Genomic DNA, 57,671 nt, shown 5'->3' on the forward strand with positions numbered 1-57,671 from the left:
AAGGCGCGCACGTTGTTCGCGCGGCGCTGTGACAGCTTCAGGTTGCTGGCGTCGTTGCCCTGGTCGTCCGTGTGGCCTTCCACGCGCAGCTTCTCGATCTGCGGGTTGGCGCGCAGCACCGTCCCCACCTGCTTCAGCAGGTCGAAGGACTTGGGAAGGATGACGTCCTTGGCCGTGGCGAAGTAGACCTTCTCCAGGATGACGATGCGGTTGGCCTCCAGGCGCACCTTGGACTTGCCCTCGTCGGGGCAGCCGTCGTCGTCCTTCACGCCGTTGATGACCTCGGGCTGGTTGGGGCACTGGTCCTCCCAGTCCGGCACGCCGTCCTTGTCGTTGTCCGGATCCGGGCAGCCGTCGGTGTCCTGGAAGCCGTCCACGTCCTCGGCGGCGCTCGGGCACTTGTCCTTGTCGTCCGTGAGGCCGTCCTTGTCCGAGTCCGCGGGCGGAACCTCGTCCGGGCAGCCGTCGTCGTCCTGGACACCGTTCTTCGTCTCGGGCTGCAGGGGGCACTTGTCCTGCGTGTCGACGATGCCATCCGCGTCGTTGTCGGGGTCGGGGCAGCCGTCCTCATCCTCGAAGCCGTCCACGTCCTCGGCGCCAGCCGGGCACTTGTCCTGGTCGTCCGTGAGCGCATCCCCATCCGTGTTGGCGGGAGGGGGCGGGGCGTGCTCACCGGGCTGCGTCCAGTCGATGCCGGCGAAGACGCGGAAGCCCGGCGTGCCGTAGCCGCGGGTGATGCCCGGGCCACCGCCCACGTGGGCCGCCAGACCCGGGTTGATGCGGTACTGCACCGCCGCGAGGAACTCCAGCGGACGCTCCTCCATGTCCTGGTCCGTCAGCCCGAACGCGCCGGCGAGGTTGGCCCGGAGCGCGAGCTTCTCGGAGAGGGGCACCTGGGCGCCCACCGCGTACATCAGCTCGTTGCCCGTGCGCAGGTTGCGCACCTGCTCCGCGCGCTGGAGGTTGGCGCCCACGTTGGCCACCAGCCGCAGGCCGTTGTCGTTGCCCCACTCGGCGATGAGCTGGGGCCGGACGCCCACGCTCGAGCCGCCGCGAAAGGCCTTGCCGCCCGCGCTGGGAAACAGCACGGGGACGACGACACCCAGGTCGAACCGGCCCGCGGACAGCAGGTGCGCCTTGGGCACCAGCCGCACGTCACCCAGGCCCGCGCCGGTCACCCCCTGCTGGAGGGCCGGCGAGGGGGAGGGGCCGCTCTGCGAGGCCTGGTACGTGATGGGCAGCGCGACGCCCAGCTCGAACCGGTCCCACAGGGAGAGGGAGCCCATCAGGTCCAGCGTCATCTGGTGGGCGACGATCTGGTAGATGAAGTCGTCCTGACGGGGGTCGAGGAAGCCCAGCGGGTCGCTCGCGTAGTTGAGCGAGGCCCCCAGGTGCCAGCCGAGGTGGCCGTCCACCTTGGCGCCGGAGACACCGAGGATGTCGGTGGCGCCAGGGCCGGGCTTGTAGCGCTGCACGTCGACGGACTGGGACAGCGGGGAGGAGGCCGGAGCCTGGGCGTCCGCCGCCGGAGCGGACAGCACGCCCAGGAGGCCCATCAGCCCGCCGGCCACCGCGGTGCCACGGCGCGAGGAGCGCCGCGAGCCCATCAGCGGCACGGCGAGCAGCAGCGCCGCCAGCCACACCAGGGGCGAGCCACCCGAGGTGCTGCAACCACGGCCGGCCACGATGAGGTCGTCCATGTCGTCCAGCGGGTTGGTGTTGCTCTTCACCTCGTCACCGTCCTTGACGCCACCGTGGTCGGTGTCGGGGTCCCTCGGGTCGGTCTCTCCGGACTCGAAGAGGCCGTTCTGGTTGCTGTCCTCGTCGCCGTCCTGGAGGCCGTCCTTGTCGGTGTCCACGTCGTTCGGGTCGGTCTCGTCGGACTCGAAGCGGCCATTGTGGCTGCGGTCCTCGTCGCCGTCCTTGATGCCGTCGTTGTCGGTGTCGGGGTTCTTCGGATTGGTGGTGGTGGACGGATCCTCGTCCGGCACGAAGTCCGGCGAGTTGAGGTCGGTGCCCGCGGGAGCGGTGTCGCGTGTCACGCCCAACTCGGTGCCGTCCTTGATGCCGTCGTTGTCGCTGTCCGGGTCACGCGCGTCGATGAGGCCGTCCCCGTCCGTGTCCGTGAGACCATCCTTGCCATCGGGCACGCCATCGTTGTCGGTGTCCGAGTCGTTCGGGTCGAGACCCCGATCGACTTCGATGACGTCGGGTACGCCGTCACCATCGGTGTCCTTGTCATCCCTGGCATCGTTCGGGTTGGTCTCACCCTGGTCGATGCGGCCGTTGTGGTTCTTGTCCTCGTCGCCGTCCTTGACGCCACCGTGGTCGGTGTCGGAGTCGAGCGGGTTCGTCGTGGTGCTCGGGTCCGCGTCGGGGATGAAGATGCCTGTGTCGGTACCGTTGCCCTGGGGCGAGGTGAGGCCCGACTCGGTGCCGTCCTGGATGCCGTCGCCATCCGTGTCGCGGTTGCGCGGGTCGGTCTCGCCGGCGTCCACCTTACCGTTGTGGTTCTTGTCCTCGTTGCCATCGGTGATGCCGTCGTCGTCGGAGTCGGCGTCGAGCGGGTTCGTCGTGGTGCTCGGGTCCGCGTCGGGGACGAAGACATTCGTGTTGGTACCGGAGCCCTGGGGCGAGGTGAGGCCCGACTCGGTGCCGTCCTGGATGCCGTCGCCGTCCGTGTCAGGGTTGCGCGGATCGGTCTCGCCGGGGTCCACCTTGCCGTCGTGGTTCTTGTCCTCGTTGCCGTCGGTGATGCCGTCGTCGTCGGAGTCGGCGTCGTTCGGGTTGGTGCCGTTGGCCGTCTCGATGGTGTCGGGGATTCCGTCACCGTCGGAGTCATTGCTGGAGCGGTTGACCGTCCAAGTATAGCTCTCGGGAGTGGGATCGACGAGACCGGTGCTCGGGTCCTTGGCGCGTACCCTGAAGGTGTGGGAGCCATTGCTCAGGTCCGTGAACTTCCACGGGCTGGTGCACGCCGCCCAGGCGCCGTTATCGAGGCTGCACTCGAACGTGGCGCCGCTCGTGGGCGAGGTGAACGTGAAGGTGTCCGAGGTGCCCGTGCTGACGGACGGCGGAGTTCCGGTGAGCTGGGTTTCCGGTGGGGTAGGGGTCGTATTCCCGACGGTGAAGGTGCGGGGCTGCGTGACGAGGATGTTGCCCATCGTGTCGGTCGCCACGGCTTCGATCGTGTGCGAGCCATCCGCCAGCGGGGTGGTGGGCGTGCAGCTCCAGTTGCCGTTGGCATCCGCGACGGTGGAGCACAGGGGCTTGCCGCCTTCGTAGACGGTGACGCTGCTGCCCGGGTCGGCCGTACCCGAGATGGGCGGCGTGTGGTTGCTCGTGGTCGAGCCCTGGGTGGGGGTGAGGATCGCGGGCGGGGCCCTGCCGATCGGTGTGGTGGTGGACCCGCTGGGGAACCCGGCGGCGGGCGCGGAGGTCCCTCGGATCTTGTACGGCGCGCCTGCTTCACCGGCGGCACCGATCAGGGCCTGGTTCTTGACGGTACTACCCGCGCTGCTGGTGATGGTCACCCGGAAGATGATGGTGGCGCTGTCGCCCACCTTCATCTTTCCTCCCGTGCTACCGGTGGCTCCCTGTCCCAGACGCACGGTGATGGTGCCGCCGGAGTACTCACCCACGTCATCACCCACGTTGTCCGTCAGGTCCACCGTGCTGTTGCCCACCTTGAGCTTCAGCGACTTGTCCACGTACGCCAGCTCGGGCGGCAGCTTGTCGGTGAGCACCGTGTCCTTGGAGGTATCGGTGCCCGTGTTGGTGGTGGTGATGGCGTATTCGAGGATGTCGCCGACACGCACCTCGCCGTTCGCGCCGGTGGTGATGGGGGTCACCCTCTTGATGGTGTTGCTGAAGTCCGGCGCCAGCGTATCGACGGAGGTGATGAGTCCCGCCAGCCAGAAGATGTCGTCCTTCGTGGCGACGGAGACCCGGATGGTCTTGTTGTCCACGCCGATGCGCGAGGACATGTCCGCCACGTCGATGTCGATTCCCGGGCTGGTGCCGGCATGACCGGACGTGCGGGGGAGATCGCCGTCGCGACTGACCGGAACGCCCATGTAGGTCCGCGAGCTGTTGAAGAAGTCGGTGGCGGGGTTGACCTTCACCTGGTTCAACACCGCGCCGTTGTTCAGCGTCAGTCCGCCAGCGACGGTGACCGTGCCACCATCATCGCCGAGCAGGTAGCCGGTGGCGGTCTCGTCACACGTCACGGGCATGGTGCCGCCATCGCTGGCATCCGAGACGCAGATGACGTCGTTGGTGTCCGAGGTCCCGTTCTGCTGGTCTCCCTCGAAGGCGACGACGCCGAGCTTCGCGTTGTAGCTGTCGGGGGGCAGGACGAAGCCCGAGACGAGCACCTCCTGCGTCTCGTTGTGGATGCCCCGCATGCCGTCGAACAACCGCAGGCTGCGCATGGTCTGCGTCTCGTCCCGGTAGATGACGACCATCCACCAGGCGGAGTACATCGTGTCGCTGTAGACCCCCGCCACCTTGGGGATCGAGTCCACGCCGGAGACGCGGTAGATGCCCGCGCCGTGAGCGCGGACGAGCTGCGTCACGTCCACCGAGGACTGGTAGTCATACTGTTCCTGGGGCGTCCACTTCTGGCTCCACCAGATGGGCGAGGGGTCTTCCAGGGAATTGACGTTCAGCGTCTGCGTGAACCCGTTCGTACCGGGACGAGACAGGACGACCTGCGTGTCGGGCTGCGGATTCGCCAGCGTGTTCGCGAGGTTCTTGATGGTGGCGGACCAGTACAGGCGCGCGAACGTCACCTGGGCGCCGGGCGGCAGCTCGAGCATGGCCTGGCTCGAGGACTGCGTGTTGGCCACATCCTTGTTTCCCACGAGCGTGTCGCCCTGGAAGGTCCAGTACATGTCCAGGGCCGAGTCATCGGCGACGTACTCCTGGGAGCAGGAGCTCTCTCCGCCCGGCAGGGTCGGGCCACCGACGGGAGCCAGCGGCTTCGGCATGACGCCGCGGCAGTCGTAACCCATCACGTTGCCGATGAGGGCGAAGTCTCCCCGTTGATCCGCGTCGGCACGAGCGCGGAAGCACCCTCCCGGGATGACGTTGCCATTCACCACGCACCACTGGGGCTCTCCGACCGCATGCGCCGTTGCCCCCAGCAGGAGCAGTAGGGCGGGAACGACGGTGAGCCATCTGCTGACCCGTATGAGGTCGCGAGTTACATCTTCAGGGGCTCGGGACACGAAATGCTCCATTTGGAATGAGGTGCTCGGAGGCCGAGTTCACCGGGTACAAAGGACTGTTTGCGCCAGGTGACTGCCGGTCGTTGGACTCAGGGATGTTCCTGATGGGCGTGCGCGAGACCGGAGTCACCCTGTGCGATAGTGCACAGTGTATGCCAGCTCGTGAGCCGTTCGCGAATTCCGGCCCGTGCAGGTGCAAGTGACTTGCGAGACGGGAATTGAGCCCACTTGGAGAGCGGCCAGGGGACTGTGGCGGAACGCCACTGTGGCGATTCGACACACCACACTCCCTTCCCGACACGTCAGACGCCCTTCCCAACACGTCAGACGTCCTTCCGACACACCTCACTCCCCGTGTAGGGAGTACGGCGCCATTTTCTGCTGATATACGCGAGGCCCATGAGTTCGTGGTTCCTGTGGATGTTGCTCTCCGCGCTGACGGGCAGCCCGCTGCTCGCGGCGGTGCTGGTGCTGGCTTTTGTGTGGGTGGCGGATCGCTACACCGTGGGGATTCTGCCGAGCCCCCTGCGGGCGCTGGGTCGCTGGCAGCGCGCGTCGAAGCTGGAGCGGGTGCTACAGACCAACCCACATGACCGGCAGGCGCGCGTGGAACTGGCGGATTTGAGGTTGAGGCGGGGCAGGTACGCGGCGGCGGTGGAGGTGCTCAAGCCCAACCTGGAGGCGGGGGACGACGACGTACGGACGCTGTTCCTGCTCGGCGTGGCGTACCTGGGAGCGGGGGACGCGGCCCGGGGCGAGCTGCTGCTGAAGGAGGCGGCGAAGCTGGACCCGGGCTACCAGATGGGGTCCATCGACCTGGAGCTCGGGCGCTTCCGGCTGGCGCGCGGGGACGCGAAGGGCGCCATCGAGGCGCTGGAGCGCTTGCACGCGGCGAGGCCCGGGACGGTGGAGGGGCGGGTGTTGCTGGCGCGGGCGCTCGATGCGAGCGGCAAGGATGGGGAAGGGGCGCTGGTGCGCGAGGAGGCGTGGAAGGAGTACGTGGCCGCCCCCGGTTTCCAGCGCCGACGCGAGCGGCTGTGGGCCTGGCGCGCACGTCCCAGCCGTCCCATCGCCTACGGGGTGGCGCTGGTGATGGTCCTGGCGCTCGGCTTCACCGTCCTCAGCCGCATCCAAGCCCCCGAGCCCTCGCCGGACGGGTACGGCTTCTACGACGACCCGGGGATGGCGGCCGACAGCGAGTGAGGCCGCTCGGTCGCTGACCAGGGCTTCCGCCGGAAAAGTACGAGGTCTTGGTAGTCGCGGGGGCGGGCCTCTAAGCTGCGGGCTCCATGTTTCCCACCCCCGCCCACGTCCTGAGGCAGCGCGAGGGGGCGCTCGCCGAGACGCCATTCCCCTTGTTGCTGCACGCGCTGTCCGTCGAGGAGCGCACGTGCACGCTGGAGCTGAAGGTGCGCCAGCGCGAGAAGCGCATCACCTTCGAGGACGGCGCGCCGGTGTCGTTCTCCAGCAACCTGCTGCACGAGACGCTGGGCAAGTTCCTGGTGGAGAAGGGGAAGCTGTCGGAGGTGGACTACCAGAAGGCGCTCGCGGAGAGCGTGCAGACGGACGTCGCCATCGGCGGGCTGTTGGTGCAGAAGGGGCTCATCAGCCCGTTCGACCTGTACAAGCAGATGCAGGCGAACATGGCCATGAGCCTGCTGGACTGCTTCCGCTGGACGGATGCGCGCTACCGGCTCATCGCCGACATCGAGCCGCCGGACACCAGCGTACGGATGAACCCGGCGCAGCTCATCCTCACGGGCGTCGCGAGCATGATGCCCTTCGACGAGGTGGCCACGCACTTCACCTTCACGGATGACCGGCGCTTCGCGCAGGTGCCGGGGGTGGAGGGGCCGAAGCTGTCCTCGAAGGACGCGCGGCTCTTCCAGGCGCTGCGCTTCCGGCCCACCTTCCCGGAGCTGATGCAGCGCTCGGGGCTGGACACCGACTCCACGCTGCGCCGCCTGTATGCCTTCTGCATCCTGGGCCTGGCGGACTTCGCGGAGGAGGTGGACAAGCGGCCGCAGCCCGCGCCCTCGGCGATGGCCACGGCTCCGGCGCCGATGCCGGGTCCGGCCCTCACGCCGCTGCCGGGGAGCCTCGAGATCGTGGACGCGGCGGCCCTCGCGTCGGCGGGGCCCTCGGGCGTGCCGTTCTCGGACGAGGACGAGGCGGTGAAGAACGCGCTGCTGAGCGCCTTCCTGTCGCACCGGAGCCAGGATCCGTTCGATCTGCTGGGCGTGCCGGAGAACCCGCAGCCGGTGGCGCTGCGCAAGGCATTCCTGGGGCTGGCGGACAAGTTCTCGCCGCTGCGCTTCCAGACGCCGGACCTGAAGGAGAAGGCGGAGGCGCTGCTGGTGGCGTACGCGCGGGCGTACGGGGCGCTGTCGGAGGTGGAGCAGGCGGCGCTGTGGCGCAAGCGGAGGCAGGCGGCGCGCGAGAAGAAGGCGGGGACGGGGCGGCCGTCGACGGCGGAGCAGTTCCGCATCCGCACGGACCTGCTGGACGCGACCACGCAGTTCGACGAGGCGATGAAGCGGCTGAAGGCGGAGAACTACCCGGGCGCGTTCGAGTACTTCGAGTACGCGTGCGACATCGAGCCGAAGCCGCTCTACCGGGCGTACAGGGCGTGGGCGCGCTATCTGATGAAGCCGGAGGCGTATGGCAAGCTGGCGCTGCAGGAGCTGGCGGAGGTGGTGAAGCAGGAGCCGGGCTGCGAGGAGGCGTGGTTCTTCACGGGCGAGGCGGCGCGAGGCGAGGCCCAGTGGGCGCTGGCCGAGGACGCGTACCGGAAGGCCTTCAAGCTCAACCCGAAGAACCGCCGGTACGTGGACCTCATCCAGGACACGATGAAGCGCGTGAAGCGCTGAGTCACATCAGCTCGACGGCCAGGTCCAGTCGGGGCTCGGCCCGGCCCGAGGGCCAGCCGTCGATCGTACCCTCCCAACGCACCTGGGCCCGGGGCGAGAGCCGGACACTCCGGCGTGCCCAGTGTCCGACGAGCAGATCCACCCGGAGCGAGGCCTCCGCCTCGTGCCGCAACCCCCGGGACAGGATGAACAGGGGGGACCAGGCGGCCTCCAGGCGCACCGCGTTGGCCAGCGAGCCGGGCAGGCCCACGCGCTGCGAGAAGGTGAGCCGGGGCCCCACGATGGGAACGAGCGCGTCCAGCCCCCAGCGCATCCCGGTCCGGGCGCCCACGCCCAGCGTGGTGTAGCGGTGGAAGCGGGTGCCCTCGTCCACGACCAGCAGTGCCTCACCCTGGGCGGTGGCCCGATACCGCAGGTCCGTTCCCGCCTCCCGGGTCTCCATCAGCGCCTCCATGCCCCAGCCCAGCTCGTCGAGTAGCGTGCGCCGGTGCCAGGGCGGCTCCCGCAGCAGGGTGCGGTAGCCCAGCAGGGTGAGCCGGGAGTCCAGCACACGAGGCATCCCGCGCCTCGGCTCCACGCGTATCTCGCCATCGAGCACGCGCAGGTCATTTCCGGGCCGGATGCCGTGCAGGTACGTCTCGCCCATGGCCTCGCTCAGCCCGGACGTCCACAGGGTCACCACCGGCCGCGCGTGTCCCGAGGGGAGCTGGTCCATTCCCAGCGCCACCGACATCCGGCCCGCCCCCGAGCGCGGCAGGGCGCGCGAGGCCAGCTCACTCTCCTCCCGCACCTTCCGCGCATGGTCGCGCTCGAGGAAGTCCACCGGGTCCACCTCGGAGAGCGGCCCGGAGTGGAGCGCACCCTGCACCTCGGTGGCGGTGACGAAGGTGGCCTCCACGGCCTCGGCTCGCGCGAGCGTGCGCGCCTCCTTCCGGGTGGGCTCGCGCCGCTGCGCGGTGGCCAGCGCCTGCTGGAAATAGGCGATGCGGTCGAGCACCGCGAGCCGCCGCTGCAATTCGTCCTCACGCTCGAAGAGCTGCTGGCGCTCGCGCAGGCCGTCCTGGGGCGTGGGCACGGGTCCTCGAATCTTCACGAGCCGGTCGCGCTCCACCTTCATCCGCTCGTCCTCGGCCCGGTCCATCTCCGAGCGCTCCACCCGGACGGACCAGGCGACATAGGCGTGGAGCAGCGTGCGCACGGAGTCCCGCTCCACTTCTGGCACGGACGCGAGCGCGGCCTCCACCAGCGCGGGCACCCGGGACCACGCCTCCCGGCGCTTCTCCGGCTCGGGGGATTGGAGGCGCCGGTCCAGCAGGCGCAGCCGGGTGAGCACCCCGGCGCTCACCCGCGTGGCCAGTGCATCGAGTGCTTCCTGTCGTGACTCGTGCGCCCGCCAGGCACGCTCCCCGGTGGATTCGAGCGCGTCCGGTACGTACTCCAGGAGCGGTTGCCGCTTTCCGTCCGGACCTGTCACCTCCATCCGGGCGAACGCATCCAGGGTGGCACTCGGCAGCACCCAGAGCACTCCGGGCGCGCGCACCGCGCGGCCTCCCTCCAGCGCGCCATTGACGAGGAAGAGGAGCGCGCTCGCGCAGTTGTCCGTCAGGAAGTAGTAGGGCAGGTAGCCGCGCCGCTCCATCTCCCAGACGCGCTCCAGCAGCCGCACCTGCTCGCTCGGGGTGAGCCGCAGGCGGTAGCGGCGGATGGTGCGCTGCTCCAGCTCCAGCGTCTCATGCGACAGGTCTCCCCGCGTCGCGGTGAGGAAGCCCAGCGAGAAGCCTCCGGACAGCCCCTTCACGATGTAGCTTGGACCGCCCGTCTCCATCCCCGTCAGGGCCACGGGCTGCACCACCGCCTCGAAGCTCGGCCCCCGCGGCGTGTCGCCCTCACGCCACACCGGCCTCATCAACAGGTGGCCGAAGAGCGACTCGGGCTGCCGGCCCGTGGAGACGGCGAGCAGCAGCTCGAAGTGCGACAGCTTCCCGGCCTCCGCCCACGTGTCGAAGGCGGGGCAGTGTCCTCGCGGCGGTGGTGTCCAGAGCCCATCGGCCGCCAGCAACTCACCGAGCGCACGTGCCTTGGACAGCTCCTGGCAGCGCACCCGGTCGTCCACGGAGAGCGCCTCCTCGCGGAGGGACTCCACGGGGACGAAGAGCTCCTCGGCGAAGGTGACCAGGTCCAACGAAGCGCTCTTCTGTCCGCGTGCCCGGCTGAAGGCGCCCTCGTAGGAGAGACGTGCCTCCTCGACGAAGGTGAGGGGCCGCTCGAAAGGGGCGAGCCAGCCGGACAGCCGGCGCCAGCGCGCGGTGCGGCTCCATCCGCGCACATCGTCCCAGCGCTGCATCACCGCGTGCACCACCGCGCGCCGCCGCCACAGCCGCTCCAGCTCCGTGTCGGTGAGGCGGGCCGTGCGCAGCGTGGCGCGCCGCTCCTGGGTGGGGACGAAGGCATAGAGGTGGAAGCGCTCCCGGCCCTCGCTCCATTCCGGTCGCCGCGGGGACTCATTGCCCATGCCGAGCGGTGCCGGAGCCGGGTGAAGCACCAGCTCCAGCGGCCCGCCGGGCACACGGCGCAGGGCGGGGGGAAGCGCGGCGAGTCCGGCCTCCACCTCCGCCACGAGCGCGGCGTCCTCGGAGGCGGGAGCGCGCAGGACCAGGCCGTGCTCCGCCTCCAACCAGTGGACGCGCTCCGCGAGTGTCTCCCCGGCGCTGGCGGGCAGCGCCATCAGGAGCCCTGCCACCAGCGCCAGGAGGTCTCTCATTCCACGACCCCGTGGGAGGCGAGGAACGCGCGCCGGTCCGCGTCCAGCCGGGGCTCGGTGCGCGCGAGCTGGCCCACGCGCTCGAGCCAGGCGATGGCGCGCTCGGGCGTGAGCGCCGAGGAGTCGGCGAGGGTGAGCAGCTCCGTGCGGTGCTCGCGCAGCAGCCGGCCGAAGACGCGGAGGTTCTCGCGGCGGATGCGCGCCATGGCGGCGAGATCCTCGATGGTGGGACCGGCACCGAGGGCCAGGTCCTCCCGGAGTTGATGGGTGCGCGCGCGCAGGTACACCTGGGCGGCCTGGCCCACCGCCGCCGGCGCGGGCGCGGCGGGAACGACCTTCAGCGCCTGCCAGATGATGAGTCCCAACCCGCCCACGGTGGCGCCGATGGTGGTGACGGAGACGACCGAGCCGGAGTTGGACTGGCTGCTCTTGGAGCTCTCCGAGCTCGTCTTCGAGCTCTCGGCGGAGTTCTGGGAGGTGGCCTCTGAGGACTTCGAGGAGCCGCCGCTCGTCTGGCCCGAGGTCTTGCTGCTCTCGGACTGGCTCGAGTTGGACTGACTCGAGTCGGCCTGGGTGGACTCACCTGAATTGGACTGACTGGAGTTGCCAGAGTCGCCAGAGCCGGAGTCACCCGAGTTCGAGTTGCCAGAGGAGTCACCCGAGTTCGAGTTGCCAGAGGAGTCACCCGAGTTCGAGTTGGACGCGCTCATGCCCCCCGAGCCCATGGCTCCAGGTGTCTGACAACCCGCGACCAGCAACCAGACGAGTGCTCCGACGACCCGGGTCCGCTGTCCCATCTTCTTTCCCCCTGAGGTGTTCATGCTCCGACAGCCTAGCCAGTGTCGTGCCGGATGTTGGGGCCCGGACTTTCGTGGGGTTGCGGGGGCGCACCCCAGGTGCATGCGAAGCGGACTTGGCGGCTATGTGCAGGGGGATGCACGAGCGCCGCGTAGCCAGGGTGCGATGACGCGCCGGGTCAATGGACGACGGTGACGGGGCGGCCGGCGTGCTGGACGACGCGGTCGCTGACGGAGCCGAGCAACCACTTGCCACCGGGGTTGAGACCGCGAGCGCCCACCACGATGTGGTCCGCGCCCAGCTTGTCGGCCATGGAGACGATGGTGTCGGCGGGGCGGCCGATCTCCACCACCTTGTCCACCTGGGCCTTGGGCAGGTCGGCGGAGAGCTCGTCGAGCATGCGCCGCACGGCGTCCAGCTCCTCCGGGGTGCGCTGGGGGCCGGAGATGAGCTCGGAGTCCAGGAACCCGAAGGGGACGACCCGAGGGGGCTCGAGGACGAAGAGGAGGGTGATGCGCGAGTTCGTCTGCTGCGCCAGGTCGTGGGCGAAGCGCGCCGCCTTGCGCGACGTTTCCGAGCCATCGATGGCGACGAGGATGTGTTTGAGCACGTCCGTTCCTCTCTGGAAATGAACCGGAGGCGAGGCCCCCACACAGTCAGGGTGGGGCGAGACGCATCAGGAGCAAGCCAGGACTGTGCCGAACGGAGGGAGACCCGGCAAGCGTTCGAACCGCTGGTGGGTGACCAGGGAGGCAACAAACCGGCTGCGTTCCCGGCGGGCCACCGTGTATGTCCCCTCTCCCTCTGGGAGAGGGTCAGGGTGAGGGTCGTCCCCATACCCGCTCGCCCGCTGAAGCATTGTCGGAGGAACCACGCATGGACGCGTTCGCACGAGACCTGGGGTGGGCGAAGCTACAGATGTCGCTGACGCGGAGGTGGTGCGAGGCATTGCCGAGGCTGGACGGGGTGCGGCTCGCGTGCTCGATGCACCTGGACCTCAAGATGGTGGTGGCGGTCGAGACGCTGCTGGAGAAGGGGGCGGCGGTGTTCCTGGCGACGTGCAACCCGACCACGGTGCGGGACGAGGTGGTCGCGTACCTGCGGGAGCGAGGGGCCGAGGCGCACGCCTGGAAGGACATGCCCGGGGAAGAGTACGCCTCGGCGATCGACAAGGCGGTGGCGTGGGGGCCCACGCACCTGTGCGAGATGGGAGCGGACCTCTCGGCGGCCATCCACGAGCGGGGGCTGGAGACGCGGGTGAAGGCGGGGCTGGAGGCCACGGGCTCGGGGATCGCGCGGCTGCGGTCGCTGACGCCGCGCTACCCGATCTTCAACTGGGACGACCTGCCCATCAAGGAGGGCCTGCACAACCGCTGGCTGGTGGGGCTCTCCACGTGGCAGTCGTTCTGCGAGCGGACCCATCTCACCCTGCATGGCAGGCGGGTGCTGGTGGTGGGCTACGGGCTGGTGGGGCAGGGCATCGCGGACGTGGCGAGGGCCCTCGGAGGGACGGTGACGGTGGCGGAGAGGGATCCGGCGCGGCTGCTGGAGGCGCGCTATGCGGGGTGGGAGGCGGGGCCGATGTCGCCAGAGCTGCTCGCGCGGGCCGACGTCATCGTCACGGCCACGGGGGTGGCGGGAGTCATTGGCGCCGAGGAGGTGAAGCACCTGAAGTCCGGGTGCTTCCTGCTCAACGTGGGGCACGTGGCGAACGAGATTGAAGTGGGGGCGCTCGGGACCCGGCGCGAGGTCGTCCCGCACGTCGAGGAGACGCGGCCCCACGGGCGGACCGTCTACCTGTTCGCGGGAGGCTCGATGGCGAACCTCACGGCGGGGTGGGGAGACAGCCTGAACGCCTTCGACGTCACCCTGGCCACGATGGTGGCGGGGCTCGGCTACATCTTCTCCGAGGAGGGCGCGGGGGCGAGGCCGGGACTGCACCCGCTCCCGCGCCGGGTCTGGTCGGAGGTCGCCGCGGCGGCCGCTGGCGTCTGAGACGAGGGCCGCCTACGGCTCGACGGTGGTGACGAACTTCGTCTTTCCGCCCTCGACCTTGAGGATGACGGCCTGCTTCACCGGATCGCGGTTCTCGTCGAGGTTGATGGTGCCGGCCACGCCCGGGAAGCTCTTGGCGGTGGCGATGGCATCGCGGATGGAGGCGCCCGACAGGTCCGGCGCGCGCTTCATGGCGTCGATGGCGAGCATCGCGGCGTCATAGGCCAGGGCGGCCACGCTGTCGGGCACGGCGCCGTAGGCGGCCTTGTACTTGGAGATGAAGCCCTGCACGCGCGGGTCCGGGTTGTCCACCGAGTAGTGGTTGGCGTAGTAGCTGCCCTCGATGGCCTCGCCGCCCAGCTCGAAGAGCTTGTCGGACTCCCAGCCGTCGCCGCCGAGCATCGGCACCGTCAGCCCCAGCTCGCGTGCCTGACGCGCGATGATGCCCACGTCGGTGTAGTAGCCGGGGACGAAGAGCGCCTGAGGCTTGGTCTTCTTGAGGGCGGTGAGCTGCGCGCGGAAGTCCGTGTCACCCTTGGAGTAGCTCTCGGTTCCGGCGATGGTCCCGCCCATCTCGGAGAACTTCCGGCTGAACACGTCCGTCAGCCCCACCGAGTACGCGCTCTTGTTGTCCTGCAGCACCGCCACCCGGGTCAACTTCAGGTTCTCGCGGGCGAACTTCGCCATCACGAAGCCCTGGAACGGGTCGATGAAGCAGACGCGGAAGATGTAGTCGCCCTTCTGGGTGACGGCGGGGTTGGTGGACGAGGGGGTGATCATCGGCACCCCGGCCGCCTGGGCCTTCTCCGCCATGGCCATCGAGTTGGACGAAGCGGCCTCGCCCAGGATGACCGCCACCTTGTCCTGGGTGATGAGGCGCGTGGCGGCCTGGGCGGCCTCCTCGGGCTTGCCCTGGCTGTCGTAGACGCGCACCGCCAGCTTCTTGCCCTTCACCCCCCCGGCGGCGTTGGTCTCCTGGAGGGCCAGGTCGATGCCGTTGCGCGCGGAGATGCCGAAGGTGGCCTCGCTGCCGGTGAGGCTGCCCACCTGGCCCAGGAGGATGGTGTCCGCGTCCGCCGGAGTCCCACCGGAGGGGGCCGCGGCCTGCGAGGGGGCGGGCGGGGGAGTGGTGGGCGCGGGCTGCGTCTTCTTCTCACAGGCGGCCACCAGCACGGTGAGCGCGGCGAGCAACAACGGGACGGCGTGACGGCGCATGCGGATTTCCTCCAGGGACGGCAAGGGGGGCGCCCGCCTTCTAGCGCACTCCGGAGGCTCTGGCGCTCCGCGTCTCACGGCGTGGTGAAGGGTTTCTCACCTCACGTGAAAAGACCAGGGCGTCCGCATCCGGGTGCATCTGCCGCTCCTGCCTGCTTCATGTGCCGTGACGGCAATCGCTGTCCGTGGTCACGGTTGGTTTTCACGTCTCGTGACGGCAATTGCTGTCAGCCGTCACGGCTGGTTTTCACGTCTCGTGACAGCAATTGCTGTCTGCCGTCACGAGTGTTTTTCATGCGTCGTGACGGTCGACGGCAATGACTGTCACGGCTGGGAGGGTCGATTTTCGCTAAGTCTGCTCAAAAATGGAGGATTCTCTTAAAGTGAAAAGATTGGTTTTGAGTTGCGCGTCCACCACTGATTGTGCGATTAGTGCGTGCCTGAGAGCGACGCGCTCTCTTCGAGGGGGAAGTCCAAAGACAAGAGCATCGAGGTTGGATATCGGGATGCGTGCTGGCGCCTGACCGGGTGGCTCGCGCGGCTCCCGAGCGGTGTTCTCTTGTCCGCCGGATGTATGTGCTGGGCCGGCCAATTCCCGCTCGACATCAAAAACGCAAGTCGTTGAGGGAGCACTATTATGACGCGTAGTGGCTTTGTGGCTGCTATTTGGTTGGGAGTCTCTCTATCCGCCGTGGGTTGTGGGGGGACGGAGGTCTCCAGCGAGACGGAGGCGCTCGCGAGCGCCGAGCAGGCGATGGATTGCCGCGATTGCGGCGGCCCTGGGAATGAGCCCGAGGATCCCGTGGATCCGCCGCCCCCGCCCCCTCCTTGCCCGAGCGTCCTCCCGGAGCCGGCCGACCGGTGGTCCATCGAGTGCAAGTACAAGGGGGGCTCGCTGCCGCGTTGTGCCTATGCCATTCCGGCGGAGGTCTGCACTTCCTGGCAGAACAACGCCAGGTTTCACAACCTGGTGACCGACGATGGGCTCGCGTACCTCCGCGAGGCCCACCTCTGCCCGTCCGTGATGGACTACGGGCGTTGGGCCAATGACTGGCACATCGCCTCCGTCTGCCCGGAGGGGTGCTTCGAGGCCAGCACGCGCATCATGAGCATCGGCTCCGAGGGCCAGCTGCTCTGGATGGCCGCCGAGGCGCTCTCCGTCGAGAGCGTGCTCGCCAGCCTCAGCTCGGAGGCGTCCCTGGATGCTCCCCTCTTCAACCCCCGGTCGATCGAGAACATGACCAAGGGGCCCGAGGAGCAGTCGCTCTACGTCTTCGTCCTCGACCAGGGACAGACGCTCAAAGTCACCCAGAACCACGGCATGCTCCTGGCCGACGGCCGCATGGTCAAGGCGAGCGACGTCACGAAGAAGGACTCCTTCGTGGGGGTCGACGGCTCCCATCTGAAGGTGAAGGACATCCTGCGCGAGACGACCAGCAAGGACGTCTACAACTTCCGCGTGGATTCCTCCGAGGTGAGTGAGCACATCATCGCCGCGGAAGGTGTCCTGGTGGGCGACCTCGCCTGGCAGGGCGAGCTCTCGCACGAGCTCGGTTCCATCAACCTGCGCAAGTAATGTCTGTCGTCTAGCGGAGCAGTGGGGGAGGGCGCCGTCCTCGAGGGATGGCATCTCCCCCGCCTCCCGTTCCCTGACGCGCTCCGCGAGCCCTCGCGGCTTCCCTGGAGCGTGTCATGAGGTCAATGATGAGGAATCCACGCACAGTCGCGGGCGCGGCGGTTCTCGCGCTCCTGGTCGCTGTCTCACTCGTGCTGCTCGGGCGTGAAGGCGCGCACGAGGAGGCCCCGGCGGTTGCCGGGCCGGCACCATCCGTTCCGGCTCCCAGGGCCGTATCCGCGGTTGCCACCGCGTCCCAGGACGCCTCACCGACCCTCCCGGCCACGGGTGCACCCCAGCAGGTGCTCCAGGACATGGAGGAGAACGTCCGCGTGATGGCCCAGGAGCGGCTCTCCTCCATGGAGCCCGCACGGCCCGCGGAGAACGTGGGACGGTTCAAGAGGGAAAACGTCGAGCAGGTGCGCGATGCCTTCCGCGAGATGCTCGCCTACCAGGGGCTCTTCAACAGCAGACGCGAGCGCAAGCGGCTCGCGGCGGAGGTGCTCGACAACCCGGAGGGGCGCGACATCGCCGCCCAGACCCTGTCGGACCCTGCCTTCGCCAAACAGGCCTTCGGAGAGTTCCAGGCGGAGGCCCGCTATTTCGCCGTCGAGGTCGTCCGCGAGGCGACGCGGCGCGGCGACGATGCACTTGCCTTGTCCGTCGTGAGCGGTCTGACGTCGGAGCTCGCGGCCGCCCGGGGCGAGCTCGATCGCGGCCGCACCCAGGATCTCCAGGACCTTCTCAGGACATTCGCCGAGGTGAAGGGCCCGGGGGCCTTCCAATCCAGGCAGCAACTGGCGGAGCAGCTCGGCTACAGCCGGAATCTCCCCTTCGAGATTCGCAAAATCTATATCGACTCACTCGTTTCGGGCTTCTGGGTGACGACGGACATCGAGGAAGCCAAACGCGTGGCCATGCTGGCCGTCGGAGGATGACATGTGGGAATGCAAGACGCGTTTCATGAAGGGGACTGCCTGTGGGGTCCTTCTCTTGTCCGTCGTGGGTTGTGAGCTGGCTCCCCCAGGGGGGGTGGAGGACGGAGGAAGTATCCTTGCCCAGCCCGCCGCGCTGAGCGAGCAGGTCTCCGAGGCGAAGCAGGCCATCGAGCAGGACCGGTGCTTCCTGGAATCGGCGGATGACAGCGCCTGTGATTGGGCGTCCTACGTCTACTCCCCGGGGGACTTCGCCATGACGCGGGATACGGGTGAAGCCATCCTGGTCATCGACCAGTTCCCCTACCTCCACACGGGTCTGCTCCGTTACCGCAACCGTCTGAAGGGCTTCTTCCGGGCCCGGCCAGGAGGGCACATCGAGCCCGCTTCGCACACCTGGAGGGTTCCCAGGGTGCTGGGCGAGGTCCTCACCCGGTTCGCCTCCCCGGACTTCATCCCCGCCGCGAGCCTGGGTGAGCTCGTGACCCCCATCCTCACGACCTATCGCGGTCATGTCGACATGTTCGGCCACGGGCTGACGGTCTTCGCCGCGCTCGTCGATCGGGTTCCCCACCACGCCATCGTCCTGTTGGACGTGGACTCACTCTTCCTTTCGACCCTCGCGCCGGAGTCCTTCTGCGCGCCTGGCACGGACCCTGGAGCCCAGCAGCGGCTCGAGGCGGTGGCCCGGACCACGGCGGACGGGCTGCGCGGGGTGATGCACGAAAAGGGGGTCCGCTACATCAACGCGAGCTTTGGCTTCAGCATGAAGGTCATCCGTGAGGAGTGGCAACGTGTCTGTCGGAGCCCTCTCCCCGGTGACGACGTGTTGCGCGCGAAGCTGTTGGCCTACGCGCCCATCATGGACGCGCTGTTCAACACGGAGGGCGTCTTCGCGGTGCACGCCTCGGACCAGGTTCAGGCTCCGGAAGACTCCCCCTTCGACCTCGCCTCCAGTGCCTATCCCAACCGGCTGCGCATCGGTGTCTTCGGCGCGCTCGAGTCCGGCGTCGACACGCGGGGGCGGGGGGCGACACGGCTTCCCGACTTCGCGTTCCCCAAGCCTGGTGACGCGGACCTGTACATCAATCACGGGTGCGACCTGTACTCGAACTGCAACGCGACGCCGCTCAGGGTCGCGGGCCTGAGCGGGGTTGGTTCGGGCACCCTCCTGTATCTCAGCACCTCGTGGGCGGCTCCCGTGGCCCTGGCGCGCTTCATCTCGTTGCGTCAGGAGACCTCCTGCTCCGCTCCCCTGTCGAACCCGCTCATCCAGCAGCTCGCGCAAGAGCTCACTCCCTCCGAGTGCCCGGCGCTTCCGGAGGGAAAATGCATCTTCCAGGATCCCCTGAAACACAAGCAGTTCGAGGTCTACCGGCTCGGATACACGAATTGACATCGCCAGGATGAACAAGAACCCATGAACAAATCCATCGCCCCCCTCGTTTCCCTGTTGTTCCTCTGCGCCTCGACGGCCATGGCGCAGCAGTCTCCCGTCGACGTCACGACCTATGGAACGGGAGGAATCCGGTACACCGTCAACAGTTCCGGGTTCGAGACGCCCTTCCCCTATGGCCAGAAGACGGACGCGGCCTATACCCTGCCGTACGATAGCGCCTACCGGCCCGGCTGCTTGGCGCTGTCGCCGCAGCTGCCCATCGGTCACGCCGCCGGGTACGCACAGTACATCCCCGTCATGACCGTGACCTGGAGTGGCCCGCTCAACGACCAGAACCAGTACCAGGTCAACCTGGGTCAGGTGATGGCGGTGGTCACCAAGGTCGACGGCACGCAGGAGACGTATTCCGCGCTCTTCGGGACTCAACACATGCCGAACCGCTTCCTGCTCTACGAGGATCCGATCCTGGGGCGCATCTTCTGGGGCCAGATCGAGAACTCGCTCACCGCCAAGACCGTTCCGGTGATGCTCCAGTTCGAGGTCGAAGAGCAGGACTTCGTCCAGATCTCCGTCTGCAACCTCATGCCGAACACCGGCCTGACGCTTCGCAAGCTCGTTCTTCAGTCGTGGCCCTACGAGGGGGCCTGGTTCGGGAGCAATCCGTGAAAAATCTCATCTCATCATTGGTGGTGGCCGGTGTGGCGTTCCTGGGCGCGGAGGCCTCCGCGCAGGAGAACCTGCTCGTCTGCCAGAACAGCGGGTTCAGTCTCTACCGCTGCTCGCTGACGAAGAAGCTGCTGGCCGCGCCCATCCTCGAGGACGGGACGATCTACGAGACGGACTACACCATCTCCTACAGCTTCCCGTGCAGTGGCCACGCCATCAACGTCGGCGTCGCGACGGACCAGGAGTACGTGCCTTTCGTCATGGGCGCCACGAATGGACTGCTCACCGGGGTCGTCGGCAATGGGACGTTGCAGACCTACGACCCGGACCCGGTCACCACCCAGCGGTTGAGCTTCCGGCCCGGCTGCTCGCTGACCGTGTCCAGCGCCAAGGTGTTCCCCTCCACCAACACCCTGGTGTTGTGGACGTCGCAGGCACAGTCGCAGGCGAAGATCATCAATCTCTCCGCGCAGCTCTACCTGCTGGCCAAGGACTACCACGCGCTGTCGACCTGGGATGACGCGAAGCTGAACCTCTTGAAGGAGAGGCTCGAGGCGCTCGTCACCGCCTTCCCCGCGAACATCCATTATAAGACGATGCTCGCCACGGTGAACAACGCACTGCTCAACCAGCCTCCGCCGGTTTCGCAGCCGGAGCTCGACGAAGCGGGGACGGAAGTCATCGCCGCCATTCGCGCCGAGCTCGACGCGGAGGTCGAGGCCGGGACGAATCTCGTCAATCGCTTCATTCGCTGGCAGGCGCAGGCGGAGCAGTCGCTCGTGGACGCACTCGATAACGTCCCGGCGGTGTAGTACCCCGATTCCACGCACACGAGGGCTCTTCCCGCGGACTCCGGTATGGCCGGAGGCACCCGTGAGGGCCCTCGTGTGCCTTCGCAATACCCCGGCCGTCTAGTTCAACCAGGGCCTGGCCTTCCCGGCCGGCCCGGCATGGAAGTGATCCGGGCCGGGCGGTGGATCGCTCCATGCTCAGTGGGAGAGTACCATGAGACGTTGGGTGGGTTGTTTGTTATTGGCAGGCGCTCTCACGTCCCCAGGTGGGGCCGTCGCGAGCGACGACATGGCGGAGCGTGAGGCGAAGGCGGTGAGGGCATACACCGCGGCCAACGCCGCCTCGCAGCGTCACGGGCACTATCGGCAGGCCCGCGACCTCTTCCTGAGCGGGGAGCGCAGTATCAGCGCCCGGACCGAGGCGTGGGAGCAGTCCGCCCAGGAATGGGTGGTGGGCTGGTTCAAGGTGATGGCGCTCGCGGACCTGCAGAAGGACATCCCGTACGCGGAGTTCGAGGCGGAGCTCCAGGGGCTGTTGCGCGAGCAGAGCGACGGCCTCCTCCAGCTCACGAACGAGGCAAAGGCCGTGAAGGCCTCGGCGGACATGGCCCTGGACCTGCTCGGCCCGGCGAACACCGAGCCGGTTCCTCCGGAGCTCTCCGAGTACGCCACCGTGCTGCAGAGCCTCTCGCAGCGGGAGAACGAGCTGCGCCTGGCGCTCTCGCAGGTGGGGCAGATCGCCACCAGCAGGCTGCCGCGGCTGGAGACCATCGCCAATGACTCGCGTCTGGGGGTGCTCGCCCGCGTCCGGATCGCACTGCTGGAGCGGGCCCGCTACCCGCTGGAGCAGACCCTGGCCTCGGTGCAGGCGCTGCTGACCGCGGAGAAGGTCGTGGATCCGATCCTGGCGAAGCTCACCCAGGCGGAGAACGACATGAACCGCTACGCGCTGAACCTGCAGATCTTCCACGTGGAGGAGTCGCTCACCCAGGCGCGGGCGCTGTGCATGAGCAGCCAGGCCACGCTCGCCACGCTCACGTCGCCAGCCAGCTACGTGGCCGCGGCGAAGGCGCGGGCCACCCAGCTCTGCACGGCCATCGAGGGGCACGCCACCGGGCTGCTCTCCTATGGCATTCCCAAGGCCGACCTCGTGTATGAGTTCATCAACGTCGAGAAGGCCTCGCTCGGAGCGATCTGCAAGATCGCCAACCCGCCAGTGGCCTGCGAGAAGCTCGCGCTCCTGGCGGCACTGAAGCTGACGGATCTTCAGGCCATGTCCGACGCGAAGCTCCGGTTCGTCGAGTACGGGTGGACCGAGCAGTTCGAGGCCGCGCAGCGGAACTGAGAGAGGACGACCATGAATACACGAATGATTGCAGTGGCCGTGTCGTCGCTCCTGGCCGTGGCGATGGTGGGATACGCTGGCGAGGCCTCCGCGGTGACGTGCGAGGAGCTCCAGCTCAACAAGAAGCCGCCCATCGCCTTCAACCCCATCCCGATGAAGAATCCCCAGACGGGCGAGCCGTACCTGCCCAACGAGGAGATCGAGGTCCAGCCCGGGGTGAAGATGCTCGCGAGCGACTTCTTCAACCAGGTCAATGATCTCGAGTACGACCTCAACCAGTGGGGCTACTCGCTGCGCGACACGGACATCTCGACGCTGTCCGAGCTCAAGACCTGCATCGAGCTGCTCGCGGCGCAGCGCAACCTCATCTCCGAGGACATCCGCCAGAACGGCCCCGGCCCCTGGTCCGTCGAAGACCGGCTCAAGAAGGTCGAGGCCGCGTGGAAGCGGTACACGGATCAGATCCCCTCGTGGGACGAGCTCTACCAGAAGGCCGATGACGAGAGCGTGAGGGTGTACCTCCCCGAAGTGCCACCCTTCAGCGCCCCGGTGCCGGAGATCAAGCGCGCCGAGCTCAAGCCGATGTTCAAGGAGCGCGCCTGGTCCTTCGAGGTGGGTGAGAAGTCGAAGCTGTGGTTGAACGCGCAGGCGAGCCTGTCGCTGCGCGCCAGCAAGGTGGATGCGGTGGGCGACGCGCGTGGCGCCCTCAACGCGGCGCTGCTGGGCTTGTGGGAGGGCGAGGTGCTCTCGGCGCAGGCCCATGCCCAGGCTCCCGCCACCGACACGGGCCAGCTCCTGGTCGAGGTGCGCGGTGTGGGCAAGGTGCTCTGGAGCAAGAACTGGCAGCAGCAGGGCATCCGCTATGACGACAAGGTGGAGTGGCCGGTGCACTACGAAGTGAGCTACCGCTTCCAGATCGGCCCCATTCCCGCGAAAGCCATGTTCGGCTTCCAAGCCACGGCAGGCTCGAACTATGGCTATGACGTCCTTCCCCTCCAGGTTGGAGCCCACGCCGTGCCCTTCGCCTCGGCGCGGGCCTATGCGCAGGTGGGGATCGATCTCGGCCTTGCTAGCGCGGGAGTGGGCGGCACGCTCATCCTCGCCGAGGACTTCGTCACCCTGCAGGGCGCCGCGCGGGTGGAGTTCGACGAGGAGCCCACCCTCATCGTGGAGCTCTCTGGCACCAACAGCCTGAACGCGCTCAGCGGCAGTCTCTACGCCTACGCCCGGGTGAATTACTTCTTCGGCAAGTGGGAGGGGCGCTGGGACTTCTTCAGGTGGGAGGGGTTCAAGCGCGACGGAAACCTCTTCAACTACAAGTGGGTGTGGAGCCCGAGTGGCGTGAAGGCCACGGGAGACCTCAAGGCCGAGGACGTGATGGAGGTGAACCAGGCCAACGCGGAGCTGCGGCTGCTGGAGATCGAGAACACCTCGCAGAGCCATCTCTGGGCGACGATGAAGGCGATCTCCGAGGACGTGAACAGCCCCGCGGTGGCGAAGGTGCTCACCGAGCACTCGCGTGTGAGCTCCATCGCGAGCGGACTGGATGAGCTGCTGCTGCAGTACGAGAACCAACTGAGGGAGTGGACGAAGTCATGAAGAAGCTAGGCGTGGGGCTGCTCCTGGCGCTCGTCGGGGGCGGATCGCTGGCATGGTGGAAGTGGGGCCGTGGGGATGCGGCGGGCTTGTCGCTCACGTGTGTCCCGGGGCAGTCCCGCGCCTATGCCTTGTCTTATGAGTCTCGCGGGCAGATGTCCGACCCGGCCTTCGGCTTCTCCCTGGGTGCTTCGCCGGAGGGGCAGTCCGCCGAGACGGTGGTGACGGGCCGCTGGCGGGAGACGTGTGTGCGCACGGATGCCACGAGTCACGTCCTCGAGGTGTCCGTCGAGGACGCCAAGGGCCACTTCCGCTCGGGTGGTGGGATCGGGGGCGGTGGCGCTCCGATGGGAGCGCGGGAGCTGGTGGAGGGCAAGAGCTTCGTGGTGATGGGCTCCGATGGGAGCGTGCGGTCCATCCACTTCGATCCCAGCTTCTCTCCCCTGGGAGAGAACATCCTGAGGGACATGCTGTCGATGCGCTCGGTGAGCCTGAAGGGCCCCCTGCGCGACGGCGGGAGCTGGACCTCGGAGGAGGAGGATGTCAACGGCCGGTACAACGCCTCCTATGCCCTCGCGTTGCCCGGGCCGGACCTCGCCCGGGTCACCAAGGTTCGTCAGGAGTACCTGGCCACCGGCTCCGGGCAGGATATGAAGACGGTAAAGCCCCTGGTTCGTGCCCTGCCCGGCAGTGAGAGCACGCTGGAGCTCGAGCTCGACACGTACCAGCTCCGGAGCCTGCGCTCCCGCGTGGAGGTCTCGCTCACGTTCGGCGGCCGGACCTTCGGTCAGACCACCGGCAGCCTGGCGCTGACTCCAGACACGGGCGCGGCCCCGCCGACGGTGGACCCCCAGGCGCTGCAGCGGGCCTTCTCGGCCCAGGTCTCCCGGGGAGTGCGGGCAGGTGATCTCGCGGCGCGCGACGCCGATGCCCGTATCGAGGAGCGCATCCAGCGGGAGGAACTCGGGGACGAGACCTGGCAGTCCCTGCTGGAGAAGGTGGGCGCGGCCTCGCCGGACCGGGCGAAGCTCTTCCTCAAGTTCAGGGCGCTCTTCCTGCTGCATCCGGAGACCTGCCAGGACGCCAGCAAGCTGCTCGCGCTCTCCAAGGGTCCCCACGAGCTGGATTTCCAGCTCGTGGCCGGAGCGCTCGTCTCCGCGGGGACTCCGGAAGCCCAGCAGGCGCTGGTGGCCGCCATCGAGGCCACCGGGGACCGGCTCCCCCATCAACGGACACTGACCCCGTTGCTCGGCATGGTCGCCAAACCCACCGAGGCCACGGAGTCGGCGCTCCATGCGCTCGTGCGCGACCATGCCCTGGGCGAGGTGCGTGACACGGCGCGCCTGGCGCTCGGGAACATGGCCCGTACGCTCCAGGAGCAGGAGCCGGGGCGCGCGGAGCGGCTCGTGCAGGAGGGCGTCGAGTTCGCGCGCTCCGCGCGGAACCTGGAGGAGCGGGTGGTGGCCATCCAGACGCTCGGCAATACGGGCTCGCCCCAGGGCTTCGAGTACCTCTCCCAATCCGTCAAGGACCCGAATGCCGCGGTCCGCCAGAAGGGCGTCTCGGCCCTGCGCTTCATCGAGACCGAGGCCGCGGAGCGCCTGCTGCTCGAGGTGGCATCGCGGGACGAGGCCGCCAGCGTGCGGGGCGAGGCGGTGGTCTCCCTCTCGTTCCGGCGGCTCTCGGCTGCCACGGTGGGGGAGCTCCTCCGGCGGGTCCGCCAGGATCCCTCCGAGAGCGTGCGGCAGTTGATCGTCAAGGTGTTGGCGGATGAGGCGCCCCGCTACCTGGAGATCCGGGAGACGCTGGAGCAGGTGAGCCGGGAGGATGCCTCGTCCTCCGTGCGCAAGGTGGCCACGCTCGTCCTGCTGCGGCTCGATTCGTCCGAAGGCTCGTGAAGCTCGCGGGCCATGGCGCCACGTCCCGGTGCCATGGCCTCGCGGCCCGCCTTCTCCCTGGTTTCTCCTCCACGTTCGATGACGCCCCTCTCCTGGCGGCAGGGGGGGTGAAAAGCGCTCGCACTCCAGGTCTTGGAGCGTCCAGGGCGCCGAGCGTGTGTTGGCACGATTTTTAATGCGGACCAACCTGGTCCTGTTTAAAGAGCCAACACGCCCAGGTCCCCCGGAATCCGGTGGGCAGGATGGCTGGAGAGACCCCGAATGCTCCGGATGAGCAAGATGACCGACTACGGCATCGTGCTGCTGACCGAGCTGGCGCGCGCTGGGAGCGAGACGCGCACGGCGAGGGAGTTGGCGGCCGGTACCGGTGTGCCCCTGCCCTCGGTGAGCAAGGTGCTCAAGGGGCTGCAGGGCGCTGGCCTGCTGGTGTCCCACCGGGGGGCGAGCGGCGGCTACGGCCTGGCCCGGCCCGCTGATGGCATTCCCCTCACGGAGATCATCACCGCGCTCGAGGGGCCCGTGTCCCTCACCGAGTGTGGCGCGCATGGCGCCCATCCGCCCGCGGGGACCTGCGAGCTGGAGACGGTGTGCCGGGTACGTGGCCACTGGCGCATCATCAACCGCACCATCCAGGACGCGCTCGGGCGGTTGACCCTGGCGGACCTGTGCGCGCCGGTGCCGCGCCTCGTCGGCCTCGGGGTGCCCTCGCGCCCGGCGGCTCCGGCCCAGAACCCCAATTCCACCTCCGCTACCGCGGGAGGAGTTCCCTCATGAGCACGCCAACCATCCAGGAGCTCACGAAGCGTCAGTACGAAGCGGGCTTCGTCACCGAGGTGGAGTCCGAGACCATTCCTCGCGGGTTGAACGAGGACGTCATCCGGCTCATCTCCGCCAAGAAGAACGAGCCGGACTTCATGCTCGAGTGGCGTCTGCGCGCCTACCGGCACTGGCTCACCCTCAAGGAGCCGCGCTGGCAGAAGGTGGACTACGCGCCCATCGACTACCAGGACATCATCTATTACTCGGCGCCCAAGCAGAAGCCGAAGCTGGACAGCCTGGACCAGGTGGATCCGGAGATCCTCAAGACGTACGCCAAGCTCGGCATTCCGCTGGAGGAGCAGAAGCTGCTGCAGAACGTGGCGGTGGACGCCGTGTTCGACTCGGTGTCCGTGGCCACCACCTTCAAGGACAAGCTGGCCAAGGCCGGCGTCATCTTCTGCTCCTTCTCCGAGGCCGTGCGCGAGCACCCCGAGCTGGTGAAGAAGTACCTGGGCACGGTGGTGCCGCACTCGGACAACTACTTCGCGGCGCTCAACTCGGCGGTGTTCAGCGACGGCTCGTTCGTCTACGTGCCCAAGGGCGTGCGCTGCCCCATGGAGCTGTCCACCTACTTCCGCATCAACGCGGAGAACACCGGCCAGTTCGAGCGCACCCTCATCGTCGCCGACGAGGGCAGCTACGTGAGCTACCTCGAGGGCTGCACCGCGCCCATGCGCGACACCAACCAGCTCCACGCCGCCGTGGTGGAGCTCGTCGCCATGGACGGGGCCACCATCAAGTACTCCACCGTGCAGAACTGGTACCCCGGTGACGAGCAGGGCCGCGGCGGCATCTACAACTTCGTCACCAAGCGCGGCATCGCCCACGACCGGGCCAAGATTTCGTGGACCCAGGTGGAGACGGGCTCGGCCATCACCTGGAAGTACCCCAGCGTCATCCTCAAGGGGGATGACTCGGTGGGCGAGTTCTACTCGGTGGCGCTCGCCAACCACCGGCAGCAGGCGGACACGGGGACGAAGATGATCCACCTGGGCCGCAACACGAAGAGCACCATCGTGTCCAAGGGCATCTCCGCCGGCCACGGGCAGAACACCTACCGGGGCCTCGTGAAGGTGCTCAAGAGCGCCGAGGGCGCGCGCAACTACACGCAGTGCGACTCGCTGCTGCTCGGGAGCAAGTGCGGCGCCCATACGCTGCCGTACATCGAGGTGAAGAACTCCTCCTCGCAGGTGGAGCACGAGGCGTCCACGTCCAAGATTGGCGAGGACCAGCTCTTCTACTGCCAGCAGCGGGGCATCTCGAAGGAAGACGCCGTATCGATGATCGTCAATGGCTTCTGCCGGCAGGTCTTCAAGGAGCTGCCCATGGAGTTCGCCGTGGAGGCGCAGAAGCTGCTCAGCGTGAGCCTGGAAGGAAGCGTGGGATGAAGCCGCTGCTCAGCATCAAGGACCTGCACGTGCGCGTGGCGGGTCGCGAGGTCCTCAAGGGAATCAACCTGGAGCTCATGCCCGGCGAGGTGCACGCCATCATGGGCCCCAATGGCTCGGGGAAGAGCACCCTGTCGCAGGTGCTCTCCGGCCGCGAGACGTACGAGGTGACGAAGGGTGAGGTGCTCTTCGATGGCAAGGACCTGCTGTCCCTGCCGCCCGAGGCGCGTGCCCACGCGGGCGTCTTCATGGCCTTTCAGTACCCGGTGGAGATTCCGGGCGTGGGCAACCTGCACTTCCTGCGCACGGCGCTCAATGCCCGGCGGCGCACCGAGGGCAAGGAGGAGCTGGATGCCATGGACTTCCTCCAGCTCGCCCGGGAGAAGTCCAAGCTGGTGCAGCTGGACCAGGCCTTCATGCAGCGCTCGGTGAACGAGGGCTTCTCCGGCGGCGAGAAGAAGCGCAACGAGATCTTCCAGATGGCGGTGCTGGAGCCGAAGCTGGCCATCCTCGACGAGACGGACTCGGGGCTGGACATCGACGCGCTGCGGATCGTCTCCGGGGGCATCAACGCGCTGCGCTCGCCGGAGCGGAGCATGCTCGTCATCACCCACTACCAGCGGCTGCTGGAGTACGTGGTGCCGGACAAGGTGTCGGTGCTGGCGGCCGGGAAGATCGTCCGCACGGGCGGGCGCGAGCTGGCGCTGGAGCTGGAGAAGAAGGGCTACGCGTGGCTGGGCGAGGGCAAGGGCCCGGGGAAGGAGGCGCGGCCGTGACGGAAGCGGGGCTGCAGCACTACCTCGACCTGGCCGAGCGCTTCCAGGCGGAGAGGGCCGCGGGCGCTCCCGCGTGGCTGCGCACCTTGCGGCAGGAGGGCATCGCGCAGCTGGCGCGCCAGGGTTTCCCCACCTCGAGGAACGAGGATTGGAAGTACACGAACGTGGCGCCCATCACCGGCCATGCCTTCTGCCCCGTGCGCACCGTGCACGAGGCGGGGGTGGAGGCGGCGGTGGCGCGGCTCGCCCTGCCGGGCACGGGGCCACTGGCGGTGTTCGTGGATGGCTGGTTCGTCCGGGAGCTGTCCCGGCTGGAGGGCGCACCCGAGGGACTCTCGGTGCGCAGCCTGCGCGAGGCGCTCACGAAGGACGGAGAGGGGTTGGAGGCGGTGGTGGGCCAGCGGGCGCGCGCGGAGTCGAACGGCTTCACCGCGCTCAACGCGGCGCTGCTGGAGGAGGGCGCGGTGGTGCGGGTTGCTCCTGGGACGGTGTGCCCCGAGCCCGTGCAACTGCTGTTCCTTACGCGCGGTGACAACACCGTGGCGCTGGCGAGCCCCCGGGTGGTGGTGGTGGCCGGGGAGAACAGCGAGCTCACGCTGGTGGAGAGCTACGTGGGCGCGGCGCCGGGTGTCTCCTTCACCAACGCGGTGACGGAGGTGGTGCTGGGCGCGGGGGCGCGGGTCACGCACCTCAAGCTTCAGGCCGAGTCGGAGACGGCCTTCCACATCGGCGCCCTGCACGTGTCGCAGGGCCGGGACAGCCGCTTCGCCTCGCACGTCATCTCGCTGGGTGGGGCGCTGGCCCGCAACGAGGTGCACGCCCATTTCGCGGCCGAGGGCGGCGAGTGCACCCTCAACGGGCTGTACGTGGGCCACGGCTCGCAGCACCTGGACAACTGGACGAACCTGGACCACGCGCACCCGCGCTGCACCAGCCGGGAGCTGTACAAGGGCGTGCTGGACGACAAGGCACGCGGCACCTTCCACGGCAAGGTGCTGGTGCGGCCGGACGCGCAGCGGACGGATGCGCGCCAGAGCAACCGCAACCTCCTGCTGTCGGAGGCGGCGATGGCGGACGCACGGCCGCAGTTGGAGATTCTGGCGGATGACGTGAAGTGCGCGCACGGCGCGACGGTGGGCCGCCTGGACGAGCAGGCGCTCTTCTACCTGCGCTCGCGCGGCATTCCCCGGGCGGACGCGGAGTGGCTGCTGACGCATGCCTTCGCGACCGAGGTGGTGGGCGCGGTGCCGCTGGCGCCGCTGAGGGAGCAGGTGGAGCTATTGCTGGCGCGCAAGCTGCCAGGGTCGTCGAAGGAGGGACGGGCATGAGCGGAGCACCTCTGGACGTGGCGCGCATCCGCGCGGACTTCCCCATCCTCCACCAGGAGGTGCGGGGCCGGCCGCTGGTGTACCTGGACAGCGCGGCGACGACGCAGAAGCCCCAGGCCGTCATCGACGCGCTGGTGCGCTACTACACGCACGACAACGCCAACGTGCACCGCGGCGTGCACGCGCTCTCCGAGCGGGCCACCCAGGCCTACGAGGGTGCTCGCGAGCGGGTGCGCCGGTTCATCAACGCGCGCGACGCGAAGGAGATCATCTTCGTGCGCGGCTGCACCGAGGCCGTCAACCTGCTGGCGCAGACGTTCGGGCGCAGCAAGGTGGGCCCCGGTGACGAGGTGCTCATCACCGCCATGGAGCACCACTCCAACATCGTTCCCTGGCAGATGCTCTGCCAGCAGGTGGGCGCCACGCTGAAGGTGGTGCCGGTGGACGAGCGGGGTGACCTGCGCATGGAGCAGCTCGACGCGCTGCTGACGGAGCGCACGCGGCTGCTCGCGGTGACGCACGTGTCCAACGCGCTGGGCACGGTGAACCCGGTGCGGGAGATCGTGAAGCGGGCCCATGGGAAGGGCGTACCCGTGCTGGTGGACGGGGCGCAGGCGCTACAGCACTTCCGCGTGGACGTGCAGGAGCTGGACTGCGACTTCTACGCGTTCTCCGGACACAAGGTGTTCGGGCCCACGGGCATCGGCGTGCTGTACGGGAAGAGCGCGATGTTGGAGCCGCTGCCTCCCTGGCAGGGTGGTGGGGACATGATCCTCACCGTCACCATGGAGAAGACGGTCTACAACCGGCTGCCGTACCGCCTCGAGGCGGGGACGCCGGACATCTCGGGGGCGGTGGGACTGGCGGCGGCGCTCGACTACGTGGAGTCGGTGGGGCTGGAGGCCATCGCGGCGCACGACCGGGAGCTGCTGGAGTACGGGGCGCGGGCGCTGGAGGGCGTGCCGGGCGTGAAGCTGATGAGCCGGGCGCGCGAGCGCTCGGGGGTGCTGTCCTTCATCATGGAGGACGTGCACGCGCACGACGTGGGCACCATCCTGGACCGGGAGGGCGTCGCCATCCGGGCGGGCCACCACTGCGCGCAGCCGCTGCTGTCGTGCTTCGGGGTGGCGGCCACGGTGCGCGCGTCGCTGGCGATGTACAACACGCGCGAGGACATCGACGCGCTCGTGCGCGGGCTGCACAAGGTTCGGGAGGTGTTCGCATGAGCTCGGATCTGCAGGACCTCTATCAAGAGGTGGTGCTGGAGCACGGCAAGCGTCCGCGCAATTTCCGCGAGGTGGAGGGCGCCAACCGGCGGGCCGACGGTTACAACCCGCTGTGTGGCGACCAGCTCACGGTGACGCTGCGGATGGAGGGCGATGTCATCAAGGACGTGGGCTTCGTGGGGCAGGGATGCGCCATCTCACGGGCCTCGGCGTCGCTGATGACGGGGGCGGTGAAGGAGCTGACGCGGGCCCAGGCCGAGGAGCTCTTCGATCTGGTGCACAAGCTGGTGATGGAGGGCCCCGAGGGATTGGACACGGAGGCGCTGGGGAAGCTGGCGGTGCTGTCCGGGGTGAACGAGTTCCCGTCCCGGGTGAAGTGCGCGAGCCTGGCATGGCATGCGCTGCGAGCGGCGCTCGAGGGCAAGGCGTCCTCGGTCTCGACGGAGTAGGGAGGAGGTCCGGATGAGGGGTTTACTGACACCGCTCGCACGTGACTGCGAGGTGACGATGATTCCCAGCGGCGAGCGGGTGATGGTGCCCGCGGGCACCGAGGTGCGGGTGCTCCAGACGCTCGGCGGGAACGTGACCGTGCAGGGGGACTACGGGCAGCTCATGCGCGTCGACGAGAAGGACGCGGATGCGCTGGGCGCCGACTATGTCGCGCAGAACCCGAAGCCCGCCGAGTCCGCGTCACAGGCCGTGGAGGGCGAGTTCGACGAGGAGCGCGTCTGGGAGCAGCTCCGCACGGTGTACGACCCGGAGATTCCGGTGAACATCGTGGAGCTGGGGCTGGTGTACCAGTGCAAGGCCACGCCGCTGCCGGAGGGAGGGCAGCGGGTGGAGATCCAGATGACGGTGACGGCTCCGGGATGTGGCATGGGGCCGGTGCTGGTGGACGACGTGCGGCGCAAGGTGCAGGACGTGCCCGGGGTGAAGGAGGCGAACGTCGAGCTGGTGTGGGATCCGCCCTGGGATCAGAGCCGCATGTCGGACGTGGCGCGGCTGCAGCTCGGGTGGATGTAGACCCCGGATTCCCTCCTGTGTGGGTTCCCTCTCCCTCTGGGAGAGGGCTAGGGTGAGGGTCATTCCCGAATCCTCCGTGTCCCGGATGAATCCAGGCCCGGAGAGTCCCGTCAGGAGAGCCATGCGAAAGCCAATCTGGAGCGGTCTCGTTCTCTGTTCCCTGCTCGGCTGTGCGGGGGCTTCGACTTCCACCAGCGGTGACTCCTCTCGTCCGGCGCCTCAGGCCGAGACGCCCGCGGAAACGCCCGTGGAGGCGCCTCCGGGCGAGCAGCAGTCACCGGCCGCTGTCGCCTCCACGCCCAAGGCACTGCGGGTGACGGCGTCTCCGTCTCCCAAGGACGACATCATCATCAAGGGCCTCGAGCTCCAGGGCGACACGCTGGTGGCGAGCGTGATGCACTCGGGTGGCTGCAAGGAGCACACGTACGACCTGCTCTGGAAGGGCGACTTCCAGAAGACGGCGGCGGGAGCGGCCCAGGCGGAGCTCGTGCTGGCCCACGATGCGAACGGCGATGCCTGTGAGGCGCTGCTGAACCGGACCGCGAGCTTCGACCTGGGCCCGCTGAAGCAGCGTTGGCGCGAGCAGAACAAGAGCGAGCACGGCGCCGTCGAGCTGCGCTTCACCGGCTCGCAGGCCACCGTGCGTTACGCGTTCTGAGCAAGACCCTCACCCCAGCCCTCTCCCAGAGGGAGAGGGGGCATACACGGCTACTTCTTCTCCAGGACCAGGTCCCTCGACTGGATGAGGTCCACCTGGCCCGCGAAGTGGGCGAAGTCCTCGTACTTCTTCACCGGCACCCGCGCCCGCTCCACCCGCAGCGTCTCCTCGATGGTGAGCGCACGGCCTTCCTGCTTCTCCGTGCGCGACAGCCTCCCGAATGGGCTCTCCACCTTCAGCTGCGCCTGTGGGTCCGTCAGCCGGTAGCCCTGCGGCATCGTCAGCGTCACCTGCACCCGGCTCGCATCCGTGCTCTCCAGGTACAGCGGCGTGCCGCGCGTGCTGAGCTGCACGTACTGCCTCCCCAGCATCGACGGCATGGTGATCGGCGGTAGCACCACCCTGTCCCTGTCCACCCGCGCGAAGTTCGACGCCTTGAACGCGTAGCGCACCGTGAAGGGCGCTCCTACCTCCTCCGTGCGCTCCAGCTTCAGGTCCGTCAGCTCCGCCCCTCCGAAGTAGCGGCCCACCGCGCCCTGCAGCGCCTGTCGCCGCCGGTCCCCGGAGATGGCCTCGAAGGCCTCCGCCAGTTGCGCCGCCTGGAAGCCGCTGTACACCTCCTCGCCCTTGCCCACCAGCTGCCCGTCCGTCCCCAGCTCCAGCGCCAGCTTCACCTGCTTGCCGGCCTGTTGCGTCAGCGCCGGCGTCTTCACCTTCTCCAGCGCGCGTCCCGGCTCGGGCAGCAGGTACGCGTCCCGCTCGCCCAGCGCCGTCTCGGGCAGCTCGCCAAAGGGCGCGTACCGTGTGGCGGTGTCCAGCCACACCGGCCCCGTCCCCGGCACCTCCGCCCTCAACGCCACGTACGGCAGCAGCGACTCCTCGGGGAACAGGTACTCCGCTGGATCCGCCGAGAAGGTGCGCACCACCACCACGCGCGTCGGAATCCCCAGCGCCTCCAGTCCCGCCTTCATCATCCACAGCCGGCTGCCCCGGTCCTGCGCCACCGACGCCGCCGCCGACTGCGTCAGCCCCGCGTCCCGGCCGCTGAAGCGCTTCATCACCGCCGCGTACAGCGCCTTCGCCGCCTCCAGCCCCTTCTTGTCTCCGGCCGCCTCCTTCGCGAACGCCTCCACCTCCCAGTTGATCGCTCCCCGGTCCAGGAAGGCGTCCGAGTACACCGCCACCAACCGGTCATTCCCCGTGGTGCCCGCGCCCACCGCCACGAACGGCAGGTACTCCTTGCTCGATGGCGGGCTGTCCGGCTCGGGGATGAAGGGCGGGACCCTCCTCACCTCGTAGGTGAAGATCTCCTCGTCCCCCTTCACCACCGGCGGCGGCACCTTCATGTTGTGCGCGTCCACCTTCATGCCCGTCCCCTTGGGCGCCACCACCGTGTAGGTGGCCCGGTGGTCCGGCATGTTGGCGATCTGGAAGTAGAAGTCGGACGCCTTGAAGCCCGGCTGTGCTGGCCCTCGCGACGACTCCGCCAGCAGGTACTCCACCTCCACGTAGTCCCCCACCTGCACACCCGGCAGGCTGACCGTTTCCTTGCCCTCGATGCTCTCCGGTTCCAGCACCGTCCCGTCCGCCTTGATCGTCCGCAGCGCCAGCACCTGCGCGCCCGCGGGCAGGTTCACCTCGGCGATCTCCTGCACGCCGCTCTGCTCCAGCGCTTTCTGGATGCTGTGGATGCGGGTGACCTGCGAGCCGTCCGCGTAGACCTGCGTGGCCGCCGCGTCCAGCACGTAGGCGGCGGCGCTCTCCTCGGGGCCGGGACTGGCCTCGTAGTCCTTGATGGCCTGACGGCCGTCGATGGCGTGCGCCTGCAACAGCTCCTGTCCCGTCTTCGCGCGCACCACGGTGCGGCGCAGCGACAGGTTGCTCCCGTCCAGTGCCAGGGCCTGCTCACGCAGCGCCAGCGCCCCGGCCGCGTCGCCCGCCAGCTCGCGCGTGTCCGCCAGCTTCTCCAGCGGCCTCGGGTTGCGCGGCCAGAGCGCACTGAGCGCCCGCAGCGTGGCCGCCGCCTCGTCGAAGCGGCGCAGCGCCACGTACGCGTTCGCCAGCGCCACGCCCGTGCTCACGTCTCCCGGGTTGCGCGTGAGCTGCTCCTGGTACAGCTCGGCGGTGCGGGCCATGTCTCCCCGCATCCGCGCGTGCTCGGCGGCTCGGGCGATCGCTCCCGGGCAGCCCGCCAGCGCACCCACCAACTCGTCCGCGCGGGACACCGCGTCACGGCGCCGCGCCAGCCCGTAGCGCAGCGTCTGCGCCTCGCACAGGCCGGGCTGCTGCTTCAACGCCGCCGCCAGGCTCTCCTCCACCTGGTTGTCCACTCCCAGCGCCAGCGCCGCGCGCGCCTCCAGCAGCTCCACCGGCCAGCCGGGCGTCTTCGCCGCGGCACGCGCCGTCTTGAGGGTCTCCAGCGCCGAGGCCGCCTGCCCATCGTTGAGGGTCAGCTCGGCTCGCAGCAGCAGCGCGGCCACGTCGCCCGCGTCCTTCGCCAGCGCCGTCTCCAGGTCCCTCGTCGCGCGGCCACGCGCCACCTTGGAGGGGATGGAGCGGTCCTGCGCGGCCAGCTCGGCGCGCAGCGAGAGCACGGCGGCCGTCTGCGCGGCCTTCTGCAGGCGCGTCATCAGCCGCCAGGCCCCGTCCGGATCCCTCCCCATCCCGTCACGCACCGCGATGAAGTCCCCCAGCAGCGGGCCGGCCTCGTCCGCGAGCGCGGCGGCCAGGTCCTCCGCGTCGGGGTAGACGAGCTCCGCCTCGGTCTCCCGGGGCGCCGAGCCCCACGAGGTGGGCGCCGGGCCGGTGGCCGGGGTGTAGCGGATGGCCGACGGGCGCCCGTCCACTCGGGCCAGGGCGAAGGAGACGTTGGCCGGGCGCTCGTCCTTCAGCAGCTTGATGAGGATGCGGTGCCGGCCCGCCGCGAGCTGGATGGCGCGCGCGGTCACCGTGGAGCTGGCTCGCGCGAAGGCGCGGCGCTCCACCAGGGGCGCGCCATCCACCATCACCTTGTGCGAGGAGGCGGTGACGGCGCGGACCACGTAGGCGCCCGCCTCGGCCACCTCCGCGTCCACGACCATCAGGTACACATCGCCCGTGGACGGCTCGCCCGCCACGTCCAGCCGGCTGTCCGGCGCGCGCAGGGTGCGCGGCACGAGCGGGCCGAAGGGGCCGGTGAAGGGACCCGCCAGCGAGCCGTCCTTCTCCGGCGGGGTGGGCTCGTCGAAGGCGAGCATGTGCCAGGGCGAGAAGGGCCCCAGCAGCGTGGCCGTGTCCGCCGCGCCCATGTCCTTGAGCGCGCTGGCCTGGGCGGCCCGGTCGTCCCGGATGCCGAGCACGGCCACCCGGCAGGCGCGCAACAACTGGGCGGCCTCGCCCGTGGCACCGGCCTCGAGCGCCGTCTGCGTACCCGTGAGGATGACGTCATCCAGCGCGGGAGAGATGCCCACCATGTCCAGCAGGTAGCGCGCGGAGGGCACCGCGAGCGGGTGGCGTGGCGCGCGGGTCGTCACGGCCAGCGCGGCGTCGAGCGCGCGGCGGGGCTGCGCGGCGCGGCGCGCGAGCAGGTACTGGCCATAGAGGCCGTAGGGGTCGGCCGGGTCCTTGGCCAGCGCCTCGTCGAAGCGGCCCTGGGCCGCGGCCGGGTCTCCCGTCACCAGCCACGCATGGAAGCCGGCGAGCGCCAACGTCCGCGCTTCGCCGCCACCATTGCGCGCCGCCGTGGCGGCTCTTTCGAGGACCTCGGTGGGAGAGGAGGTGTGGGCACAGCCGGCCAGGAGGCCGGCGACGAGCAGGAGCGCGGTGAGTCCGCGGGTGAGCGTGCGCATGGAGCGCACAGGGATAATTCAAAGCACCCGCTTGGGCCACATCCCTCTTCGAGGAGATGTGTCCTGGTTACTTCGAGCGCTTACCCTTGGACGGTGGGGCCGCCTTCGTGGCCGGCCGCTTGGCGGGCGCCGGGGCCACCTTCGCGGGCGCCGGGGCGGGCCTGGGGGCGGCGGCGACGGCCTCGGGCTCCACTTCCTTGCGCGAGACCTGGAAGGAGAAGTTCTCGGCGCGGCAGGTGCCCTCGATGCAGCCGAAGGAGGGCTTGGGGACGATGTCTCCGAACTCCGCCACCCACTCGGGCCCGAGGTGGAGCGGCTCGGCGATCAACCGCTTCTCGTTCTTCCTGGAGCCCGCGAAGGCCTTCAGGACGCCCTCTTCATCCACCTCCAGCCAGAGCTCCGCGGGGCTCGGAGGGGAGTCGAAGCCCAGCATGGAGCCCCGGCGCTCGCCCAGGCTCCAGTCGAGCCGGAGGGGTCCTCCCTCCCCGTTGTAGACGAGGGCCACGTAGCGGCCCGTGCTGCCCACCAGCAGCAGCGCGGCCTCCGGCTCCGGAGGCGGGCCGAAGAGCGTGGCGCGCAGGCGCGTCACGAACGTGGACTCCGGGCTCTCCGCGCTCACCCGGGCGGAGAGGCGGGCGTCATTGCCCTCGAGCCCGACCACGTCGAGCTTCGCGATGCCCACGCGCGACTGGCTGTCCTCCAGGGGTGGGAAGATGAGCGCCCGGCTCTTCGTGTCGAGCAACCGGCCGGACACCAGGAGCGAGGGCAGGTCCGACCCTTCGCCCAGGCTCGCGCTGCGCTCGTCACCCCGGGTGTCCACCTTTCCGGCCATCTGCTGCGCGGAGGGGGGGCCCAGATCCGCGGTGAGCGCGGCGCCCGGTACCATGGGCACACGCTTGTCCTGGTTGATCAGATAGAACCAGGTCAGCACCCCCATCGCCGTCAGCACCAACAGCGTGGCCACCACCTGGAGGCAGACGCGCACCGCGCGCCGCACCGCCAGCTTCAGGCGCTGCATCTTGCCGAGCTTCCCCGGCCTCACGGTGGTGTACTGGGGCGCCAGCGGCTGCAGGTCCGCGAGCAGCTCCGAGACGCTCGCGTAGCGGTCCGACGGGCTCTGCTTGATGCAGCGCGCGATGATGCCGTCCAGCCTCGGGTCCACCCCGGCCTTGCGGTGCGAGGGCGGATCGAAGCTGCCCGCGGGCAGCTCGCCCACGAGCATCTCGTAGAAGATGAGACCCAGCGCGAAGATGTCCGCGCGCTCGTCGGCGTTCTTGGCGTCCACCTTCTGCTCGGGCGCCATATAGGACAGCGTCCCCATGGCCACGTGCGTGCTGGTGAGGGCGAAGCGCGTGCTGGTGTCCTCGAGGAAGGAGGCCAGGCCGAAGTCCGTCACCTTGGGGATGCCGCCGGCCTGATCGTCGAAGAGGATGTTCTCCGGCTTGAGGTCGCGGTGGATGACGCCCCGGCCGTGCGCGTACTCGATGGCCCGGCAGATCTGCACCATCGTCCGCACCGTCTCAAGCGGATCCTCCTGGGGCGCGCGCATCCGCTCGCGCAGGGAGGCCCCGTCCACGAACTCCATCACCAGGTAGTACGTCGACGGGGTGCTGCCCTTGTCGACGATGGAGACGATGTTGGGGTGGTGGAGCGTGGCGAGCGCCGCGGCCTCCTTCTGGAAGCGGGCGACGAAGCTCTCGTCCTGGGCGAGCTGCTGGCTGAGCAGCTTGATGGCCACGGTGCGGTTGAGGGACAGCTGGATGGCCTTGTGGACCTCTCCCATCCCTCCGCTACCGACGAGTTTCTCCAGGCGATAGCCGGGGATGAGATCCGGCGCGTGCGTCCGGCTGATGGCGGTCGAGTCGAGCGATGACAAAGCGGCGTCAGGGTAGCAGAACCCTCCGCTTCCGGGCGTACAGCCTGAGCCATATCGCTACAGGCCTGGCGAGTGCCTCTGGGGTGTTGTTTTCCACCTATACCGGACCGTTGGGGGCCGCCGCGGGGGCGGGCGGGGTGGCGATGCGTGTGGGGCTGGCTGCGTCGAAGTGCCCCTCGGCCCGTTCACGGCAGTTGTCACAGTGCTGACACCCGGCGTGCTCCGGCTCGCCGAAGTACCCGCTGATGAAGCCCCAGCGGCACCCGGTGGTCTGTCCGTAGCGCATCATCTGTTGGAGGCGCTCCCGGTCGCTCTGGTGGCGCTTCTCGTAGGCGGTGAGGTACTCGCCCAGCTCCTCGGGGCTCTCGAAGTCGCGCAGCTGCTTCAGCCCGCGTGAGCCGCGCTCGATGATGCCCGCTCCGGCCAGCTGTGCCACCAGCACCTTCACCCGGTTGGCCGGCAGGCCCGAGGCCTCCGTCAGCACCTTCAAGGACACGGGCTTGCCCCGCCGGTGGGCCCACAGCTCGCGCAGCACCGAGTAGAGCGCCTGGGACTCCTCGCGCCGGGGGTACTTGCCCCCGAGGAAGTAGACCTGGATGCGCCGGTCCTCCAACCGGTAGAGGAGCACGCCCCGCGCCGGCTCGCCGTCCCGGCCCGCGCGTCCCGCCTCCTGGTAGTAGCTCTCCAGCGAGTCCGGGAACTGCCAGTGCACCACGAAGCGGATGTCCGGCTTGTCGATGCCCAGGCCGAACGCCTTGGTGGCCACGATGAGCCGGTAGCCGTTCTCCATGAAGCGCCGCTGCACCTCCTCGCGCTCGGAGGCCTTCATCTTCCCGTGGTAGCGGCCCGCCTCGATGCCGGCGTCCTCGAGCCACTTGAACACCTCCTCGGCCTTCTTCACCGTGGCGGTGTAGATGATGCCGGTGCCCCGCTCCTCCTGGAGCAGCTTCATCACCCGCGCCCTTTTGGCCTCGGGGTTCACCGTGCGGGCCACCTCGAGGAAGAGGTTGTCGCGCCGGATGCCGGTGTCGAAGACCCGGGCGTCCTTCATCCCCAGCTGCTCGAGCACGTCCTCGCGCACCTGGGGGGTGGCCGTGGCCGTCAGCGCGAGGATGGGCGGGCGGCCGAGCTGCCGCACGGCATCGCGAATCGTGAGGAACGCCGGCCGGAAGTCGTGCCCCCACTGGGAGACGCAGTGGGCCTCGTCCACCACGAAGAGGGAGACGCCCGCCTTGCGCAGTGCCTCCAGCCGCTCCGGCTTCTCCAACTGCTCGGGCGTCACGTAGATGATCTCATGCTCGCCGCGGCGGACCTCCCGGGCCACCGCATCCGCCTCGCGCGCGGTGAGCGTGGAGTCCAGCTTCACCACGTCCACCGCCGCCTCCGAGAGCTTCTCGTGCTGGTCCTGCATCAGCGCCAGCAGCGGCGAGACGACGACGGTGGCCTTCGGCAGGAAGAGGGCGGGGAGCTGGAAGCACAGCGACTTGCCCGCGCCGGTGGGCATCACCCCCAGCACGTCCCTGCCCTCCAGCAGCGCCTCGATGATCTCCCGCTGGCCGGGCCGGAACTCCTCCACGCCGAAGCGGGACCGGGCCTCGGCCGCGAACTCCTTCCAGCGAGGCCGCTGGAACCCCTGCTCCGCGTCTGTCTCGTTCCGTTCGCCGGGAGTGCTCATGGTGAGTACATCAAGCTAGGGGACCGCCTCCTCCCCCGGGAGCCGGATTGGACTCCAGAACGGGTCAGGCTGTCAGGTGAGCAGCCGGGCGTCGGGACAGGATGCCGCGCCAGCACCAACGTACTCCCAGGAGGGCGTCCCATGTTCAGCGTCGCGGATTTGATGGAGGCCCACCACGCGCGGCTCTTCCAGCGTTGGTTGGAGCAGGTCCGGCTGCATCATGCCCCCGGTCCCCTGTCCGAGCCGGAGCTGGCGAATCACATCCCGGACTTCCTGCGGGAGGTGATCGCCGCCCTCCATCGGGAGGAAGAGGGCGAGGCGCCCAAGACGCATCGGGTGGCCCCCCTGGGGTGGGAGCACGGCGAGCAGCGCTTCCGCACGGGGTTCGATCTCTCCGCCGTCGTGCGCGAATACGGTTCCCTGCAGGACTGCATCCTCGACCTCGTGGAAGAGGCGGGGCACGGACTGATTCGCGTGGAGGAGGTCCGGATCCTCGAGCAGTGCTTCAACCGGGCCCTCGCCGATGCGGTCGCCCACTTCCTTCGTATGCACGAGCGCGAGCACCAGCTCAGCGGATCTCCAGGCCCTTGAGCTGGACCTCGCTGGCGCAGCGGAAGCCCAGCCCCGGGAAGCGGTCCGTGGGCCTGTGCGGCGTGCGCACGGTGGCGCGCAGCGTCTCCGGAGTGCCCCGGTAGAAGTCGTTGCGCACCGTCCGGTCGAGTGTCCCCACGTCCTGCGCCGCCGAGCCCGGGTAGGGCTGGAAGCGGTCCTCCACCCACTCGGCCACGTTGCCGGACATGTGCAGCACGCCAAAGGGGCTGCGGCCCTCGGCCAGGTCTTCCACCGGCACGGTGTCCGGGCGCGGGCGGCCACCATGGGCGCACCGGGTCGGGTCGAACTCGTTGCCCCACGGGTAGAGCCGTCCGTCCGTGCCTCGCGCGGCGAACTCCCACTCCGCCTCGGTGGGCAGCCGCAGGCTCCTGAAGGCGCAGTACGCATGGGCCTCGTACCAGCTCACGCCGTGCACCGGGTGCAGCTCCTTGCCCGCGGGCGGCTTCCCGTCCCTCCAGGTGAGCGGCCCGGGCCGGCCCGTCTGGTCCACGAAGCCCTGGCGCGCGCGGGCACCCTCCAGATCCTTCTCCTCCAGCAGCGTCTTCCAATACATGTCCTGCTGGTACCCGCCGGCCTCGACGAAGGCGGCGAACTCCGCGTTCGTCACGGGGGCGCGGGCGATGCGGAACGGGGGGACCGTCACCTCGTGGGCGGGCTTCTCCAGGTGGAAGGGGAAGGCGCTGCGCCTCCCTCCAAGCGAGCGGAGCGAGGACTCCTGCTCCGGCTCGAGGCCCATGCGGAAACGGCCTCCCGGAATGTCGATCAGCACGTGTGTCGGCCTCCGCGTCTACTCAATTCGGGAGATAGCACCGACGGACATGACGTTTGAAGTCCTCGGTGCTCTGGAGCGGAATGACGCGCTGCTCCCGCTAGGAGAACAGGCTCTTGTCCGTGCCCGTGCTGGGGTCGGTGGCGCAGTGCCTCGCGGCCGCCTCGAAGAGGCGCTCGGAGGAGCTGCGCTGGGTGGCGGAGTGGAAGGGGATGCTGTCGGGCTCGCGGCTCAGGGTGTCCCCGTTGCGCAGCCGAACCTGCCCGGAGGGAGCGGTGAGGCCCCGCATGATGCGGACGTACTCGGCCGGGTTGCGTTGGCAGAGCGCGTCATGCGCGGCGAGCTGCCCCGGGCTGGCGGCCTCCCGCATGACGGAGCAGAGCAGGTCCTCGCGGTGGATGCCGTGGGCGGCCAGCGAGGGCTCCAACTGCCCGGTGGCCATGCCATGCAGGTTGGACAGGAGCGAGTGGCCGTCCTCGTCTGTGTCCAGCAGGGCGGTGCGGCCGTTGAGGGAGCGGTGGCTCAGGTCCACCAGGTGCTTGCGTCCGTCGACGGAGGTCTGGCGGAAGACGTCCAGCGCCTGGGCCTTGCCGGCCGGGGAGAGCGACTGGAAGCCGGCACCGCCGAGCAGCGCGGTGAGGTGGCCGGTGGAGGTGGGGGAGGAGGGCGGCGCGGTCAGGAAGGTGTGCAGCGCCAGGGCCTGCTGCTCGGCGTCAAGGTGCTGGAAGCCGGACGCGTCCACCACCTTGCCGAGGTTCGTCTGGGCGTCAGGGCCCAGGTTGCCCCGGGCCAGCTCGTGGAGCCGTGCCTTGTCCGCGTCACCGAGCCTGTCGAGCGCGGCCTGGGGCAGGGCGGGGCCCGTGCCGCCGGTGGCCGCCGTCCCACCCACCACCGCCACTCCGCTGGCCGAGGGGCGCGAGGGGGTGGTGGTGCTGGAGCGGGCCGAGCCGTTGTCGAAGCCATCCTGGAGGGGAATGGGCTTGCGGGCCTCGGCCGGAGCCGTGGGGGAGGTGGGCTTGGGCGCGGGGGTGGGCACTCGGGGCTTGTTGCCCGGCTCGATCTTCATGGGGGGGCACCTGGGGGTGATGACCAGTCTACTGGGTCCTCCGACTTTTCGTGATGGCTCCCGGGTGCTCGCGCCCACACACCCGGGGTGCATCTCCCTCCCAATGGTCCGTGTGTTCGGCGCTGATACAGCCGGGCGAATTCCTGGAACGCCTTCGTGGGTTGCGCCTAGCATGTTCCCCTTGCCTTTCGCGGCGACGTGGCGGGGGGAACTACCCGGAGCTCCATGCCGAAAGCGTCCAGGAAGAGCCCCCACGGGAGGCGAGGCAAGGACTCCGGGGAGGAGCGGACCCGGCTGCTGCGCCGCATCGCGGAGCTCGAGGAGCGCGAGGCGCACGCCCGCCACATCATCCAGGCGGTGGGGGTCTCCATCTGGGAGGAGGACTTCTCGCGGGTGCTGGAGGCGCTACGGAGCCAGGGCATCCGGGACGTGCGCGCGCACTGCGCCGCGCATCCGGACTTCATCCACCAGGCGTTGGAGCGGGTCCGGGTGGTGAGCGTCAACGACGCCACGCTGCGGATGTTCCGTGCCTCCAGTCAGGAGGAGCTGTTCGGCTCGCTGCACCGTGTCTTCCTGCCGGAGACCCTGTCGGTGTTCACCGAAGAGCTGGCCGCGCTGCTCGAGGGCCGCCCCTTCTTGCAGGCCGAATCCGTCGTGCGGACGCTGGATGGTCAGCGCCTCGAGGTGCTCTTCAGCTTCGCCTGGGACGCGGTTGCGGGGCGGGCGGACCGGGTGCTGGTGACGCTCATGGATCTGGGCGAGCGCAAGGCCGCCGAGCGGGCCCTCCAGGAGAGCGAGGCGCGCTTCCGCAACATGGCGGACCACGCGCCGGTGATGATGTGGGTGACGGATACGCAGGGCATGTGCACCTACCTCAACCGGCAATGGTACGACTTCACCGGTCAGACGGAGGAGATGGGGCTGGGCTTCGGGTGGTTGAACGCCGTCCACCCCGAGGACGCCGGGCCCGCGCAGGCCATCTTCCTCGACGCCCATGCACGGCGCGAGCCCTTCCGGCTGGACTACCGGCTGCGTCGAGCGGACGGCGAGTACCGTTGGGCCATCGACGCGGCGGCTCCCCGCTTCGGGCCGGGCGGGGAGTTCCTCGGCTACATCGGCTCGGTCATCGACATCACCGAGCGGCGCCGGCGCGAGGAGCTGTTGAGCTTCCTGGCGGAGACGGGCACGACGCTGGCCTCCTCCCTGGACTACACGACGACGCTCTCCACCCTGGCGCGGCTCGCCGTCCCCACGCTGGCCGACTGGTGCATGGTGGACGTGGTGGAGGAGGACGGCTCGGTGCGCCGGGTGGAGGTGTCGGTGGCGGATGCCTCCGATGCCCCCCTGGCCGAGCAGGCCCGTGGCTTCCCGGCCCGGCCGGATGGTAACCCCCACCACCCCCCGACGACGGCGCTGCTCGAGGGGCGGTCGGTGTTGCTGCCGGAAATGCCCCCCGAGAGTCTCCCCTCGCATGCGCACGGCGAGGCGCATGCCCGGATGATGGCCGCCGTCCGCCCCGTGTCCCTGATGGCCGTCCCCCTGGTGGCCCGTGGGCGCACCCTGGGCGTCCTCACCTTCATCTTCACCGTGCGCTCCGGGCGGCGCTACGGCGCGGTGGAGCTCGCGACCGCGGAGGATCTCGCCCGGCGTGCCGCGCTCTCGCTGGACAACGCACGGCTCTACCGGGATGCACAGCGCGCGGTGCGGCTGCGCGACGAGTTCCTCTCCGTCGCCAGCCACGAGCTGAAGACGCCCCTCACGCCCCTGGCGCTCAAGCTGCAACTGCTCGTGCGCGAGGTCAGGGCGCAGCGCGACTCACCCATCTTCCAGCGCATGCTCGGGCACCTGGAGGTGAGCCTCCGTCAGGTGCGCAAGCTGGCGGAGTTGGTGGAGGGCCTGCTGGATGTGACGCGCATCAGCTCGGGCCAGCTTCGCATCGAGGCAGAGGTGGTGGACCTGGCCGCGCTGGTGCGCGAGGTCGTCTCCCGCTTCCAGTCACAGGCGGAGCGCGCGGGCTGCTCCGTCACATTGGAGGTGGATGGGTCGGTGGTGGGCCAGTGGGATCGGCTGCGGCTGGAGCAGGTGGTCTCCAACCTGCTCTCCAACGCCATCAAATATGGAGCGGGCCGCCCCGTGTCCCTCCGCGTCCAGACCGCTGGGACCCAGGCCCGCCTGGTGGTGCGGGACCACGGCATCGGCATCGAGCCGCACATGCTGCCCCGCATCTTCCACAAGTTCGAGCGGGGCGTGTCGGAGCGGCACTATGGCGGGCTGGGGCTGGGGCTCTTCGTGACGCAGCAGATCCTCCAGGCCCTGGAGGGGACGATCTCCGCCGAGAGCACTCCCGGCCAGGGCGCGACCTTCACCGTGGAACTGCCCCTGCCGCGGACGCCCGGCGCGCCCTGAACGCTCGCCCGCTCGCCCAGGGGACGGCCAGCCGCTGGCGGCACACCGGACCTTCGAAAACGACGAGGGCGCCCCCTTCGCGGGGAGCGCCCTCACCGAAGCTTCGAGACGAAGCGGAAGGACTACTTGGTCTCGGCGGCGGTCTCGGCCTTCTTCTCGGCCTTCTTGGAGGCCTTCTTCTCGGCCTTCTTGGCCTCCGGCTTCGCCTCGGCCTTGGCGGCCTCCGGCTTCGCCTCGGCCTTCATCTCGGCGGCAGGGGCAGCTGCGGGAGCGGCGGCGGGGGCAGCGGCGGGAGCGGCGGCCGGGGCGGCCTCGGCCTTGGCGGGCTCGGAGGCAAACGCGGTGACGGAGGCGGACAGGACGATGGCGGCGAAGAGGTTCTTCATGGTGGAATTCTCCGGGCAGCAACGAAACGTCGCGTCATTGCGGCGTTGCGATTCCGATACGGAGCACTCGCCGTGCCACCGTTCGTTCAGAGGGAAGCACTCACCGGACTGCGGAGATTCTCCCCATGGCGCCTGCCCGGCCTGGGGGCACCCTCCCCAGAAACCTTCGCCGGTCTTTGACGACACGCCGCGTCTTGAGGATGCTCCCATGTCAGCCGGTGACGGTAGAGCCCGGTCTGGCCCGGACGTGCATGGCGCGCGTGCGGAGGACGGGAGCGAAGGTATGCGGTACCTCTTCATCGCGGTGTGGATGGGTGGGTTGTGGGTAGGGTGCGCGACCCCTCAGGTACGCTCCCAGCCTCTGCTGTCGGTGGAGGTGGAGCGATGGCAGGCACGGTATCAGGAGGAGCGAGCGCGCGCGGAGGAGCTGGCGATGCGGCTCGCCCGGGTGGAGAGCGCACTGGAGGTGGTCGCTCAGGAGCGGGCCGAGGCCGCGCAGCTCAACCGCCTGTTGGAGGAGGAGCTGGGCCGCGCGACGGCGGAGCGGCACTCGCTGGCGGAGCACAACGCGCAGCTGGTGACGCGGCAGCGCGAGCTGACGGCGCTCCAGGAGGAGCTGGAGGACGTGTGGTACCAGGCGGCGCTCTCGCGGGCGAAGCGGCGCAGTCAGCCGCAGCAGGGCGCGCCGGCTCCTCCCGCGCAGCCACCGCCACAGCCGCAGCAGTCAGCCGCTGACGCCACCCCGTGAGTACCCGCGCATCCATTCGCGGCTACCGTGTCGGCTTCCTGTTCGCGGTGATGCTGCTGTCGGGGGTGGCCGCCTTCACGCTGTGGACGGAGGTGCGCACCAGCCATCAGGTGGCCGAGCGCGTCCAGGAGGCGATGGACCGGGCCGGTCTCATCGGCCGCATCCGGGTGGATGCCCTGTCGCTGGAGTCCGCCATCGAGGCCCACATCCGCGCCACGGATGACCAGCAGCGCCGGGACGCGGACGAGGTGATGGAGGACATCCTCGAGGACATCCGCGAGGCCACCAAGGCCTACACGCGCAACCTGCCCAGGGACGACACGCTCGTGGTGTGGCAGCGCTTCAACATGGCCTGTACGCGGCTGGCCGAGCAGGTGCGGGCCGCGGCGGGTTTCTCCCATCGCCAGGAGTCCGAGCAGGCCCGGCACCATCTGGTGGAGCAGGTGCGTCCGCTGGCCGAGGAGATCGACGGCCTGGCGGGGCAGCTCGCGCGGGAGAACGCGGACGAGGCGCGGCTGCTGCTGGCGCACCTGGCCTCGCTGCGCGTGCGCAACCTCGCGTACGGCGGGCTGGTGACGCTGCTGGCGGTGCTCGTGTCGCTGGCGGTGGGCTGGCAGATCACCTCCGTGCTCAGGCGCCAGGAGCGCACCATCCAGGAGCAGATGGAGGAGCTGGACCGGCGCAACCAGGAGTTGGATGCCTTCACCCGGCGCGTGGCGCACGACCTGATGGGGCCGCTGTCGCCGCTCAAGGGTTACCTGACGCTGCTGCGCCGCTCGGGGGCGGTGAAGGAGCCGCAGGCGCTGGAGCTCATCTCGCTGTGCGAGTCCAGCGCGGTGCGCATGGGCGAGCTCATCGAGGCGCTGCTGCGCTTCTGCCGCGCCGGCACCCGGGGCGAGCCGACGGTAGGCGAGCTGGATACCGCCGTCACCACACTGCTGTTGGAGGTGAGCCAGACGGCCGCCGCGCAGGGCGTGGCGCTGGAGCGCGAGCTGGAGTCCGGTGTGAAGGTGTCGTGCCCCTCGCAGCTGTTGCAGCTCATCGCGCAGAACCTGCTGTCCAACGCGGTGAAGTACACGGCGGGCCAGCCCGATGCGCGCGTCCGCGTGAAGGTGGCACGCGAGGGCGGCGAGGCGGTGCTGGAGGTGGTCGACAACGGCATCGGCATGAGCGCGGAGACGCAGGCGAAGCTCTTCCAGCCCTTCTTCCGGGCCCCGGAGGCCCGCGGCCGTCCCGGGCACGGGCTCGGTCTGGCCACCACCAAACGGCTGGTGGATGCCCATGGCGGCACGCTGTTGGTGCGTTCGGAGCCGGGCTCGGGTACACGCGTCATGGTCCGCTTCCCCCTCGCGGACGCGGTCGCGCCCCCTGTTCGCGGAGTCGGTACATGAGCCCTGCCCGCATCCTCGTCGTCGATGATGATCCCCACGCACGGGACTTGTTGAAGCGCCTGCTCGGCATGCTGGGCGAGGTGAACCAGGCCGCGGATCCGAAGGAGGCCACCGCGCGCCTCGCGGAGGATGGGCCGTTCGACCTCGTCCTCACCGACATGGCCATGCCCAACGCGGGCGATGGGCTCACCGTACTGCACGAGGTCCGCGCGCAGCTGCCGGACACGCCCGTCATCGTCGTGACGGCCTTTGGCAACATCGAGGGCGCGCTGGACAGCATCCAGCAGGGCGCCTTCGACTACCTGTCCAAGCCCTTCGACGTCGACGCCATCGTGCGCGTCGCCCGGCGGGCCCTGGAGCAGAAGCGGCTGGTGGAGGAGAACCGCTCGCTGCGCAAGCAGGTGGAGCGCGGCGCCATGGTGGGCCGCAGCCCGGCCCTGCTCGAGGTGTACAAGCAGGTGGCCCGCGCGGCCGCCACCTCGGTGCCGGTGCTCATCACCGGAGAGACGGGCACGGGCAAGGAGATGGTGGCCCGCGCGCTGCACCGGCGCTCGCCCCGCTCCCAGGGCGCGTTCATCCCCGTGGACTGTGGCGCCATCGCCGAGTCCCTCATGGAGAGCGAGCTGTTCGGCCATGCCCGCGGCTCGTTCACCGGGGCCGCTGGCGCCCGCCGCGGTCTCTTCGAGGAGGCCCATGGTGGCACGCTGTTCCTCGATGAGATTGGTGATGTCGGGCCCAAGGTGCAGGCGCAGTTGCTGCGCGCGCTCCAGGAGGGGGAGATCCGCCGCGTCGGCGAGAGCGCCCCGGTGAAGGTGGACGTCCGCGTCGTGGCCGCGACCAACAAGGACTTGAAGGAGCGTGTCGCCGAGGGACTGTTTCGCGAGGATCTGCTCTACCGGTTGGACGTGGTGCACCTGCACCTGCCTCCCCTGCGCGAGCGCCGCGAGGACATCCCGGCCCTGGTCGAGCACTTCGCCTCGTTGCACGCACGGGGGGGCGTGGCTCCCGTGGTGACGAGTGACGTCATGACGCGGCTCACCGCGTACGACTGGCCCGGCAATGTCCGGCAGTTGGAGAACGTGGTGGCCCGGGCGCTCGCGCTGAATGTGACCGGCGTGCTGGGGCCGCAGGATTTCCCCGAGCCCATCGGCGACGGGCCGAAGAAGCTGAGCGGGCTTGCCGGGGACATGCCGAGCCTCGCCGAGCTGTCACGGCGTTATGCGGCCCATGTGCTCCAGCATGTGGGCGGCAACAAGAGCGAGGCCGCGCGACTGCTCGATGTGGACAGGAAGACGCTCTACAAGTTGCTCGAGGCCCACGAGCCGGCGGAGTAGGGCTCGGGTTGGAGCACGGACGGGTACCCTCACCCCGTCCCTCTCCCGGAGGGAGAGGGGTGGTGGGTGGGACTCAGCTCAATACGGAGATGGTGACCCGGCGGTGGTGCGGGGCCGTCCGGTGCTCCCACACGTAGATTCCCTGCCATGTCCCCAGGCTCGCGTGTCCTCCCTGGATGGGCACGCTCAGCGAGTTCTGCGTCAGCACCGTCCGGATGTGCGCCGGCATGTCGTCCGGTCCCTCCGCGTCGTGACGGAAGAGCGGGTCTCCGTCCTTCACCAGCCTCGAGAAGAAGGCCTCCAGGTCCTTTCGCACGTCCGGATCCGCGTTCTCGCACAGCAGCAGTGACGCGCTCGTGTGGTGCAGGAAGACCGTGCACAGGCCTTCCGTCGCTCCACTCTCCGCCACCGCCCGCTGCACCTCGTCCGTGATGTCGTGGAAGCCCCGGCCCCACGTCGCCACCGTCAGTTGTTTCGCGTGGTACATGGCTCGACTCCTCGGGTCCGGGGTTGACCCTCACCCTGGCCCTCTCCCAGAGGGAGAGGGGATTGCTTCGCTCACAGACGGTCGTGCAGGAACTCCGCCATCCGCTCCAGCACTTCCGGCGCGATGGTGTGCGGCCCGTTGAAGGGCACGAGCTCCACCGACAGCCCCGCGTCCGTCAGCAGCTTGTTCAGCCGCTCCGCCTGGTGGAACGCCAGGATGTCGTCGTAGCGCCCGTGGCTCTGCAGCACCGGCAGCCCCTTGCGCTTCTCCGCCCGCTGCTTCCACTCCGCCTGGCAGATCAGCGTCCCCGACAGGATGCACAACCCCGCCGGTGCCTCCTCCAGCCGCAGCGCCACGTCCGTCGTCACCATCCCGCCCTGGCTGAAGCCCCCCAGGACGATCCGCCCGTAGGGCAGCTTCGTCGCCGCTGACAGCGCCGACAGCAGGCTCATCAGCCCTCGCCTCGCCTGCGCCAGCCCCTCGGGCGTCGAGACCGCGAACAGGTCCCAGTCCCGCTCCCGCCCCATCAGCACCTCCTGGGGCAGGTGGAACCACGCCCGAGCGAATGGCATCCCCATCACCCCGAGCGACAGCGGCGCCGCCGGAAACACGAACCGCACCTTCGGCGCCAGCTCCGGCTTCAGCTCCACCAGCTCCTGGGCCAGCGGCACCAGGTCCGTCGCCGGCGCCCCGAAGCCGTGGCACAGCACCACCGCCAGCTCCGGGGCCGCTCCCTCGGGAATCGCGTCGAGCACCTGGCAGTCCAGCTCGCCCAGGCGCGTGCTCACCCTTCGCATCGTTGGCTCCACTACTGCGGCTGCTCGTCGCTGAGCGACACCTTCTTGAGCACCACTTCCTTCACCGGCCGGTTCGCCTGGGCCGTCGGCACCGTGGAGATCTTCTCCACCACGTCGTAGCCCTTCACCACCTCTCCGAAGATGGTGTGCCGGTTGTTCAGGTGCTGCGGCGTCGACACCGTGATGAAGAACTGGCTCCCATTCGTCTCCGGACCCCGGTTCGCCATCGCCAGCAGGCCCGGCTTGTCGAACGACCGGCCACTCTGGAACTCGTCCTCGAAGTTGTAGCCCGGCGTGCCCGAGCCCATGCCCAGCGGATCTCCGCCTTGGATCATGAAGCCCGGGATGACCCGGTGGAAGATGACGTTCTGGTACAGCGGCGTGCCCTGCTTCACCTCGCCCGACTTCGGGTCCTTCCACGTCTGCTCACCGGTCGCCAGTCCCACGAAGTTCGCCACCGTGAGCGGTGCGTCCTTCGAGAAGAGCTTCACCACGATGTTGCCCTCGCTCGTCTCGAAGGTGGCGAACATCTCCTGACCCGCCAGCGCCTTCTTCTGCCAGGGCCCGGGGTTCTCCGCCGGAGGCCGGCTGCGGGGCGCGGCGCTGGCGCCGTGGGGCGCCTTCTGCTCGGCGGCCTGGGTGCCCGTGTTGCTCGGAGCGGTCTGCGTCGCCTGGGGCGTCGTGCCCGTGGTGGCCTTGCCCTCGGCCTGCTTGTCCTTGTCCTTGGAGCAGGCGGCCAGGGAGAGAACGAGGAGTCCAATCTTCAGCATTCGGGTGCGCATGGGGCGGGCATCCTACAGAGCGAATGAAGGCTCGCAACCCGAGCGAGCGGAGAATGATGCGGGCTGAACTGCTGTTCAGAAGCTCGCACGCCTGCCCGGAGCGTTCAGTCCCGCACCTTCGGTGCCTCACGGGAGGTCGGAAGGGAACCGTAGAATCCTGGGAATCGTCAGCTCTCCAGGCCCTCGCGCGACGAGAGCCGGGGGTGCTCCTTCTGGAGGAAGCAATGGCCACCGTCATCAAGGATGTCGTCGTTCTGCTGCCGGGTCTTCTCGGCAGCGTGCTGGAGCGGGGCGGGAAGGAGATCTGGGGCCTGTCGGGTGGAGCGTTCCTTCGCGCGCTGGTGAGCCGCGGTGGCAGCGTGGAGTCGCTCGAGCTGAAGTCCGACAGTGGCGGCGAGTTCGCCGATGACGGCGTGAGGGCGACGAAGCTCATCCCCGATGTGCAGCTGCTGCCCGGCTTCTGGAAGATCGACGGCTACACCCAGGTGGCCCGCACGCTGGAGAGCCGGCTCAACCTCATCCCCGGCGCCAACTTCTTCACGTTCCCCTATGACTGGCGGCGCGACATCCGCATCACCGCGAAGCGGCTCGCCCACGAGGCCCAGGGCTGGCTCTACCAGTGGCGCAAGTCCCGCGGCGGTTCCCCCGACGCGCGCCTCATCCTCGTGGGGCACTCCATGGGAGGCCTCGTCGCGCGCTACTTCCTCGAGTGCCTCGGTGGCTGGGAGGACACCCGCGCCCTCATCACCTTCGGCACGCCCCACCGCGGCTCGCTCATGGCCCTGCAGGCGCTCTCGCTGGGGTTCCGCAAGGACTTCGGGCCGTTCAAGCTCCTGGACCTGTCCGCGATGGTGCGCTCGCTGCCCTCGGCGTACCAGTTGCTGCCCATCTACCCGTGCGTGCAGATGCCGGATGGGAGCCTCGCCCGGCCGGGTGAGGCGAAGGGCATCCCCAACCTCGACCCGGTCCGGGCCGCGGCGGGGCTCGCCTTCCAGCGGGAGATCCTCGCCGCCGTGGAGTCCAACTCCAAGAGTTCCAAGTACCTCGAGCGCGGCTACTCCCTGCACCCCGTGGTGGGCACCTTCCAGCCCACGCTGCAGGGCGCGAAGCTGGGACCCAAGGGGCTGGAGATGCTCTACACCCTGCCGGGTGGCCAGGACCTGGGCGGAGACAGCACCGTGCCGCACGTGTCCGCCATGCCGGTGGAGGAGCGCGCCCACGCGAGCGCCATGTTCAACTCCACGTCTCACGCCTCGCTGCAGAATGCCTTCGAGGTGCTCGCCCATGTGGAGGGTGTGCTCAAGGGCCAGCGGATCGACCTGAACGCGTTCCGCTCGTCCTCGGGTATGTCGCTGACACCCCGGAGCCTCTCGTTGTTCATCGAGGACGCGTACGCGCACGACGAGCCCGTGACGGTGCGTGTGCGGCCCTCGGAGGAGCCGGTCTCGCTCAAGGCCTTCGTGACGAACGCGGACACGCAGCAGTCGTTCCAGGTGGAGCTGAAGCCCGGGAAGGATGGCCTGCACGAGGGGACGCTGCCTGCACTGCCGCCGGGCATGTACCGCGTCATCGTGAAGGGCGGACCCGAGGTCATTCCCGTGGCCAACGTCTTCGCCGTCTTCCCGGGTGAGAGTGAGCTGTCCAAGCCTGGGACGGGCGGGGGCGACGAGCGCTCTCCCCGGCGTTCCTGGCCGCCCGTGACGAGCGCGCAGCCGTTGATGTCCGATCCTTCCCTGGACGAGTTCCTGCCAGACCTGAAGTCCTGGGTCGTTCCAGTGGCCGGGGAGCGTGATCGCTCGGACGACACCCCCTGGACTCCCATGTCCTTGTCCGCGCCACGAGACGAGGGACAGACCATCGTCCGCCATCCCGCGGTGAAGCCGCTGGATCCCGCGCGTCCGGGGCAGCTCCTTCGGTTGTCGGTGGACCTGCTGCTGGGCCCGTTGGATCCGGACACGGAGTCCGCGGGCCTCACCGTCTCCAATCTCCCCGCGGACTGGAGGGAGCTGCCCATCAAGGTCCGCCTGCTGTGCTCGGAGCTGACGTTCGAGCCGGGGAGTGACACGGGCGTGGTGATGGTGCAGCGCAACAAGAAGTCGATCGCCACCACGCTGTCCGGCACCGTGAATCCGAACGCGGACGGAGAGCTCACCGTCGTGGCCACCTTCGAGTACGGGGGACGCTTCTGCGGCGCGGCCCGCCGGGTCATCCCGATCGAGCCCGGTGGAGCCGGTCTGCCGGGACCGTCCACCTCCACGTCCTCCTCGGGAGCGGCCTCGCGCGGTGGGGAGCAGGACCTCAAGGGACGAAGCTCGTTCGCCATCGAAGTGGATGCCGAGAAGCCCCACCTGACGGTGCAGATCCACCGTCTGGACAAGAGCAACCCGCGGCGCTTGTACTGGATGCTCCAGGTCCCGGTGGACTGCGAGGAGCTGCCGTCCCGGCTCTCGGGCGAGGTGGATCTGGGCTCGGATCCGGCGGCCCTCTTCCAGAGCGTGGCCAACGCCGCCCGCGAGCAGCGGCCCGGCGAGCACTACGATTGGTTCCTCGGGCTCGGGAAGCTGCTCTATGAGCGGACGCCGGCCGCCTTCCAGGAGACGTTTCGCGCGCTGCGCCGGCAGTACGGCAAGGGTTTCCCCATCCAGTTCATCACCGATGACCCGTATGTTCCCTGGGAGCTGATGGCGCCCTCGGACGTGCCGGAGGCGGGGTTGCTGTGCGTGCAGCACCCGGTGGCGCGCTGGTTCCTCGACTACCAGACGTCGCTGACGGCGCGCCTGCCAAAGGGGGAGATCCTCACCATCGCTCCGGATTACCAGTACCACTCGCATCTGGCTCCGTTGCCCGGGGCGCAGGAGGAGTCACGGCAGCTCATGGAGGACTTCAATGCGATCCGTGTACCTGGTAGCCGCAAGCGGGTGCTGAGCGTGCTGAAGGAAGGCCAGTTCAACGCCGTGGGACTGCTGCACTTCGCCGGGCACGGCAAGTACAGCGGGAACGCGGTGACGCCCTCCTGTATCTACCTGGAGGACGGCAAGCTGGAGACGCTCGAGATCCGCAATCCCCAGGTGGTGCTCGGGCGCAAGTTCCGGCCGCTCGTCCTCTTCAATGCCTGTGAGGTGGGAGCGGCCACGGACATGCTGGGCGGTGTGGGCGGGTGGGCCGAGGCCTTCGTGAGTGAGCGCTTCTCCGGCTTCATCGCGCCGCTCTGGCCCGTGCAGGACGCGCACGCGCGAGCCGTGGCGGCGAAACTGGTGAAGCATTGGAAGAACGGGATGACCATGGGCGAGGCGCTCCGGAGCCTGCGTGAGGAGGAGGCGCACGAGTCCCCCACGTATCTCTCCTACGTCTTCGTGGGGGACGTGATGGCGCGGCTGCCGCAGGTGGCCGTGGCGGGTGCCGCGGGTGTGGCCGCGGCGTGAGGCGCGGCCGTGCTCACGCGAGACTGACCTTGACGGCCGTGGTGCTGGTGCTGCTCTCGGGTTGTGGCACCACCACTCACGCCGTGCATCTGGACTCGGGACACGGCAGGCCGTTCGTCCATGTTTCACGAGGTGGCCAGGAATCCGTGAGGCTTCGAGAGGGCGAGCTCGAGGCCGCGCTGGCGGAGCTGGTCCGGGACGTGCGGCCTGAGGCGCGCCCACTGCGACACGCCCGGGAGTTGATGTTCGAGTCCTGGCGGCAGGATGTGTATCTGGAGTGGATGGGGCGGAGCCTGGTTCCCGGTTTCCCGGAAGCGCGCGGGCCCTCACTGGACTCGACCGGGGCGGATGCGCTGACGAGTGGTTACGGACGCTGGTGCCGTCAGCGTGGGCATCACCGGGGGGACTGCCTTTCGCTGCTGAAGGATAACCCCACGTTCGATGTGGATGGGCGGTACACGCTGGCGATGGCCATCGCCACGGACGTGGTGTGGAACGAGGCGAAGGCCGCGCTGGCGGAACTGGCGGACCCGGAGGCGGTGCGCGCGACGATCGTTTCCGCCATGACCATGTACATGATGCTCTGGGTACTGCCGGAGCCAGTTTCGAAGACCCTCGCGGCTACGTTGACGGCCGGGCTCATCGCCTACCTGGGCATCGACACGGTGCGGGGTCTCATTGGGGGCTGGGTAAGGCTCGTGGGGGATGTGGACCGGGCCACGACCTTCGAGGAACTGCGGGATGCAGGCGAGCGGTACGGCAAGGTGATGGGGCGGCACGCGGCACGGGCCTTCGTGCTGCTGGCGACGGCGGCCATTGGAAACACGACGGGACTGGCGACGAAGGGACCGGGGTTGCCCGGCTACTCTCAGGCCGCGGTGCTGGCGGAGACACAGGCGGGCTTCCGGATGGCGGCGCTGGGCGAGGTGCGTTCCGTCGCCGTGTCCGCCGAGGGCTCCTTCACCATCGCGTTCGCGCCACATGCGGTTGCCATGACAGCCCAGGGACCGGGCTCGCGTGCGGGCTCGAGCTCCCAGGGCAGCTTGACGGGGCGACCTACCCGGCCCGAGCCCAATGATGACGATCCGGTCAACATCAAGGCGATTGAACGGAAGAATGAATCGGCACGGATTCTCGCGGACAACGGCTACCATGTGGAGCAGAATCCCGTGCCCAAGCCCAACGGCAAGAAGCCAGATTACAAGGTGGACGGGGAGTATTATGACTGCTACGCGCCGACTTCTTCACGTGCTCGTAATATCGCCGACCACATCTGGAAGTTCAAAGTCGAACCCGGACAAGCAGAGCGCATCATCCTCAACCTCGATGACAGTGGCGTCGCGCTTGGCCTCATGAGGAAACAACTCGAGGACTGGCCGATTCCTGGATTGAAGGCGGTGCTCGTTATCAGGGGCGGGAAAGTCATACGGCTTTTCCCGTGATGCCATTACAGCGGAAGGGCTCGTCATGGGGTTGGAGTATGGTCTTGAGCTATCCACGGATTTGGGGCCCACCCAGGCGCTGCGACTGCTCGCGGAACGACTCGGTCTGCCATGGGGTAACGAAAGGTCATTGCGAGGTTCCGCTCTTTGGATTGATTTATCGGAACCCTCGAATACCGGGCGTGAGATCATCGAGGAAGGGTTTCACTTCAGGCCCGATGTGCTCGTGATCTTCCGGCTCGACTCCAATAGCGACCAGTACGAAGAAGGTCACCGGGTCATGCTGCGTGCGACGATGCTCCTGCTGGAGCACGGCCGGGACGGGGTCCTGCTCTTCAACGGAGAGCGCATCATCCTTCAACGACTCGCGGGCGAGTTGGTGTTGAACGCGGACTATGGGAACTGGACGAAGGGACTCCAATTGGAGAACGAAATCCAGCTCCCTCATGAGAAGCGCCCCCTGCCCTCACCCCTGCTGTAGCCCTCGCGGCGGCGACTCCAGCGCGAGGGCCACCATCGTCTCGGTGATGTCGCCCGGGTAGTAGTTGGAGAAGCCGGGCAGGCCCGTGAGGGCGGCCTCGGCGTGGTCCATGTCGTCCAGCCGCACCACGCGCGAGCCCGGCACCTCCGCGTCCACCGCGTTCACCAGCCCGTCGCACGCCCAGCCGTAGCGCTCGTTCACGTAGGCGCACAGCGGCCTCATCAACGAGCGCCGCGACAGCCTCGATGTCGCCAGCGCCACCGTGGGCACGTCCGCCGGGTAGGGGTGGCGCCGCACGAACTCCATCCGCTTCGCGTACGACAGGTCCTCCACCGAGGCCGCGTCCCCTTGGAAGATCGAGGGAAACGTCACGTCCAGCAGCCGCCGCAGCGACGGTGCCGCCACCAGGTCGTTGGCGATGACCGAGCCACCGAAGGGCGCTTGCAACGCCACCATCGCGCGGACGTGCCGGCGCAGCTCCGGGTAGAGCGCCAGCGTGCTCATCGCCTCCACACCCCCCTTGCTGTGCCCCACCAGTACCACCGTGCGGCCGAAGTGGATGGCGTCCAGCAGCGCGTCGCGCACCACCTCCACGTTGTCCGTGAGCCGCCCCTCGGTGTCCACCGCCACCTCGCGCGTCTCCAGGCCCCGCTTCTCCAGGCGCCGCTGGTTGTCCTCCAGGTAGCCGGGCACCTCGTCCCCCAGCATCCCCTTCACCAGCAGGTACAGGTGGCGCCTGGCCTCGTCCGGCAGCACCGGCTCGCCCTCGCGCACGCGCCGGTGCACCTCGCGGAAGCGGGCCGTCACGTCCGTGGGCGGCGCCGTCTCCGCCTTGAACCAGCCGGCCATTCCCGCGCAGCCCGGGCCGTACTCGCGCCGGGCCTCGGGCAGTCCTCGCAGCGAGCGCAGCAGCCGGGCCACCGCGCCCGTCTCGGGCGTCCGGAGGGTGTTGGGGGCGGGGTTCTCCCCCTCGGGTGGGGGAGGGGGGGCGACGGGAATGAAGTCCTTCCGAGCCATACGGCCCCGAGCCTACCAGGGCCCGGCCCTTCCTTTCCCCCGGGTGGCTCGGAGGGGAGGTCGTGGTAGAAGGTGGGTGTTCCACGCGGAGGAAGGACGCTGACGACCGGACAGGAGTGGCTGGTGGATGCGAGCGGGTGCCTGGCGGAGCGCCTGAAGGATGCGCGTGCGCTCGCGGCCCTTTTCGAGGAGCTCATCGTGCTGCTGGAGCTGAAGGTGGTGGGCCAGCCGCAGTGGCACGTCTTCCCGGAGCCGGGTGGCGTCACCGGGCTCGCGCTGCTCGCGGAGAGCCACCTGGCCGTCCACACCTTCCCGGAGCATGGCTTCGCCGCGCTCAACGTCTACTGCTGCCGCCCCCGCTCGCGCCCGGACTTCGAGGCGCTGCTGGCGCGGCACCTGGGCGCGGCCTCCTGCCGCGTCCGTGAGCTGCCTCGGGGGGTGGAGGCGTGACGCAGGGCAACTGCCCCTCCTGTGGGGCTCCCATCGAGTTCACCGCTGGCACCGCGCTGGTGGTGGTGTGTGGCCACTGCCAGACGGTGGTGGCGAAGAAGGGCATCCGGCTCGAGGCGCACGGGAAGATTGGCGCCATCGTCGACACCGACTCGCCCCTGCAGCTCAACGTGGAGGGCCGCATCGGCCGTGACGGCTACCGGCTGGTGGGCCACCTCCAGAAGGACCACGGCGCGGGCCCCTGGGACGAGTGGTACGTGGAGTTCGACGACGGGCGCACCGGCTGGCTCTCCGAGTCCGAGGGCGCCTTCCACCTCCTGACGTCCGTCGGCACCGAGGCGGGCCTGTCACTCGAGGACTTCACGCCCGG

General features: G+C 69.0%; 44 protein-coding genes (2 of these 44 running past the window's edge). 29 read left to right on the forward strand and 15 right to left on the reverse strand.

Annotated features, from left to right (window positions below):
* Positions 1-5,231, reverse strand: the 5' portion of a protein-coding gene (locus NR810_RS52115) for an OmpA family protein (protein ID WP_326522500.1). The gene continues 163 nt to the left of window position 1, outside the view; 5,231 of the gene's 5,394 nt are visible here — the first part of the coding sequence; it begins with the start codon at positions 5,229-5,231; the stop codon falls past the left edge of the window.
* A 399-nt stretch (positions 5,232-5,630) separates the two neighbouring features.
* Between NR810_RS52115 and NR810_RS13625 the strand changes: the two genes are divergently transcribed.
* Together NR810_RS13625 and NR810_RS13630 are read left to right on the forward strand one after the other, a co-directional pair.
* Positions 5,631-6,434, forward strand: a complete 804-nt coding sequence (locus NR810_RS13625) for a tetratricopeptide repeat protein (protein WP_257452549.1) — start codon at positions 5,631-5,633, stop codon at positions 6,432-6,434.
* Between the two features lie 86 nt (positions 6,435-6,520).
* A complete protein-coding gene (locus NR810_RS13630) occupies positions 6,521-8,101 on the forward strand; it encodes a DUF4388 domain-containing protein (RefSeq protein ID WP_257452551.1) in 1,581 nt (526 codons plus the stop codon).
* Position 8,102: 1 nt separating this feature from the next.
* Here the strand turns inward: NR810_RS13630 and NR810_RS13635 are convergent, their stop codons facing one another.
* The 3 genes from NR810_RS13635 to NR810_RS13645 form a co-directional block, all read right to left on the reverse strand.
* Entirely contained in the window at positions 8,103-10,862 is a 2,760-nt protein-coding gene (locus tag NR810_RS13635; RefSeq protein WP_257452554.1) for an Lnb N-terminal periplasmic domain-containing protein, read from the reverse strand.
* The gene (locus NR810_RS13640; protein ID WP_257452557.1) at positions 10,859-11,659 is read right to left on the reverse strand and encodes a hypothetical protein; all 801 of its coding nucleotides are present in this window, start codon (positions 11,657-11,659) and stop codon (positions 10,859-10,861) included. Before NR810_RS13640 ends, NR810_RS13635 begins: the two co-directional genes overlap by 4 nt.
* 179 nt (positions 11,660-11,838) lie before the next feature.
* A complete protein-coding gene (locus NR810_RS13645) occupies positions 11,839-12,270 on the reverse strand; it encodes a universal stress protein (protein WP_257452560.1) in 432 nt (143 codons plus the stop codon).
* Between the two features lie 266 nt (positions 12,271-12,536).
* On the opposite strand from NR810_RS13645, the gene NR810_RS13650 reads away from it, so the two are divergent.
* On the forward strand, positions 12,537-13,655 hold the full coding sequence (locus NR810_RS13650) for an adenosylhomocysteinase (RefSeq protein WP_257452562.1): 1,119 nt from the start codon (positions 12,537-12,539) through the stop codon (positions 13,653-13,655).
* 12 nt (positions 13,656-13,667) lie between these two features.
* On the opposite strand, the gene NR810_RS13655 is transcribed toward NR810_RS13650, so the two are convergent.
* Positions 13,668-14,870: an ABC transporter substrate-binding protein gene (locus NR810_RS13655; protein ID WP_257452565.1), complete on the reverse strand. Its 1,203-nt coding sequence runs from the start codon at positions 14,868-14,870 to the stop codon at positions 13,668-13,670.
* Between the two features lie 670 nt (positions 14,871-15,540).
* Here NR810_RS13655 and NR810_RS13660 point away from each other — a divergent pair.
* From NR810_RS13660 to NR810_RS13735, 16 genes are all read left to right on the forward strand, one after another.
* The gene (locus tag NR810_RS13660; protein ID WP_257452568.1) at positions 15,541-16,446 is read left to right on the forward strand and encodes a hypothetical protein; all 906 of its coding nucleotides are present in this window, start codon (positions 15,541-15,543) and stop codon (positions 16,444-16,446) included.
* 128 nt (positions 16,447-16,574) lie between these two features.
* Positions 16,575-17,423 (forward strand): hypothetical protein, encoded by an 849-nt coding sequence (locus tag NR810_RS13665; RefSeq protein WP_257452570.1) that lies wholly within the window; start codon positions 16,575-16,577, stop codon positions 17,421-17,423.
* 55 nt (positions 17,424-17,478) lie between these two features.
* On the forward strand, positions 17,479-18,816 hold the full coding sequence (locus NR810_RS13670; protein ID WP_257452573.1) for a globin family protein: 1,338 nt from the start codon (positions 17,479-17,481) through the stop codon (positions 18,814-18,816).
* A gap of 24 nt (positions 18,817-18,840) precedes the next feature.
* On the forward strand, positions 18,841-19,485 hold the full coding sequence (locus NR810_RS13675) for a hypothetical protein (protein WP_257452575.1): 645 nt from the start codon (positions 18,841-18,843) through the stop codon (positions 19,483-19,485).
* Positions 19,482-20,297: a hypothetical protein gene (locus NR810_RS13680; RefSeq protein WP_257452577.1), complete on the forward strand. Its 816-nt coding sequence runs from the start codon at positions 19,482-19,484 to the stop codon at positions 20,295-20,297. The genes NR810_RS13675 and NR810_RS13680 overlap by 4 nt, the downstream gene beginning before the upstream one ends.
* A 268-nt stretch (positions 20,298-20,565) precedes the next feature.
* Positions 20,566-21,621, forward strand: a complete 1,056-nt coding sequence (locus tag NR810_RS13685) for a hypothetical protein (protein ID WP_257452579.1) — start codon at positions 20,566-20,568, stop codon at positions 21,619-21,621.
* A 12-nt stretch (positions 21,622-21,633) separates the two neighbouring features.
* A complete protein-coding gene (locus tag NR810_RS13690) occupies positions 21,634-23,220 on the forward strand; it encodes a hypothetical protein (RefSeq protein WP_257452581.1) in 1,587 nt (528 codons plus the stop codon).
* On the forward strand, positions 23,217-25,115 hold the full coding sequence (locus NR810_RS13695) for a HEAT repeat domain-containing protein (protein WP_257452583.1): 1,899 nt from the start codon (positions 23,217-23,219) through the stop codon (positions 25,113-25,115). Before NR810_RS13690 ends, NR810_RS13695 begins: the two co-directional genes overlap by 4 nt.
* Before the next feature lie 261 nt (positions 25,116-25,376).
* The gene (locus NR810_RS13700) at positions 25,377-25,889 is read left to right on the forward strand and encodes an SUF system Fe-S cluster assembly regulator (protein WP_257452586.1); all 513 of its coding nucleotides are present in this window, start codon (positions 25,377-25,379) and stop codon (positions 25,887-25,889) included.
* Complete coding sequence (gene sufB, locus NR810_RS13705; protein ID WP_257452589.1) at positions 25,886-27,322, forward strand: Fe-S cluster assembly protein SufB; 1,437 nt, start codon at positions 25,886-25,888, stop codon at positions 27,320-27,322. The genes NR810_RS13700 and sufB overlap by 4 nt, the downstream gene beginning before the upstream one ends.
* Entirely contained in the window at positions 27,319-28,098 is a 780-nt protein-coding gene (gene sufC / locus NR810_RS13710) for a Fe-S cluster assembly ATPase SufC (RefSeq protein ID WP_257452592.1), read from the forward strand. The genes sufB and sufC overlap by 4 nt, the downstream gene beginning before the upstream one ends.
* On the forward strand, positions 28,095-29,426 hold the full coding sequence (sufD, locus tag NR810_RS13715) for a Fe-S cluster assembly protein SufD (RefSeq protein ID WP_257452593.1): 1,332 nt from the start codon (positions 28,095-28,097) through the stop codon (positions 29,424-29,426). Before sufC ends, sufD begins: the two co-directional genes overlap by 4 nt.
* On the forward strand, positions 29,423-30,652 hold the full coding sequence (locus NR810_RS13720) for a cysteine desulfurase (RefSeq protein WP_306818151.1): 1,230 nt from the start codon (positions 29,423-29,425) through the stop codon (positions 30,650-30,652). The genes sufD and NR810_RS13720 overlap by 4 nt, the downstream gene beginning before the upstream one ends.
* Complete coding sequence (gene sufU, locus NR810_RS13725; protein ID WP_257452595.1) at positions 30,649-31,101, forward strand: Fe-S cluster assembly sulfur transfer protein SufU; 453 nt, start codon at positions 30,649-30,651, stop codon at positions 31,099-31,101. Before NR810_RS13720 ends, sufU begins: the two co-directional genes overlap by 4 nt.
* A 13-nt stretch (positions 31,102-31,114) precedes the next feature.
* A complete protein-coding gene (gene sufT / locus NR810_RS13730; protein ID WP_257452597.1) occupies positions 31,115-31,675 on the forward strand; it encodes a putative Fe-S cluster assembly protein SufT in 561 nt (186 codons plus the stop codon).
* A gap of 121 nt (positions 31,676-31,796) precedes the next feature.
* Positions 31,797-32,333 carry a hypothetical protein gene (locus tag NR810_RS13735; RefSeq protein WP_257452598.1) on the forward strand — a complete coding sequence of 179 codons (537 nt, stop codon included), beginning with the start codon at positions 31,797-31,799 and terminating at the stop codon, positions 32,331-32,333.
* 50 nt (positions 32,334-32,383) lie between these two features.
* Here the strand turns inward: NR810_RS13735 and NR810_RS13740 are convergent, their stop codons facing one another.
* The 3 genes from NR810_RS13740 to NR810_RS13750 all read right to left on the reverse strand — a co-directional run bounded on the left by NR810_RS13740 (position 32,384) and on the right by NR810_RS13750 (position 39,711).
* Entirely contained in the window at positions 32,384-36,160 is a 3,777-nt protein-coding gene (locus NR810_RS13740; RefSeq protein WP_257452600.1) for a DUF3857 domain-containing protein, read from the reverse strand.
* Between the two features lie 67 nt (positions 36,161-36,227).
* Complete coding sequence (locus NR810_RS13745) at positions 36,228-38,036, reverse strand: serine/threonine-protein kinase (RefSeq protein ID WP_257452602.1); 1,809 nt, start codon at positions 38,034-38,036, stop codon at positions 36,228-36,230.
* Positions 38,037-38,133: 97 nt separating this feature from the next.
* Complete coding sequence (locus NR810_RS13750) at positions 38,134-39,711, reverse strand: RecQ family ATP-dependent DNA helicase (protein WP_257452604.1); 1,578 nt, start codon at positions 39,709-39,711, stop codon at positions 38,134-38,136.
* A gap of 141 nt (positions 39,712-39,852) precedes the next feature.
* Here NR810_RS13750 and NR810_RS13755 point away from each other — a divergent pair, with 141 nt between their 5' ends.
* A complete protein-coding gene (locus tag NR810_RS13755; RefSeq protein WP_257452606.1) occupies positions 39,853-40,302 on the forward strand; it encodes an RsbRD N-terminal domain-containing protein in 450 nt (149 codons plus the stop codon).
* Here the strand turns inward: NR810_RS13755 and NR810_RS13760 are convergent.
* Together NR810_RS13760 and NR810_RS13765 are read right to left on the reverse strand one after the other, a co-directional pair.
* Positions 40,280-41,092, reverse strand: coding sequence for a formylglycine-generating enzyme family protein (locus NR810_RS13760; RefSeq protein WP_257452608.1), 813 nt, complete (start codon positions 41,090-41,092; stop codon positions 40,280-40,282). The two genes, NR810_RS13755 and NR810_RS13760, sit on opposite strands and share 23 nt — an antisense overlap.
* Before the next feature lie 100 nt (positions 41,093-41,192).
* Positions 41,193-42,158 carry a hypothetical protein gene (locus tag NR810_RS13765; RefSeq protein WP_257452610.1) on the reverse strand — a complete coding sequence of 322 codons (966 nt, stop codon included), beginning with the start codon at positions 42,156-42,158 and terminating at the stop codon, positions 41,193-41,195.
* 225 nt (positions 42,159-42,383) lie between these two features.
* On the opposite strand from NR810_RS13765, the gene NR810_RS13770 reads away from it, so the two are divergent.
* Complete coding sequence (locus NR810_RS13770) at positions 42,384-44,564, forward strand: PAS domain-containing sensor histidine kinase (RefSeq protein ID WP_257452612.1); 2,181 nt, start codon at positions 42,384-42,386, stop codon at positions 44,562-44,564.
* A gap of 122 nt (positions 44,565-44,686) precedes the next feature.
* Here NR810_RS13770 and NR810_RS13775 read toward each other — a convergent pair whose 3' ends face one another.
* The gene (locus tag NR810_RS13775; RefSeq protein ID WP_257452615.1) at positions 44,687-44,950 is read right to left on the reverse strand and encodes a hypothetical protein; all 264 of its coding nucleotides are present in this window, start codon (positions 44,948-44,950) and stop codon (positions 44,687-44,689) included.
* A gap of 283 nt (positions 44,951-45,233) precedes the next feature.
* Between NR810_RS13775 and NR810_RS13780 the strand changes: the two genes are divergently transcribed.
* The 3 genes from NR810_RS13780 to NR810_RS13790 are packed head-to-tail and all read left to right on the forward strand — an operon-like array spanning position 45,234 to position 48,423.
* Positions 45,234-45,698, forward strand: a complete 465-nt coding sequence (locus NR810_RS13780; RefSeq protein ID WP_257452617.1) for a hypothetical protein — start codon at positions 45,234-45,236, stop codon at positions 45,696-45,698.
* Positions 45,699-45,748: 50 nt separating this feature from the next.
* Positions 45,749-47,089 (forward strand): ATP-binding protein, encoded by a 1,341-nt coding sequence (locus NR810_RS13785; RefSeq protein ID WP_407653785.1) that lies wholly within the window; start codon positions 45,749-45,751, stop codon positions 47,087-47,089.
* Positions 47,086-48,423 carry a sigma-54-dependent transcriptional regulator gene (locus tag NR810_RS13790; RefSeq protein WP_257452621.1) on the forward strand — a complete coding sequence of 446 codons (1,338 nt, stop codon included), beginning with the start codon at positions 47,086-47,088 and terminating at the stop codon, positions 48,421-48,423. The genes NR810_RS13785 and NR810_RS13790 overlap by 4 nt, the downstream gene beginning before the upstream one ends.
* 73 nt (positions 48,424-48,496) lie before the next feature.
* Here the strand turns inward: NR810_RS13790 and NR810_RS13795 are convergent, their stop codons facing one another.
* From NR810_RS13795 to NR810_RS13805, 3 genes are all read right to left on the reverse strand, one after another.
* The gene (locus tag NR810_RS13795) at positions 48,497-48,910 is read right to left on the reverse strand and encodes a secondary thiamine-phosphate synthase enzyme YjbQ (RefSeq protein ID WP_257452633.1); all 414 of its coding nucleotides are present in this window, start codon (positions 48,908-48,910) and stop codon (positions 48,497-48,499) included.
* A gap of 71 nt (positions 48,911-48,981) precedes the next feature.
* A complete protein-coding gene (locus NR810_RS13800) occupies positions 48,982-49,707 on the reverse strand; it encodes an alpha/beta hydrolase (RefSeq protein ID WP_257452635.1) in 726 nt (241 codons plus the stop codon).
* An 11-nt stretch (positions 49,708-49,718) separates the two neighbouring features.
* The gene (locus NR810_RS13805) at positions 49,719-50,489 is read right to left on the reverse strand and encodes a peptidylprolyl isomerase (RefSeq protein WP_257452638.1); all 771 of its coding nucleotides are present in this window, start codon (positions 50,487-50,489) and stop codon (positions 49,719-49,721) included.
* 224 nt (positions 50,490-50,713) lie between these two features.
* Between NR810_RS13805 and NR810_RS13810 the strand changes: the two genes are divergently transcribed.
* Genes NR810_RS13810 through NR810_RS13820 form a run of 3 tightly spaced genes read left to right on the forward strand, consistent with a single transcriptional unit; the run spans position 50,714 to position 55,834 of the window.
* The gene (locus NR810_RS13810; protein ID WP_257452640.1) at positions 50,714-53,911 is read left to right on the forward strand and encodes a CHAT domain-containing protein; all 3,198 of its coding nucleotides are present in this window, start codon (positions 50,714-50,716) and stop codon (positions 53,909-53,911) included.
* Positions 53,912-53,958: 47 nt separating this feature from the next.
* Entirely contained in the window at positions 53,959-55,353 is a 1,395-nt protein-coding gene (sitA5, locus tag NR810_RS13815) for a SitA5 family polymorphic toxin (RefSeq protein WP_456062029.1), read from the forward strand.
* A 25-nt stretch (positions 55,354-55,378) separates the two neighbouring features.
* The gene (locus tag NR810_RS13820; protein WP_257452646.1) at positions 55,379-55,834 is read left to right on the forward strand and encodes a SitI3 family protein; all 456 of its coding nucleotides are present in this window, start codon (positions 55,379-55,381) and stop codon (positions 55,832-55,834) included.
* On the opposite strand, the gene NR810_RS13825 is transcribed toward NR810_RS13820, so the two are convergent.
* Positions 55,820-56,851 (reverse strand): alpha/beta hydrolase family protein, encoded by a 1,032-nt coding sequence (locus NR810_RS13825; RefSeq protein ID WP_257452648.1) that lies wholly within the window; start codon positions 56,849-56,851, stop codon positions 55,820-55,822. The genes NR810_RS13820 and NR810_RS13825 overlap by 15 nt on opposite strands.
* A 72-nt stretch (positions 56,852-56,923) precedes the next feature.
* Between NR810_RS13825 and speD the strand changes: the two genes are divergently transcribed.
* Both speD and NR810_RS13835 read left to right on the forward strand, forming a co-directional pair.
* Positions 56,924-57,301, forward strand: a complete 378-nt coding sequence (gene speD, locus NR810_RS13830) for an adenosylmethionine decarboxylase (protein WP_343213362.1) — start codon at positions 56,924-56,926, stop codon at positions 57,299-57,301.
* Positions 57,298-57,671, forward strand: the start of a protein-coding gene (locus NR810_RS13835; protein ID WP_257452650.1) for a DUF4178 domain-containing protein. 1,525 nt of this gene lie beyond the right edge of the window; the window shows 374 of its 1,899 coding nt (coding positions 1-374); its start codon is at positions 57,298-57,300; the stop codon falls past the right edge of the window. The genes speD and NR810_RS13835 overlap by 4 nt, the downstream gene beginning before the upstream one ends.

This window comes from Archangium lipolyticum (genome assembly GCF_024623785.1).
Classification (GTDB): Bacteria; Myxococcota; Myxococcia; order Myxococcales; family Myxococcaceae; genus Archangium; species Archangium lipolyticum.

Excerpts from the sequence above, each read along its gene's own strand:
- NR810_RS13625 (WP_257452549.1), top strand. The coding sequence starts at position 5,631 with ATGAGTTCGTGGTTCCTGTGGATGTTGCTCTCCGCGCTGACGGGCAGC.
- NR810_RS13805 (WP_257452638.1), bottom strand. The coding sequence starts at position 50,489 with ATGCGCACCCGAATGCTGAAGATTGGACTCCTCGTTCTCTCCCTGGCC.
- sufC (WP_257452592.1), top strand. The coding sequence starts at position 27,319 with ATGAAGCCGCTGCTCAGCATCAAGGACCTGCACGTGCGCGTGGCGGGT.
- sufT (WP_257452597.1), top strand. The coding sequence starts at position 31,115 with ATGAGGGGTTTACTGACACCGCTCGCACGTGACTGCGAGGTGACGATG.
- NR810_RS13690 (WP_257452581.1), top strand. The coding sequence starts at position 21,634 with ATGAATACACGAATGATTGCAGTGGCCGTGTCGTCGCTCCTGGCCGTG.
- NR810_RS13755 (WP_257452606.1), top strand. The coding sequence starts at position 39,853 with ATGTTCAGCGTCGCGGATTTGATGGAGGCCCACCACGCGCGGCTCTTC.
- NR810_RS13655 (WP_257452565.1), bottom strand. The coding sequence starts at position 14,870 with ATGCGCCGTCACGCCGTCCCGTTGTTGCTCGCCGCGCTCACCGTGCTG.
- NR810_RS13700 (WP_257452586.1), top strand. The coding sequence starts at position 25,377 with ATGCTCCGGATGAGCAAGATGACCGACTACGGCATCGTGCTGCTGACC.
- NR810_RS13795 (WP_257452633.1), bottom strand. The coding sequence starts at position 48,910 with ATGTACCACGCGAAACAACTGACGGTGGCGACGTGGGGCCGGGGCTTC.
- NR810_RS13650 (WP_257452562.1), top strand. The coding sequence starts at position 12,537 with ATGGACGCGTTCGCACGAGACCTGGGGTGGGCGAAGCTACAGATGTCG.
- sufB (WP_257452589.1), top strand. The coding sequence starts at position 25,886 with ATGAGCACGCCAACCATCCAGGAGCTCACGAAGCGTCAGTACGAAGCG.
- NR810_RS13780 (WP_257452617.1), top strand. The coding sequence starts at position 45,234 with ATGCGGTACCTCTTCATCGCGGTGTGGATGGGTGGGTTGTGGGTAGGG.
- NR810_RS13720 (WP_306818151.1), top strand. The coding sequence starts at position 29,423 with ATGAGCGGAGCACCTCTGGACGTGGCGCGCATCCGCGCGGACTTCCCC.
- NR810_RS13785 (WP_407653785.1), top strand. The coding sequence starts at position 45,749 with ATGCTGCTGTCGGGGGTGGCCGCCTTCACGCTGTGGACGGAGGTGCGC.
- NR810_RS13635 (WP_257452554.1), bottom strand. The coding sequence starts at position 10,862 with ATGAGAGACCTCCTGGCGCTGGTGGCAGGGCTCCTGATGGCGCTGCCC.
- NR810_RS13750 (WP_257452604.1), bottom strand. The coding sequence starts at position 39,711 with ATGAGCACTCCCGGCGAACGGAACGAGACAGACGCGGAGCAGGGGTTC.
- NR810_RS13675 (WP_257452575.1), top strand. The coding sequence starts at position 18,841 with ATGAACAAATCCATCGCCCCCCTCGTTTCCCTGTTGTTCCTCTGCGCC.
- NR810_RS13770 (WP_257452612.1), top strand. The coding sequence starts at position 42,384 with ATGCCGAAAGCGTCCAGGAAGAGCCCCCACGGGAGGCGAGGCAAGGAC.
- NR810_RS13740 (WP_257452600.1), bottom strand. The coding sequence starts at position 36,160 with ATGCGCACGCTCACCCGCGGACTCACCGCGCTCCTGCTCGTCGCCGGC.
- NR810_RS13665 (WP_257452570.1), top strand. The coding sequence starts at position 16,575 with ATGAGGAATCCACGCACAGTCGCGGGCGCGGCGGTTCTCGCGCTCCTG.
- NR810_RS13825 (WP_257452648.1), bottom strand. The coding sequence starts at position 56,851 with ATGGCTCGGAAGGACTTCATTCCCGTCGCCCCCCCTCCCCCACCCGAG.
- NR810_RS13695 (WP_257452583.1), top strand. The coding sequence starts at position 23,217 with ATGAAGAAGCTAGGCGTGGGGCTGCTCCTGGCGCTCGTCGGGGGCGGA.
- NR810_RS13765 (WP_257452610.1), bottom strand. The coding sequence starts at position 42,158 with ATGAAGATCGAGCCGGGCAACAAGCCCCGAGTGCCCACCCCCGCGCCC.
- NR810_RS13775 (WP_257452615.1), bottom strand. The coding sequence starts at position 44,950 with ATGAAGAACCTCTTCGCCGCCATCGTCCTGTCCGCCTCCGTCACCGCG.
- NR810_RS13685 (WP_257452579.1), top strand. The coding sequence starts at position 20,566 with ATGGCGGAGCGTGAGGCGAAGGCGGTGAGGGCATACACCGCGGCCAAC.
- NR810_RS13735 (WP_257452598.1), top strand. The coding sequence starts at position 31,797 with ATGCGAAAGCCAATCTGGAGCGGTCTCGTTCTCTGTTCCCTGCTCGGC.
- NR810_RS13630 (WP_257452551.1), top strand. The coding sequence starts at position 6,521 with ATGTTTCCCACCCCCGCCCACGTCCTGAGGCAGCGCGAGGGGGCGCTC.
- NR810_RS13810 (WP_257452640.1), top strand. The coding sequence starts at position 50,714 with ATGGCCACCGTCATCAAGGATGTCGTCGTTCTGCTGCCGGGTCTTCTC.
- NR810_RS13820 (WP_257452646.1), top strand. The coding sequence starts at position 55,379 with ATGGGGTTGGAGTATGGTCTTGAGCTATCCACGGATTTGGGGCCCACC.
- NR810_RS13640 (WP_257452557.1), bottom strand. The coding sequence starts at position 11,659 with ATGGGACAGCGGACCCGGGTCGTCGGAGCACTCGTCTGGTTGCTGGTC.
- NR810_RS13790 (WP_257452621.1), top strand. The coding sequence starts at position 47,086 with ATGAGCCCTGCCCGCATCCTCGTCGTCGATGATGATCCCCACGCACGG.
- NR810_RS13800 (WP_257452635.1), bottom strand. The coding sequence starts at position 49,707 with ATGCGAAGGGTGAGCACGCGCCTGGGCGAGCTGGACTGCCAGGTGCTC.
- sufU (WP_257452595.1), top strand. The coding sequence starts at position 30,649 with ATGAGCTCGGATCTGCAGGACCTCTATCAAGAGGTGGTGCTGGAGCAC.